The following is a 57509-nucleotide window of genomic DNA, read 5'->3' as shown; positions in this document are numbered from 1 at the left end:
GGGCTCGGTCTCGTCGGTCTCGCCGCGACACTGGTCCTCGGCGCGGGACTGGCGAGCGGCCTCGCCGGCCTTCTGCCGCCTGATCCGGCCGGCCGGGTGGCCGATCTCCTGCCCTTCCACATCGTCTTCGGGCTCGGCGGCTGGCTGACGGCGACGGCGCTCGCCGTCTCCTATCGTCTGCTGCCGATGTTCCTGCTCGCGGCCGAACCGAGCGTCGGGCCGAAGCGCCTCCTCCGGCTCGCGATCTCGGCCTTCGTCCTCCTCGGCCTCGCCCTCGCCGCCGTCGCGGTCGGCGTCGACGCCCGCCTCGCCGCAGGCGCCTCCGCCATCGCCGCCGTCGCCGCGATCGCCGTCCACGGCCGCGATCTCGCCGCCATCGTGCGGGGCCGACGCCGCCGCGACATCGAGGCGAGCGGACGGGCGAGCCTTCTCGCCGTCCTGACGCTGTGGGCCGCCGTCGCGCTCGGGCTCGGGGCCGCCCTCCTCGGCGAGACGGCGCGGGTCGTCCCGACCGTGGTCCATCTCGCCGGCTTCGGCTGGCTCTCCGGCCTCGGCCTCGCCCAACTCGGCAAGATCGTGCCGTTTCTCACGTGGCTCGAATATTTCGGACCGGTGATGGGGCGTCGCCCGACGCCGCGCACACAGGACCTGTTGCCGTCGCGCCGCCTCGAGCCGTGGTACGTCGTCTTCCACGCCGGCGTCTGGATCGGCGCGGCGGCCCTTCTCGCCGAGGCCCCGGCGCTCTACCGTTTCGGAGCGCTGATGCAGGGCGTGGCGGTCGCCGCTCTTCTCGTCGTGTTCGCTCGCACCCGTCGCCTCGCCGGCGTCGCCGCCGAACATCTCCGCGAGGGGGTCGATCGACCCCGTCTCTTCGTCGCAACGATCGAGCCCGGGAGCAAGCCATGACTCTCTACAAGGACGTCGACGTCCGCACCCTTCTGCGCAAGGGCGGCGAGCCGTTCCGCCTCATCATGGCGGCGCTCGAGACGCTCGCGCCTGGACAGGGCCTGCGCATCCTCTCGACCTTCGAGCCGAAGCCGCTCTATCGGGTGATGTCCGAACGCGGATTCGACCACGCCGCCCGTCCGCTGACCGACGGCGACTGGGAAGTGACCTTCACGCCGTCCGCCTCGGTGCCTCCCGTCGCGGTATCGCGGGGAGGCGAAGACGCCACCGATTGGGCCGATCCGATCTTCCACCTCGATCTCTCGGCGCTCGAAGCGCCCGAGCCGATGGTCCGCATCCTCCGCCAGATCGACCTGATGGAACCCGACGAGGTTCTGTTCGCCGTGCTCGACCGCGAACCCGTCTTCCTCCTGCCCGAACTCGAACGGCGCGGCCATCGCTGGGTCTGCGCCGCCGACGAAGCGAGGACGACGTGGCGACTTCTGGTGCGGGTCGGCGAGGAGACGGTGTCGTGAGAAACGACGAGATCTCCCCGGCGCGTCGCGCCGACGACGCGCTTCGCACCCTGCTCGATCCGGAGACCGGCGTCGGCATCGTCGATCTCGGCCTGATCTATGCTCTCGACGTCGACGCCGCCGGCGTCGCCACGGTGGTGATGACCACCACCTCTCGCGGCTGCCCGGCCGCCGATCATCTCCGCGAGGCGGTCGCGATCCGCCTCGCCGCCGTCGAGGGCATCGGCCGGGTCGACGTGACCCTGACCTGGGATCCGCCGTGGACCCCCGACCGGATCGTCCGGCTGGATTGAGGCGACGACGGGAAGACGACCCGGACGTGCCGGCGCGGGCTGCGCGGCGCGCGGAAGGTCGCGAACGGATCGAGACCTTCCACGGCACACCGGTTCAACCGCGGCGCACCGTCGCCAGCATCGGCCCGTATTCGACGAGGAACAGGACGAAGGCGGCGACATGGGCCATGCCGGCGACTGCGTAGATCAGAGTCGCCGCCTCGGGGGCGAAATCGACCGCCGGGCGGACGACGGCCGCCACCAGCATCGCCGCGTAGGAGATCTGTGTCAGCGGCGAGGCGGTGAGCCTGCGTCCGGTGTGACCGCGGGTGGCGCGGGTCATCACCGCGAGCATCATGGTCGAGACGGCACCGACGGTCATGACATGGAGCGCGGCGACGTCGCCGACCAGACCGAGCCCGGCCGCCGCGATCCAGGCGAAGCCGAGCGGCACGAAGGCATAGGCGACGTGGAGAATGAAGAGCAGCCGCTCGGGGAAGGTCGCGAAGCCCCGCCAACGAGCGAGCCGGACCGCGTGAACGATCGCCGCGATCGCGGCGAGCCCGGTGGCGATGGGCCGCCCCGGCGCGACGCTCCAGGCGAGAAGGGCGAGAGCGGCGACGACGACGGCGACCCCGTCGAAACGGCCGAAGGGAACCGGCATGCGCTCGGCCCCGTGCTGGTTCAGCCAATTTCGGGTGAAACTCGGCACGATCCGTCCGCCGATGATGGTGATCATCACCACCAGCGCCGAGACGGCGAGACGCGACGGCGCGCCGCCGAAGCGCCCGGTCGTGGCCGACAGGTGGAAGCACAGATTCGCCAGCGCGAGCAGGATCAACAGACCGACGATCGGCAGGTTGTTCCACTTGCGTCCGGCGACGATCTCACGACCACACACCAGCGCGAGCACCGGCAGGAAGAGGCTGTCGATCACCAGCGAGGGCACGAGGCCGAGGACGTCGGGGGCGAGCATCACCAGGCGCCCCGCCGCCCACAGGCCCGACAGCGCCATCAGGGGCCGGCCGGAGACCGGCAGCCGGCCGGTCCAATTGGGCACGGCGGTCGACAGGAAGCCGGCGACGACCGCGGAAGAGAAGCCGAACAGCATCTCGTGGGCGTGCCAGGCGACGAAGCCGTAACCGCCGCCGACCGGCCACCCCAGGGTGAGAGCGCCGACCCACAGCGCGACGTCGACCACGGCGGCGATCGCGGCTCCCAGGAAGAACGGGCGAAAGCCGTAGGAGAACAGGGCGGGTCCGGTGCGGGCTAGCCCCCGGGGGATGCCGCCGCGGCGCGGTTTCGATCGATCCTCGCTCATGATGAGGTTCCTCTCTGGTGATCCGTCGTCGGATCTCCGTCGTGGACCCGGACCCCCGTCGGTTCTTTGTCGCAGCACAAGCACGCGAACGGCTGACCACGTCCGTGAGAACGCTCATTCCGGCTCCGCGACGCCACCACCATGCCGATCTTTGTTCCGGCACAAACAGGACGACCGCGACCGGGCCTAGAAGCTCGACCCAGAGACCGGCGAGGTCCCGAGAAAGAGACATGGAGAGGAGATCCACCATGGTCGAACACGTTCAGATGACTCGTCGCATGATGCTGGCCGGCGCGGCCCTGGTCGGCGCCGCCGCAGAGGTGCTCTCGATGGATCGGCCGGCACGGGCGGAAGGCGGAAACCTGAAGATCGATCCGGCCGCCGGAAACGCAGCGGTCGCTTCTCTGCCGCGCGAAAAGGTGGAGCTCGTCGCACCGCCCTTCGTCCACCCGCACACCCAGAAGGCCCAGGGCGGCCCCAAGGTGATCGAGTTCACGCTCACCATCGAGGAGAAGAAACTCGTTCTCGACGACAAGGGCGCCGAGATTTACGCCATGACCTTCAACGGGTCGAACCCCGGGCCGCTCATGGTCGTCCATCAGGACGACTACGTCGAGCTCACTCTGGTCAACCCGGCTACCAACACGATGGCCCACAACATCGATTTTCATGCCGCCACCGGCGCTCTCGGAGGCGGCGCGTTGACCCTGGTCGATCCGGGACAGAAGACGGTCCTGCGCTTCAAGGCGACGCGTCCGGGCGTCTTCGTCTATCACTGCGCCCCTCCCGGTATGGTGGCGTGGCACGTCACCTCCGGCATGAACGGCGCCATCATGGTGTTGCCGCGCGAGGGACTCACCGACGGCCACGGCAAGTCGTTGACCTACGACCGTGTCTATTATGTCGGCGAACAGGACTTCTACGTCCCCAAGGACGAGAAGGGGAACTACAAGAAATACGCCGACGCGGGCGAGGCCTACAACGACACCGTCGAGGCGATGCGCACGCTGACCCCGAGCCACGTCGTCTTCAACGGCGCCGTCGGCGCCCTGACCGGCGACAAGGCGATGAAGGCGAAAGTCGGCGAGCGGGTGTTGATCATCCATTCGCAGGCCAATCGCGACACCCGTCCGCATCTGATCGGCGGCCACGGCGACTACGTCTGGCCGGGCGGCAAGTTCGCCAACGCCCCCTACCTCGATCAGGAGACCTGGTTCGTCCCCGGTGGGTCGGCCGGCGCCGCGCTCTACACGTTCCGCCAGCCCGGGGTCTATGCCTACGTCAACCACAACCTCATCGAGGCCTTCGAACTGGGTGCGGCCGCGCACTTCACGGTGACCGGCGACTGGAACGACGACCTGATGACGTCGGTCCTGCAGCCGACCTCGGCCTGACGAAGCGAGGGGCCGCGCGACGTCGCGGCCCCTCCATCTCGGCGCGTCCGCCGTCTCGTGGAGTCCGTCATGTCGACCGTTCGTCGCGACGCTTCCGTCTCTCTCGCCTCGCTGCTGCTGCCGATCGGGATTCTCTGCGTCCTCACGGTGGCGACGATCGTCGTGGTCGTCGGGGACGGGCGCGACCGGACGGCGATCGCCGCTCCGACTGTGATCACCGTGCCGCCGCATGTCTTTCGCTATCGGCCTTCGGGCGAATACCACCGCTTCGGCATCGTCGTGGACGCACCCGAGACCGAAACGCGGCTCGACAGCCCGATGACCATCACGAAATACCAGATCACCGCCGCCGAATACGATCGCTGCGTCGCCGATCGGGCCTGCAAGCCGCGCGAAGGTGCCGGGGCCGACACGGACACCCGGATCCCCGCGACCGGGATCGACCACGACGACGCCGCGCACTATGCCGACTGGCTCGGGCGACGTACGCGGACGGCCTGGCGCCTGCCGACCGATCGCGAGCTCGCCGCCGCCGCCGGCTCGAAGTTTCCCGACGATGCCCTCGGCATCGATCCGGAGGCGCGCAACCCGGCCCTGCGCTGGCTCGCCGACTACCGCCGTGAAGCCGAGCGGAAGGCCCCCCGCGATCCGCGCCCGCACCCGATCGGATCCTTCGGCGAAAGCGAGTGGGGGCTCGCCGACTTCGGCGGCAACGTGTGGGAGTGGACGGCGACATGCAATCGTCGCGTCGACCTCGACGCGACCGGCGCGCAGGCGGGGGTTTCGGAGAGTTGCGGTATCTACGTCGCCTCGGGTCGGCATCGGGCGCCGCTGTCGTCGTTCATCCGCGAACCGAAGTCGGGCGGGTGCTCGGTCGGTACCCCGCCCGACAATCTCGGCTTCCGCCTCGTCCGCGAAGACGGCTTTTTCACCCGACTCGCCTTTGCCGTGACGCCCCGTCGACCCTAGATTGGCGAACGTGAAGGGGAGATCCGGCGCGATGGCTCCTCGCGTGCGGCCCCCCCGGTGGTCGAACGGAGAAAGGACGGTGATCGTGGCGATCGATCGGACGGTCATCAAGTCCTTCGCGTTGTTCGACAGTCTGGCCGACGACGAACTCGATCGCCTGCTCGCGCATGCCGTGCCACGCCGCGTGCCGCTCGGCGGGGCCGTGTTCGAACAGGGCGCTCCGGCCGATCACTTCTTTCTGCTTCTCAACGGCCATCTCAAGGTGACGCAGGTCACGGAAGACGGCCAGCAGATCATCGTCCGGGTGGTCCACCCCGGCGACCTCTTCGGCTTCGCCGAGGCGCTGCGCCGTCCGGATTATCCCGGCAGCGCGATCGCCGCCGCGGAAAGTCTGGTGCTGAGCTGGCCGAACGACCTGTGGCCGCGCTTCGTCGAGAAGAGCCCCGGTCTGGCCGTCAGCACCATGCAGGCGATCGGTCAGCGTCTCGAAGAGGCCCACACCCGGATCAGAGAGATGTCGACCCAAGAAGTGGAGCGCCGCGTCGCCCAGGTCGTGCTCCGGCTGGCCAAGAAGGCCGGTCGATCCGAGGCGGGTGGCATTCGCATCGACTTCCCGATTTCCCGCCAGGACATCGCCGAGATGACCGGCACGACGTTGCACACCGTCTCGCGCATCCTCAGCGCCTGGGAAACCGAGGGCCTCGTCGAAGGGGGCCGGCAGAAGCTCAAGGTGACGAATCTCGCGGGGCTCACCGAAATTCTCGCGCGAGCGAAGCGCTGAGGCGGTCGCGAGACGCAGGCACGTCACTTGCCGCGCCGAAGGAGGCGGCACGAGCGTACCGGTCACAAGCGGAGCTCCTCATACGACTCGATGAAGAGCCGGCGTCCGCCGTTGCGCGAGACCGAAGCGTGACGCGCTACCGTCGAAGAGCCCCAGCCGAGTGATCGGAAGATGGGGTCACGTCAGGATCCGACCACGAGCGTGTCTGCGGACGCCTCGGACTTCACGGGTCCGATTGACCATCGAAAGTATGGAATATATATGTTTCGTATGTTCGATGAGATCGGAAGAGAGCCATGGGGATCGTGAAGATCGACGACGAGCTGCACGAGGACGTGCGTCGGGCCAGCGCGGTGATGTGCCGGTCCATCAATGCCCAGGCCGAGTTCTGGATGAAGATCGGCATGCTCGCCGAAGCTCATCCGACCCTGTCCTTCAACGACATCGTCAAGCGGCAATATGCGCTGGCCGAGGTGCGTCTCGACGGCGCGGCGGCAGCCTGAGATGGTCAAGTCCTCCGACGAACTCGCGATGATGCGGATATCCGGCCGTCTGTTGGCATCGGTCTTCGAGATGCTGGACGGGATCGACCTCGCCGGTCGATCGACTCTCGAGGTCGACGCTCTGGTCGAGCGTTTCATCACCGTCGATCTCGCCGCGCGTCCCGCCAGCAAGGGACAATACGGCTTCGCCCATGTTCTGAACTGCTCGATCAATCACGTCGTCTGTCACGGCGTGCCCGACGCGAGCGAGATCATTCGCGACGGCGACATCATCAACCTCGACATCACCCTCGAGAAGAACGGCTTCATCGCCGATTCCAGCAAGACCTACGTCGTCGGCGACGCTTCCCCGGCGGCTCGGCGACTGGTGCGGGTCGCCTGCGAGGCGATGTGGAAGGGGATCGGGCAAGTGCGCCCCGGCGCTCACCTGGGCGACATCGGCCACGCGATCGAACGCCACGCCAAGCGGAACGGATGTTCGGTGGTTCGGGAATATTGCGGTCACGGCATAGGACGGGAGATGCACGAGGAGCCGCAGGTGCTCAACTTCGGCCGCCCGGGGACGGGATTGGAGTTGCGCGAGGGTATGGTCTTCACCATCGAGCCGATGGTCAATCAGGGCACCCGCCGGGTCTGGACGGCGAGCGACGGCTGGACGGTGACGACCGACGACCACAAGCTCTCCGCCCAGTTCGAGCACACGGTCGCCGTCACCGGGACCGGCGTCGAAGTATTGACCTTGCGTCGCGATGAGGTGCCGATGCCTGAAGCGAAAGTGTGACGGTACTGATCGCTGGGACTTTATGGCGTGCGAGAAAAATATTGGCATTTCTTGCGACGGCCCTTCGTCAGGGATGTGAACCTGCAGCTACGGCCCGGACAGACCTTTACAAGGCCTGCTTCCTGCCTCAGCGCCAAGCGCCGCCAACGGGATCCCAACGCCCCCGGGCACCTTCTGGGAAGCTCAAGCTGGCGATGATCGGTCCGAAGAAGCGTCGGAGTTCTTCCAGCAACTGCGGGAAAGGGGGCGGCTCCATCGTTGGTGGCGTTCGGCGTAGAAATCCCGTCCAGAGGCCGCGTTCCTCCACGATCGCAACAAAGGGGCCGGTCAGGCCGATGGGCATCTCTGCTGGGATGGTCGTCTCGCGACGCTTCAGCGTGCCGCCGACTGCCTCGACGACACTGGCCAGGTCGAACGGGAAGGTGCGTGTGGTGACCCAGATGTCGTGGAAGTCCTTGATGCGACCATTGGCCTCGCCGAAACGGATGATTGCCTCGAACTTCTCGGCGACCACGGTCTCGGGTGGGTACATGAGTATGTTGACCTCCGGGAGACCCGGCAGCAAGGCCGGGAAGGTTTCCCGCTTTGGCGCGGGATACACGTAGTCACCGAAGCCGATGTCGATCAACACGGTGATCACCGCGCCGGCTAGGCCGGCTTTCATGCTCAGCCGCGCGCCCTGATACTTGTCGGCTTCGCGTACCGGCTCGACCTTCAACGTAGTCGGGTCGAACAGGATGCCATCGTCCGGCAGCTCCACCTGACAGATGCGGGCGAACAACTCCTTCAATGCCTCGGGGGTGGGGTCGCCTTTGCCGAGGAGGTCGAGGTCGCCAGTTGGCCGGAAAACATGCTCTGGCCAAGTGACGAACAGCATGGCGCCTTTCAGCACATAGCGCTCGGTGGCCTCCGTCTGGCTGAGGCGGAATAGCAACCGCTCAATGGCGTAGCGCGTCAGGATCCGCTGAAAGTCGTCGCCATTCGTTTTGGCGAGGGCAAACAGACGCGCGCGGATCGACGAGGCGGGATCCTTGATGACCTTGGTCTTCATTGCACCGCCTTGATGAATGGCCCCATCCGACCGGCCACCCGATCGATGGCGGCAAACCGCATGAGCTCACTCGCAGTCGTCTTCCGCTGTCTCAAGGCATCGCGCAGGGCCTCTATCGCGACGTCCTCGCCTACATGGCGGCGGTATTTGAAGCAATCGGCGACGGTCTTGGCGACACCGTAGATCGGCACCGGAACCCCTTCGATCGAAATTTGTTCGATCCCCGCCGTCAGGGCTTCGCCCGTGGCTCGGACGATTTCGAGTTGGAGGCTCCTCGCTTTCGGCGTCCGGTCCTTGTGCGGAATGGTTATCCAGACGGCGTGCGGGAGCTGGGTCGTCAGTTCGTGGTGGCGGAGCGCACTGATGAGGCTGATGATGCCGTTGGGCACCAGCCGCGCTGCCTCTGCCAGGTTGTGCTCGATGTGCTCCCCGGCACGGTCGGGACTCTGGTAGAGTCCGCGTTCGAGACGAACCAGGTCGCCGGCGTCGATCAGGCGCTTGAGATAGACCAGCGGGATGCCGGCCGCCTTGAAGTCCCGCGCACGCGCAATGCCTCGAGCCCGGGTCAGATCGAGGGCACGTTCGCGATAACTCGTATGGCGATGGGTCATCATGTTATCTATTGTCGGCAGAAAATATAAATTGTCAACAAAAGACAACTGTTGAGAATTTTCCATCGACGTCATATATTCCATATGACCATGACAAATTCCAGCCCTCTCACCGAACTCACGCCCAAACACGTCCGGGCGGCCCGCGCCCTGCTGGCATGGTCGCAACAGGATCTCGCCAAGGCAGCAGGTGTTGGAACCTCCACCGTCGCCGATTTCGAGCGCGGCTCGCGCAAGCCCGTTGCCAACAATGCCCAGGCCATCCGTGCTGCCCTAGAAGGTGCGGGCATTCGTTTTCTGCCCACGGGCGCCGTGATCGGCCCCTCCATACCGCCATTCGCCCGCGCGGATGTTGCAACCACCCCGGTTCGCTGGGTCAGCGCCCAAGACCTTTCGGATTGGGCCGACCGCACCGACGGTCCGGTCAGTCTGCCAACACTGCTGGCCAAGCTGGTCCAAGCGGCACTCGACCCCAGCATCGAGCTGCGTTTCCCATCTGACGAAGGAGTTCGTCATCCAGGGTGGGACGGCATTACGACCGCTGCCAGAGGCAATGCCTATGTCCCAAAGGGTCGTGCCGGGTGGGAGCTCGGCGTCCAACGCCGCAACATCCAACAGAAGGCGACTGAGGACTACGAGAAGCGGACGGCTGCCCCGACTCCGCTCGATCCCGCCACCTCCACCTACATTTTCGTCACCCTGCGTCATTGGCCTCAAAAGGATGCCTGGGCCAAAGCCCGTGAAGCGGAGGGCCCGTGGCGCGAAGTTCGGGTCTATGACGCAGATGATCTGGTGCATTGGGTCGAGCAGCATCCGGCTGTCGGTCTCTGGATCGCGGCTCGCCTCAACAAGCGGCCACTCGGGACGCGAGAGCTCGACGAGGTTTGGGAGGAGTGGTCGCTCGCCACCGAATGGCGGCTGACCGAGGACCTCGTGCTCGCCGACCGGAGTGAGGACTCGGCCGAGGTCCTCCGCTGGCTGCGCGGCAAACCGTCCGTCCTTTCCCTGCAGACGACCACGTCCGACGAGGTAGCGGCGTTCCTCCACGCCACACTGCGTGAGCTGCCGGACGATCTCGCGGCAGCCTATCGTGCCCGCACACTGGTGATGACGACGGCGGAGGCGGCTCGGGCACTGGGTAACGCGCCGGCGCCCCTGATCCTGCTTCTCACCGAACCTGAGCCGGGGCTCGCTCGCGCCCTCGCAGAGCGGGGCCACTTCGTGCTCCAAGCCTATGACGAGCGCATGATCGGACGTGGCGAGGTCAGAACGCTGGCGCGCCCTTCGCGGGAGGGCATCGCCGCTGCCCTCGAAGCAGCCGGCATGGCCGAACCGCGGGCGAATGCGCTGGCTCGCGACAGCGCGCGCAATCTCGCCGTCCTCCGTCGGTTGATCCCAGGTGCGCCCGGGCGCCTGCCTTGGTGGGCGGAAGCGAAACCGCCGAGGGCGCTGCTGGCGGCGCTGCTCGCCGGCGGCTGGGTGGAGACCTCCGAGGGTGACCGAGCGCGCCTCGCCGAACTTGCTGACCAGTCTTACGACGCCATCATCGCCGATCTGGCGCCACTCGTGGGCTCCTTCGATAGCCCGTTGCAAAAGGTTGGGACGGCGTGGCGCGTCGCCTCGCCGTCGGATGCTTGGATTCTGCTGGCCCACCATCTGACGCGGGCTGATCTCGACCGCTTCGAAAGTGTCGCCCAAGCGGTTCTAGGTGCATCCGATCCACGCTTCGACATGGAGCCAGACAACCGCTGGATGGCTGAAATCCACGGCGTGCGGGCGGACCATTCGGGCCTGCTGCGGCACGGAGTAGGCCAAGTGTTGATCCTGCTGGCGCTCTGGGGGGACAGGATCCGCACGGCGGCAGACGCGCCGCAACGTGCGGCCGCGATCGTCGCGCGCCTGCTCCGTGGCGCCGATGCGCGGCGCTGGTGGTCCCTGTCCGGCGACTTCCGGCTGCTCGCCGAGGCTTCACCCGATGCCTTCCTCGCTGCCATCGAAGACAGTCTCGACCAGAACGATCCGCCCATCGGCGCCTTATTCGGCCATGACGACGGTGGGATCCTCGGGACGGAGCACCTGTCCGACCTCATGTGGGCACTCGAATCCCTCGCTTGGTCGCCCGATTGGATGCCACGCGTGACTCACGTCTTGGCACGTCTCGACGCCATCGATGTCAAGCCGCGCAAATTCGTCAACGGGCCGATGAACAGCCTGCGGGAGGTTCACCTCCTCTGGAGCCCTCAGACCTACGCCACGCAGGAGCAGCGCATCCGCGCGCTCGACCTGATCCGCAAACGGGAGCCGGCCACGGCGTGGAAGCTGATGCTCGGCATACTGCCGAGCGGCCGTGATACCTCGTCCCCGTCGCCCCTACCGCGCTGGCGCGACTTCAGTGTCGACAATCCAGAGGCGGTGACCTGGAACCTGATCGGTCGGGGCGCGGCGAAGATCAGCGAACGGCTGGTCGCCGACGTCGGCCTCGACCCTCAGCGATGGTCGGCGCTGCTCGACAGGCTTGGCGACCTTTCCCCCGATCCGGAGCCGGCGCTTGCTGCGCTCGAGGCGGCTGAATCCATGATCACGGGCGCTGCCGATCGCGCCGCTTTCTGGGAAAAGCTTCGGCGAGTCCTGCACCACCATCGACAGTTTCCCGACGCCGATTGGTCCCTGAAGGAGGGCGTGTTGCAACGGCTGGAGGCGATCTACGAGCGCTTCACGCCCTTGGATCCGCTAACGCGCGCGGCTTGGCTCTTTGAAGACTCTGCTGCCTTGCCCAGGGCAACGACCGATGGTTGGGAAGCCGAGCGGCGCGAGGTTGAAGCTGCCCGCGAGGGGGCGGCTCGCACTCTTTTCACGGACGGGGGCATTCCGGCGGTTCTCGGTCTGGCTCGACTGGTCGACAGCGCCGGGTATGTCGGTAAGGCGCTCTACGATAGCGGTCTTTCGGCTTCCGACCTGGAGGCTCTGATCGAAGCGGCGGCCCGCAGCGCCGACGCGCACGAGCGCGACGTTGCCCACGGCCTCATCTTCTCGGCGTTCCGAGACCGCAAGGAGACTTGGGCGGAGGCGCTGATTGCACGAGCGCAGGCGGAGTCCTGGGGCGATGATGCAGTGATGACGATCCTGCGGGCCCTGCCAATCGGTCGGTGGACCTGGGACCAAGTCGAGAAAATCGGTGGTGAGACGTTGGCGACCTACTGGCGCCGTGCTCCGGTTCTTTGGATGGATGGAGACAGTAGCGACATTGCCTACTCCATCCGCCAGTTGATCGATGCGGGTCGGGCCCGTCACGCTCTGGCGCTCGCTGGTCGCGGCGACAAGAAGGGGCTTCTGCCGTCGGCAGTGCTGCTGGAGGTGCTGGAGCAGGCCGTGCGCCAACCAAGCGAGAACCCGGCGGATGGCAACGAGGCAACCATGCTCCAGCACTACGTCGCCGAAACGCTCACGGACCTGGACGCCCGCAGTGATGTCGACCGTGATGCCCTCGCGATTCTCGAATGGAAATACCTGAGTGTCCTCGAGTACTCGCGCCGCCCGGCGAAGATCCTGCTGTCGGTCCTTTCGGAGCAGCCGAAATTGTTCATCGAAATGCTCAGCGCCGTTTACAAGGCCAGCGCAGAAAGCGGGATCGAGGAAGCCGAGCCGTCCGATCCAGAACAGGCGCGTCTGGTGGCGGACCAAGCTTACCGACTATTCGAGCTCTGGGACCACATCCCGGGTCGACGTGATGACGGAACCATCGACGTTAGGGTACTGGAGGACTGGATCAAAGAGGCACGCAGCCTAGCCAAGGCGGCCGGTCGCGAGGATATCGCCGACAGCAAGATCGGTCAGATGCTATCCGCTTCGCCCGAGGGCGCGGACGGGAACTGGCCGGCGGAGCCCGTGCGAGAGGCGCTCGACCTTTTTCGAAGCAAACCCATGCTGGAAGGATTCCGCGTCGGCAAGGCAAACCGGCGCGGTATTACGACTCGCATGCCGGGTGACGGCGGCAATTTGGAGCGAGGCGAGGCAGCGAAATACAGGGGCTGGGCCAAGGCAATTGCATTCGAACATCCGCACACGGCCAAGGCGCTGAGTGACCTCGCTGACAGCTATGAGCGGCAGGCCAAGCGGGAAGACGAGGACGCCGAGCGGCGCGACTGGTCCTATTGAAAGTGCGAAAGCAACATTAAGATGATTTCGACGCCAAATGACATGATATGGTCGCCATTGAACCTACCCTGCTGCCATTCGCTCACTAGCCAAACGTCGCGATGGCCACAAATACGTGTTCAAGGTCCCGAGTTCCGCTCATTTGTAGGTGAGTGCTCAAGTACCACCCTTTGTCGCCGCCGGGGGCTCTTTCACGTCATGAAGCCCGTGACCGGCATCGGTGGTGATTCCTGCCGCGACGCTCATAGCGACCAGTGCATCGAGCGTGAAACGGTCAATTTTGCCGTTCATCAGATCGGCGACCCGTGACGGCGGCAGTCCGAACAATGCTGCTGCATCCGATCGGTCGAGGCCCCGCTCCTCGATGTAACGGCGCAGTTCGATCATGACGGCCGACTGCAACTTCATGGCCGCGGCTTCCCGCGGCGTATCGGTGACTGCGTCCCAGACACTTTCGAAGCGTTTTCCAGTCATCGGAGGCTCACTCGTCGACCCTGTCTCAAGACAATATTGGTGTCGATCAACCGGGGCATCGGGACATCGCCGACGTGCCGTTGTCCCTCGCGCGGGTAAGCTCGAGGTCGCCGTCGACGAGCGGCGCCCGGCGCAACGAGGCCAGGATGCCGCCGGTTCGGAGCGGTTGGGCGCGTGCATCGACGGCGTCGGCCATGGCGGTGTCCCAACTCGGTCCCGACAGGAGATCGTCGACGAAGGTCTGGCGACCGGAGAGCAGAACATCGTAATCGGCGGCCGAAAGGACGACGGCCGCGCGCACGCTGCTCTTGGTCACCACCTGGGGACCCTCTGACCGGGCCAGCCGGACGATCTTCGAGAAGTGGTTCTTCGCATCCTGCAAGGGCCAGTACATGGACACCTCTTGGCTGGACCGGCTGGCCGGATCGTAGCGCGTTTCGGATCGGGTCGTCACGCGAGACCGAAAGGACCGAAGCGGCCGACGGCGAGCGGGTCGAGCGACCATCGCTGTTTTCGGACCATGTCGCCATCGATCGTCCACGGTCTCTCGGCCACTCCGATCACCCGACTGTCCATGCCCGAAACCGTCCGCGGCCCGTCGTCTCGCGCAGGTCGAGGTCCTTCACCAGATCGAGGGCGGCCCGGGGCGTGACGGCGAGCGCCTCGGCGATCATGCCGGCCGAGACCAGCGGCCGTGAGATCACCAAATCGATCAGCTCCGGCAGCCGGGAGGTGGAACGGCGGCCGGCGAGCTTGCGCTGCAGCAGCGTGCGGGCGGTGAGCCAACGGTCATGTTGCTTCATCCCCTCCTCCGCGGCGGCGGTGATGGCGTCGAGCTCGGCGACGAGACGCACCGACGCGTCGCGGTGCCGGCGCCGTTCGCGCGGCACCGCCTTGGCGCCCTCGGCGAGGCAGGGCAGATGGGCGCGAGCCTTGCCGCGCTCCCGCAGAAGGGCGGCGGCGAGCAGGCGGCCGAGGCCGGGGGCGCGCTGCAGCGGCTCGATCGCAGTCCATGCCGTGTGGGCGATCGCGGCGGCGAGGGTCGGCGGCAGGTCGCGGGTCCGATCGACGGCGTTGCGCCACTCGGTGAGACGCGCCTCTTCGTCCCAGTCGAGGTCGTAGACGAGTGGGTCACGATCTCGGTGCGGCGGTGGGCGCGATGCCTCGCCGGCGAGGGCACGGTTCGAACGGGCGATCGCCGCGTCGACCGCCGCGAAGGCGTCGGCCAGGGCCTGGCCGCCGGCGTCCGCGTCGAACCCAGCGGCATTCGGTCCGCCTTCGTCGTCCTCGTCCCCGAAGCGGAGGTCCGGTTCATGCCCCGCATTTAGGGTGAGCCCCTCGTCTCCGGCGGTCCGTCCGCGTAAAATCGCGATCCCGGCGTCGGACAGGGCCCAGTCGGGTTCGGCGCCGGCGATGCGGCGGCGCTCTCCCAGCACGGCGTGCGCCCGGGTGAGTTCGTGGGTGGGTGCACGCACGTCGAGACGGGCGTCGTGCAGCACCAAGTCTTCGAGGACGACGAGTTCGCCGTCGAGCCAGAGCGCGGCGGCGGCGTCGCCGAAATGGGTCCTGGCGATCCAGCCGTCGCGGATCGGGCTCGTCCGCAGACGCTCGTCGAGCCGAGCCAGCGCGTCTTCGGCGCGGGCCAGCGGTCGCGCCAGCAGGGGCCAAGGGAGCGGGTCGGGAAGGCGGGTTCGCGAGGAGGTCATCGTGGGCCTGCGAGGGGAGGGCGGTTTGTGACGGCTGCCGCGGACTTTCCGAGTACCGGGACGGAAATCCCCGTCGGTACAGAGGGATAGTGGCGACTCACTGAAATCGAAGAGCGAAAATCGCGTGCCGGTTTTTCGCCAAGCGCTGCAAATTGAAATCGTTGAGTGAAAGCGACAGAGCGACGGCGCGAGACGGGCCCAGGGAAGGGCGTCGAGACGGAGGGGAAGCGATCGCATCATATTGGAGAACATGGTGAATGATCAATTAACGGAAGTGAAGTCGGTATTTGCTTCCAGCACCCGGACAGGCGCCGGCGGATGAGTATCACCATCGATAAGTACCTCTTATCGATTGGGAGCCGTCCGGGGCGCATTCTTCGGAGGATCCGATAGTGGCGTGGAGGATGGCCTGAAGCGCGCCTCCGAACGGTGCGCGATGTCCGGGCGTGACTCTCCATTCGTGGAAGAGAGGCGAAGCAGAGCGTTCATGGGCTCGTCCATGTATCCCCTCGGAATTGCGCGATCTCGGGCGGACCGGTTCGGCGACTTCGCTTCAGGCTCCGCCTACGTTCGCCGATCCGCACGTCGAGCGCGTCGTCGACGCGTCCATGGGCGTCGAGGACCATCGACCCGTCGAGGCCCGGCGATCGCCACGAGAGGCTCGGTTCGTACGGCGACGACGGCGTCTTTCGGCGATACGATCGACGCAGCGCACGATGACCTACTCCGCCGCCACTCCTGCGTCATCCCGCCTCACCCTGAAATTCCACCGGGAGACGATCCGAAACCGTTCGGCCATGATCGGCGTAGGCCGAATGTCGTCGCCAAATGGGGTGTCGGGCGGATGCGTGGCCGTCCGAACGGCGCTGCAAGGCGGCGGCGGTCGGCGTCACGCGCCGAGAGGTGGGAAATGCTCGGAGAGGGGCGATGCTGAGGCGCAGTTTTCTCGCCGGAGTCGTGACCCTGGCCCTCGCCGGCTGCGCGAAGGAGAGCCCGCCGCGAGCTCTGCTCTATCGGTTGACGATCACGGTCGACACGCCGGAAGGGCAGAAAGTCGGGTCGAGCGTCGCTCGGCTCTGGATCGGCTTCGGCGACGGTCCACTCGGCGGCATGGGAGCGGCGATCTTCTTCAACCTGAAGGGTGCGGCCACCGTCGTCGACCTCGGCCCGCGGGGCTATCTCCTCTGCCTGCTCTGGCGAGATGAACTCCGGAGAGGCAGCACCGGTCAGGAGGGGCTTCTGGTTCCGTTCGCCGCCCGTCCTTATCGGGATAGGAACATGAAGATGCCGCAGGCGATCGACGCCGTCGTCGAAGCGCGACCGAAGGTGTCGATCCCGCTGAAGAGCCTGCCGGCGCTGGTGCGCTTCCGCGATCCGAGCCAGCCGTCGACGGCGGAGTGGATCGATCCCGCCAATCTCGACGCGGTCTTCGGGCCCGGCGTGGCGATCGCGCGGGTGGACTACGAGATTCTGGGCAAGCCGCCGATGAAGCCCGGAGCCAAGCTGACCGACGAGATCGAGGTGCCGGAGATAACCGCTTCTGTCGCCCGCCTTCAGGCGGTGATCCCTTGGATCAGGCTCCCAAAAGAGAAGATCGCCGAGATGGTCAAAGGAAGCGATCTCGACCCATATTCCAAGAATTTCTATCCTGGAAGAGGCGTGATAGCGCGCTACTACATATCAGGAGTTGGCGATGAGCACTGAGTATACGACGTATGAGAAGCTCATACTCGCCATCGCTTCGATGGATGCGTATAATCGAGGCCTTGCGCCAAGCGTGCAACTCGACGCAACCAATATCGGTCCTCTCAAATTCACGAAAAGTTCCGCCGACTTGGGGATCGGCAATCTCGCCACCGACGGGTTCGCCGCCGTCGCCTATACGGTGTCGGGAACTGGCACCAGCCTCGACGGCAAGACGATCATCGCCTATCGCGGCACCGACAACCCCACCTTGGCCACCGACCCCGTGAAGGGGGCGAGCGACATTCTGACGGGATGGATCGCGGCTCTGGGCGAGCCGAATGCCCAGACGCAGTTGGCTTTCGACTTCTATCAGGCCGTGACGAACCAGTCGGTCTGGGCGGACACGACGCCGAGCAACGTCGTTCTCACCGGCCATTCGCCCGGCGGAGGGTTGGCCGAATACGTCGGGACGACCGGGCAATCGACGCGAGGGGCGACCGATCGCGGTCCCCAAGGAGGCTGCCCTGTCCTCCACGGCCATGATGGTCGTGTGCAGCCTCGGCGGTGCGTTCGATGGCGTGTGGCTGAAAGAACATGCAATCGTCCGTCATATTTCCGGCCGATGATGATGCCGAGACGCGTCGGGGGAAGAGCGAGGTGATGATGGAGGATCGCGATACCGTCCCGAACCTCATGAGCGCGGACACCGCGCGCAACCGCTCCCCCATCGCTCGTCGGAATGGGGGGGTGCTTTGCCTGTTCGCCGCGTCCCGTGCTGCGGCCCGAAGGGTCCACGTGGCGGCTGCGATCGGCGTGATCGCTTCGATTGCCGTGGCGCCGCTCGCCGAGAATGCCGTCGCCGCGTCGTCCGGTCCCGGTGTGACCACGGAGAAGAGGCCGGCCTTGAAGGTCCGACGACGGGCCTACGAAGCGCTCTCTCCAGCGGAACAGGTCGCCAGCCGCAATGCTGCTTGGTTCAAGGTCGAGCCGGACCGAAACGTTCCGGCCGAGAAATGGGATTCCCCCTACTGCACGAAGTGGGACGACGCCTGCACGCGCTGTACACGCGATCGAGCCACCGACCGGCCGCAATGCGTGCCGATCGAACCGAGCAGTGATGTGGGATCCTGCGAACGCAAGCTCATCGCATGTCAAGACAGCGATGAATTTGCACTTATGACCGTATGTTCGAGCTCCCTTGGCATTCGGTGGAGGGAAGAGAGAAATCTCAATGGCGCAGCAGGTTGCGATTATTCCGGGGCCATCGATCCGAAACGCGGGACCTTGAGAAAGAAAGTATATTTCGAGTGCCAAGAAGTACGAGCCATACAACTGAATAATCTTGCTCGCCCGGAAAATGTTCCTGGACGGCTAGGCTATCACGTGCGCGACGACGGGGTTGTGGGTCTGGCCTTCGATCCGACCAAACCGAGACGGGGGCAACCGGACATCTGGTGCAGATCGCCGCAGCGCTACGACGGCGGCTGGGTGATCGATCGGTGGAGGCCGGGGTTTTGAATTGAGGGGGTAAAATCATGGAAAATCTTGCTATTGGCCAATACGGCTTGGAAAACTATTTCCCGTACGCTTACAAGACAAAATATACTCTCGTGCCATCCGACTCGACACTGGGCTCGATCGTCGTCGGTGTACTCGAACCAGTGGGCAACAATACGGGGAGCGGGATCCTGCTGTCCGAAGATATTGTTCTGAGTGCGGCCCACGTCGTCAATTCCGGCAAGCTTGCCGACAAAGATGGTATTCATACCTATTCCTTCGGCATCGGATACGTGCCGGGCACGGTCGTAGCCGCGGATGCGGTCGCGACACAGGCCTCGTCGATCATTTCGTTGCGAAATTACACCGGTAGTTTTCAGACGAACGACGTCGTGGCGATCCGCCTCGATGCTCCCGTTTCCGTCGACAAGAGCGAACTACTCGGTATCACGTCTTGCTACGGCCCGTCCAAGAAGCTGACGGAAGCGCTGAAGTCGATGTTCTCGGTCGGCTTCCCCGGTCTCTATACGGTAGCGGACGATCAGTTGACCTCCTCTGGCAAGGTCGACAGCTACGCGCTGTCGAGTGGAGCGAGCATCGTCGCACAGCCTTCGGAACTCGAATCGTTGGACGTGAGTTCGGCACGATACGACGGTCAGATGAACTGGTCGGCTTCCGGCATCATGGGTGCCGCAGGGCACAGCGGAGGTCCGGCCATCGTCAACATCGGTGGCAAGCAGTTCATCGCTGGAAACTTCACCTGGGCCAATGCAACGGGCCCGAACAACGGTGCGAACAACAATGGTGCCGGCGTCGGTGGCATATTGTTGAGCGATAAGGATTACGCGGTACTCTCGGCGGCGATCGCGAAGACAAACGGCACTCTTCCGCGTGTCAAACTCGCTTGGTCCGACGATTCGACCAACTTGATTCTCGGTTCCGATGACGCCGGTGGTGATACAATCGACACGGTCTGGCGATCGGAACTCGTCTTTGCGGGTGATGGAAACGATGTGATCATCGGCTCGTCTGGGAACGACTCGATAGACGGCGGTGCCGACACAGATACCGTCGACTACCGCGGCATGAGCGTCAAATTGGTCGGTGGGACGGCGAACGACGGCACCGGCCTCCACATCGCCAAGGGTGCCGACGGTCTCTACGGCACCGACACGCTCCACGACGTCGAAGAGGTGGTGATCGGCAAACAGACCTTGAAGCTCGACGCCGTCGCCGAATACGATCAGGGTGCCAAATCGGAAAAGATCGCCATTTCGTTCGAAGCGGGCGCGGCCGTCGATCAGGATGTTGCCGCCGCGACCTCGAACGACGCGACGGCATGGGCGACCCTCGATCTTTCGGCGTTCGGCGCCGACGGCGGTGTGATCCTGAAGAATGGTCGCCTCGCGGGTACCAACTGGACATTCCGAGGCGCCAATGAAGTCATCGGTTCCTCCAAGTCCGACACATTCAATGGTTTGGCGGGCGTAGCGACCGTCGACGGCGGCGGCGGCAAAGATGAATTCCGCAACATCGGTTCCGGCACACAGGTCACGACGGGCTCGGGCGCCGATGAGGTTTATCTCTCGAACAACATCCTCATCACCGACGCTTCCGCCGAGGACAATCTCTACGCCTACGACGACCTGAATCTCACCGGCGGCGTTTCCTGGAAGGGGTCGGAGGACGTCTGGGCCCATGGCGCCGGCGGGATGTGCAAATACGGCTACAACGCCAAGGGCGAACTGGTCGTCGGCGATCTGCTCGGCAATCTCACCTACGTGGCGAATGGTCAATCGACCAATTACGGATCGGATCCTGCCGGGCGCGCCTTCGGACTTTATGTCGCGGAGATGGATGTCCAGACCAAACTCTTCCGTGAGCTCGAGACGCCATGGAACGTCGATGCGAGCTACGCGGCTATCCTCAGCACCAAGCCGAAGGCGGAACTCGGCATTTCGCTCTATCGCGGCGCGGACCCGCTCGTCCTCGACCTCGACGGGGACGGGATCGACCTCGTCGGCCAATCCTCGGTGTCGCCGCGCTTCGATCTCGACGGCGACGGCTTCTCGGAGAAGACCGGCTGGGTCGGTTCGGGTGACGGGCTCCTGGCGCTCGACCGCAACGGCAACGGCGTGATCGACGACGTCTCCGAGCTCTTCGGCGGCCCGCGCGCCGACGGCGGCGTCGATACGAACGGCGACGGCCGCATCACCGGCGCGGAGCGGATGCAGTCGGGCTTCGACGCCCTCGCGGCCTACGACGGCAACGGTGACGGGGTGATCGACGCGTCCGACGCGGTCTTCTCCGAGCTTCGGGTGTGGATCGTCGCCGATGGTGATGCGGTCACCGACGAGGGCGAGTTGAAGACACTCGCCGAAGTCGGGATCACCTCGATCTCGCTCGCATCGACGGATGAGAGTGGCGTGTTCGTCGCGGGCAATCAGGTGACCGCCACGGGCGGGTTCACCCGGACTGACGGCAGCACGTCGACGATCGCGAACGTCGATCTGAAGATCGACAATTTCGACTCGCAATGGCTCGCTGCCACGACCCTTTCAGAGACGGCCGCCGCGCTGCCCGAGTTGCGCGGCCATGGCACGCTCGCCGATCTCAGGCAGGTGATGACGCTCACGCCGTCGCTCGAGACCGTGGTGGTCGGCGCGCTCGACGACCTCGGCGCCGCGCGTGGGATGGAGGCCATTCGATCTGCGGCGATCCCCGTCCTTCTCGGCTGGGCCGCCTCCCTGCCGGCGGTCGCGTCGACCGAGCACTATCAGACGGTTCATGTCGTCCTTGGGGCTTCCGATCGTCACGTCGTCGACTATGCCTACGCCGTCCAGGTCGACGGCACCGAACGCTGGATGCTCGCGAGTTCGAATACGAGCTACGAGAGTTTGGCGGCCTTGAAGGCCGCGAATCCGTCGTTGGACGGGCGCTGGCGCGATCTCTCGAGCGACGAACTCGCCTTCGTGGAGCGTTATACCGGCGAGCAGCTGCCGACCGTCCTCGACGCCGGATCGTCGAAATCGGCCGTGGTTGCCGCCTTCGACATGGCCTACACCCATCTCGACATGCTGTCGGTGCGGCTCGCGGTACAGGCGGCGCCGGACTATTACGGCTTGTCCTACGACGTGAGCGAAGATCTCTTCCGACCGGCGACCGACCGGCAGTTGGTGCCGTTCTTCGAACACGTGTTCTCCGAAGTGCAGACCGCCACGCCGGCGGAAATCTCGGCGTATTTTGCGACGATGAACGACGTCTTCGATCGCATCGTGACCGCCTATGATCGAGGAACCGGCAATAGTATCAATTCCTTCGGCTTCCTCTACGCGAACCTCGTCGCGGCCTGGGAGAACGTCGGTCTGCCGATCTCTCTGAATGCGGCCGCCAGCGACTTCGGCATCCCCGAGACACTTCTGGTCGATGACTTCGACGCCCCGGTCGAGGGAACCGGAGAGGCGAACATCTTCTATCTCGGGTCGGGGGACCAGACGGTCTACGGCAAGGGTGGTCACGACGACTACGTGATCGGTCGCAATTTCGGTCATGACACGATCGTCGACGACGAGACGAACATCACGCACGACGACGACTATGTTCGATTTGCTCAATACGCCTCGACCGAAATCACGGCGACACGCGACGGGCTCGATCTCCTTCTCACCGTGGTCGCGACCGGTGACGAAGTCCGCATCGTGAACCAGTTCGCGGGTTTCATTCCGGGGATCATGGGCGGAGGCGAAACGTCGTCGGCCTTCGGTATCGATCTCATCCAGTTCGTCGACGGCGTTCAGTGGACGCGCGAAGACATCGCCTGGCAGGTCTCGCGTTCCTCGAGTGCGTCCGAGACCATCCTTGGGACGCCAGACAAGGACGTTCTCGACGGCGGCGCCGGGGACGACATCCTCGTCGGCGGCAACGACTTCGACATCTATCTGTTCGGCTACGGCTATGGCCACGACGTAGTCGACGAGCGGGTGTCGTCGATCGGATCGGCCGCCTTCGCCGTCGTCGGATGGGATCAGGATGCCGTGCAATTCGGCGAGGGCATCACCGAAGACGATCTGACCTTCGCCCGCGAGGGCGGTGACCTGATCCTCGGTCTCCTCGGATCCGACGACACGTTGACGGTGAAGGGGCAGTTCAACTCCACCTACACCGGCGTCTTCGGCCAGATCTGGATGGATCGCATCGAGATCTTCCGGTTCGCCGACGGATCCAGCCTCGACTGGACCGAGGTCATGGACCGGACGATCGCCGCGCAGGAGACGCAAGGCGACGATACCGTCATGGGATTCGACGTCGCCGACGTCCTCGACGGCGGGGCCGGTGACGACTTCCTCTCGGGTGGCAACGACGGCGACACCTATGTCTTCGGCCTCGGCTACGGGCACGACCTTGTTCGAGACGCCGAGACCAGCGTCTATGGCGATCAGGCGGATTCGATCGCCTTCGGCTACGGATTGACGTCGGCCGACGTGATGTTTTCTCATCCCGAGGACACCGACGATCTGGTCGTGACTCTGGCCGACGGCAGCACGCTCACCATTCAGAACCAGTTCGGCATCATCTATACGGGTGTCGTGGGCGATCTCGCCTTCGATCGGATCGAGCGTTTCGTGTTCACCGACGCCGATGGAGAGACGGTACTCTCGGCTCGCGACGTCGAGCTGCGGCTCATCGCCGAAGCTGAGACGAGTGGCGACGATCGAATCTTCGGCTTTGCCTCCGACGACCGGCTCGACGGCGGTGCCGGTGGCGACCTCATGAAGGGGGGGGACGGCAACGACACCTATGTCTTCGGTCATGGATACGGCCACGACCGGATCGCGGAGAGTTCGTCCCACATTCTCGCACCCGAGACCGATGTGGTCGCGTTGACCGAGGACGTGTCTCCGGACCAGGTCCGCGTGACGAGAGGTGCGGGCAACGATATCGTCTTGACCCTGACCGACACTGGCGAAACGCTGACCCTGAGCGATCAGACCAGCTACGGCGTGCTCAATTGGCGCCCCAGCGAGGTCGAAAGCGTCGCCTTCGCGGACGGCACGATCTGGACGGCCGCGGATCTGCGCAGCAAGGCGCTCGAGAACGCCGCGACTTCGGGTGACGACACCGTCGAGGGCTTCTTCTCGGACGACGTCATCGATGGTGGTGCCGGGGACGACCTCCTCATGGGCGGCGACGGCTCCGACACCTACGTGTTCGGACGCGGCTCGGGCCATGACACGATCGACGAGCGATTGGGCTACGTCACCTATTCCAGTGTGGATCGCGTCGTCTTCGGAAGCGACGTCGCTCCCTCCGACATCGTCGTCACGCGGCCGGGCAACGACGATGAGATTCTGCTGACGATCGCGGATACGGGCGATTCTCTGCTGCTGTTGTCGCAGGATTGGCAGTACTCCACGGTCGAGAGTTATGTCTTCGCCGATGGCACCACCTGGAGCCTCGCCGACTTGAAGGCGAAGTTGATCGCGCAAACGGAAACCGCCGGCAACGACGTCGTCACCGGCTTCGGCGGCGCCGACCGCCTCGAGGGTGGCAAAGGCGACGATGTTCTCGACGGCCGAGAAGGCGACGACACCTACGTCTATGCGCGTGGTGACGGCCACGACACGATCGACGAAGGTACGTTGTACGCCGGAACGGCCGATAGACTGGTGCTGACCGGCATCGATCCCGGCGACGTGTCTCTGCGGCGAAGTGGGGATGATCTCATTCTCGATATTGCCGAGAGTTCGGCCGGGACTGGAGACGGTGGCTCCATCCTCTTGAAGTATGTGCTGGTCAAGGCATACGACCGCGGAGTGGAATTCGTCGAATTCGCCAACGGAACGGTTTGGACGGCGAACGATCTTCGCAACATGTTGATCTCTGCGGCGGGGACCGACGGCGACGACACGATCGCCGGCTCGAACGTGGCCGACGTCATCGCCGGCGGTAAGGGGAACGACGCTCTGAACGGCGGGGCCGGCGACGACACCTACGTGTATGCCCGCGGCGACGGCAACGACACGGTTTCCGACGGCTATTGGGGCGGGACGTCCGACCGTCTCCTCTTCACCGACATCGGGCCCGGCGACGTCACGCTCCAACGCTCGGGCAACGATGTGACCTTCTCGATTGCGGAGAGTGCGGCGGGCGCCGGTGACGGCGGTTCGGTCCGGCTCACTTCGTCGCTCGACGACAGTCACTACGACGACGGTATCGAGCAGGTCGTCTTCGGTGACGGCACGGTCTGGAGCCGCGCGGAGATCCGGGCGATGCTGCTAGCACAGGCGTCGACTGCCGGTGCCGACACGATCGCCGGCTTCAATGCCCCAGACACGATCACCGCCGGCCGAGGCGACGACGTGATCAACGGGGCCGGGGGCGACGACACCTACGTGTATGCCCGCGGCGACGGCAACGACACGATTTCCGACGGATATTGGGGCGGGACGTCCGACCGCCTCCTCTTCGCGGACATCGGGCCCGGCGACGTCACGCTCCAGCGTTCGGGCAACGATGTGACGTTTTGGATCGCGGAGAGTGAGGCGGGCGCCGGTGACGGCGGTTCGGTCCGGCTCACTTCGTCGCTCGACGACAGCCACTACGATGACGGTATCGAGCGGGTCGTCTTCGGGGACGGCACGGTCTGGAGCCGTGCCGAGATCCGGGCAATGCTGCTCGCACAGGCGTCGACTGCCGGTGCCGACACGATCGTCGGCTTCAATGCCCCAGACACGATCACCGCCGGCCGAGGCGACGACGTGATCAACGGGGCCGGCGGCGACGACACCTACGTCTACGCCCGCGGCGACGGCAACGACACGATCACCGAGGACACGTGGGGCGGGCCGAGTGACCGGATCGTCTTTTCCGACCTCGCTCCGACAGAGGTTACGCTCGAACGCACCGGCAACGATCTCGTGATCCGGATTGCCGAGAGCGCTTCGGGGGCCGGCGACGGCGGTTCGATCCTGATCAGGAACACGCTCGACGACAGCATGGAAAAGGGGGTCGAGGCGCTCGTCTTTGCCGATGGGACCACGTGGTCTCGGGCCGAAGTGCGTATGAAGCTCCTCGCCCAAGCGTCGACCGACGGCAACGACACGATCGTCGGCTTCAACGTCGCCGACACGATCACCGCCGGGAAGGGCGACGACGTGATCAACGGCGGCATCGGCAACGACACCTATGTCTGGGCGCGTGGTGACGGCGACGACACGATCACCGAGGACAAAGGCAACGGGACGGGCGACCGGATCGTCTTCTCCGGCGTCGCGTCGGCGGATGTGAGGCTCGAGCGCCACGGCAACGATCTGACGATCGTGATCGCGGAGAGTTCGGCGGGCGCCGGCGACGGCGGATCGATCCTGGTGAAGAACACGTTGATGGACAACGGGGGGCAGGGCGTCGAGGCGTTCGTCTTCGCCGACGGCATCTCGTGGTCGCGGACCGATGTTCTCGCGCGAGCCGTGAACTTCGTGCCGATCACCACCGGCAACGACGTCTATGCGTGGGCTCACGGTGATGCGAGTGAAGTGATCGGTGGCGGAGGAGTCGGTGGCGTCGACCAACTGACCATTTCCGGCGTGGACATCGCTCTCCTCGATTTCGCCCGCAGCGGCGCAAACGGTGTCGACCTCGTGGTGACGGACACTGTTTCCGGCAAGACGATCACCGTCCGGGACCAGTTCTCCGGTTCGGGTGCCGGTATCGAAATCCTCGTCGTCGGAGACACGACGCTCGACGCGACGGCGATCGCCGAACGCGCCTGGTATCGAGGCGGTGCGGGTGACGACAGTTTCGCGGGGAGTGATCTCAACGAACGCTTCGACGGCGGAGCCGGCGACGACGTCATCTCGGCCGGAGCAGGAAACGACGTGCTTCACGGGGGAGCGGGTTCGGACGCGCTCGCCGGAGAGGTCGGGTCGGACGACTATTACTGGGCTCCGGGAGACGGATCCGACGTCGTTTCGGACTGGTGGAACGAGGGGGACGTCGATGTCCTCCATCTCGACGGGGTCGATCTCGCTCGGCTCGATCTCGCGCGCGGCGGCAACAACAACGCCGATCTTCTTGTGACGGATACGCTCACCGGGGAGACGATCACGGTCTACGGCCAATTCTACGGCTCGGGTTCCGGCATCGAATCTCTCGTCATCGGTGCGACGACGCTCGACACCACGGCGATCGCGGAACAGGCCTGGTATCGCGGTGGGAGTGGCGACGACGGCTTCTGGGGCGGCGATCTCTCCGAACGCTTCGACGGCGGCGCCGGAGGCGACCTGTTGTTCGGTGGGGCCGGCGACGACGTGTTTCACGGGGGAACGGGAGCGGACACACTCGCCGGAGAGGTCGGATCGGACGACTATTTCTGGGCTCCGGGAGACGGATCCGACGTCATTTCGGACTTGTGGAACGAGGGGGATGTCGATGTTCTCCACCTCGACGGGGTCGACCTCGATCGGCTCGACCTCGCGCGTGGCGGTGGCGACAACGCCGACCTTCTGGTGACGGATACGCTCACCGGAGAAACGATCACGGTGACCGGCCAACTCTACGGCTCGGGGTCCGGCATCGAATCCCTCGTCGTCGGAGACACGACGCTCGACGCGACGGCGATCGCCGAACGCGCCTGGTATCGAGGCGGTGCGGGTGACGACAGTTTCGCGGGGAGTGATCTCAACGAACGCTTCGACGGCGGGGCCGGCGACGACGTCATCTCGGCCGGAGCAGGAAACGACGTGCTTCACGGGGGAGCGGGTTCGGACACGCTCGCCGGAGAAGCCGGATCCGACGACTATTACTGGGCTCCGGGAGACGGATCCGACGTCGTTTCGGACTGGTGGAACGAGGGGGACGTCGATGTCCTCCATCTCGACGGGGTCGATCTCGCTCGGCTCGATCTCGCGCGCGGCGGCAACAACAACGCCGATCTTCTTGTGACGGATACGGTCACCGGGGAAACGATCACGGTCTACGGCCAATTCTACGGCTCGGGTTGCGGTATCGAATCTCTCGTCGTCGGTACGACGACGCTCGATGCCACGGCGATCGCGGAACAGGCCTGGTATCGCGGTGGGAGTGGCGACGACGGCTTCTGGGGCGGCGATCTCTCCGAACGCTTCGATGGTGGCGCCGGAGCCGACCTGTTGGTCGGAGGGGCCGGCGACGACGTCTATCGTTACGCATCCGGCGACGGCAACGACACGATCGACGACACGGACGGACTGGCCGACCGCTTGGTCTTCTCAGACCTGACGGCCGCGGACGTGAGGTTGCTGATCGTCGGCGACGATCTGCACGTCGACGTGCTCGGCACCGGTGCGACACTGACCGACGCCGGCCACTTCGCGTCGGCGACGCGCGGTCTCGATCAGATCACCTTCTCCGACGGCACGACGTGGTCGCGCTCGGACATCACGTCACATGCGGTGGCGGCGTGATGCCGGCGCCGAAGGTGCGAAGTCGAATGACCCTATCTCTCCGAGCGTCGGCGGCGCCCGGAGACTCCTCGATCGGTGGCGTTCGATGACCGCGAACGCACACCACGATCTCGAACCGCGGTCGACCGTCGAAGTCGACCCGGCGTTGGCCTGCCTCGCCCTCGTCGCGGGCTATTACCGCATCGCCGCCGATCCGACGGCCATGTACCGTGAGCTCGGCCTTTCCGGACGCCCCGCCGGCGTCGACGAGATCCTGAGGGCAGCCGGCGGCGTCGGCCTCAAGGCTCGCGCGGTGGCCAAGGGCCTCGACATCGAACGTCTCGCGTCGGTGCCGATCCCGTCGATCCTCGAACTCGCGGACGGCAGCTTCGCCGTCTTCGGCGGGCGCACGGCGAGCGGGGAGTTCCGCCTCGTCGACCCGAGGACGCGCGCGCCGCGTCTCGTCGGCGCCGACGCGCTCGCGGCGACGCCGCCGGTCCGTCTCGCCCTCGTTCAGCGGCGTCTGATCGGGCCGGGCATGGATCCGTCGACCTTCGGCTTCCGTTGGTTCCTACCTTCGATCTGGCGCTATCGGCGGCCGCTCGCCCATGTCCTGTTGGCGTCGTTCCTGGTGCAGATCTTCGCCTTGGTGACGCCGCTCTTCTTCCAGGTGGTCGTCGACAAGGTTCTCGTCCATCGCAGCTGGTCGACGCTGACGGTGCTCGCCGTCGGCATGATCGCCATCGGTGCATTCGACGTCGTCACTCAGTATCTTCGCGGCTGGGCGCTGTCGCATACGACGAACCGTATCGACGTCGAACTCGGCCGCCGCCTCTTCGCCCATCTGCTCGATCTGCCGCTCGGCTATTTCGAGACCCGCTCGGCCGGCCAGACCGTGGCGCGTATGCGCGAACTCGAGACGATCCGATCGTTCCTGACGGGGCAAGGACTTTTCTCCGGCATCGACCTCCTCTTCACCTTCGTCTTCATCGCGGTGCTGTTCGTCTATTCCTGGCAGCTGACCCTGATCGTCGTCGGCGCGATCCCGATCTATCTCGCCATCAGCGCGACGATTCGACCGGCGCTGAAGGACAAGATCCAGGAGAAGTTCAATCGCGGCGCCGCGAGCCAGCAGTTCCTGGTCGAGACGGTCGTCGGCATCCAGACGCTGAAGGCGGCGGCGGTCGAGCCGATGATGCGAGCCGAATGGGAGGAGAAGCTCGCCGCTTACGTGCGGACATCCTTCGAGGCGACGCAATTGGCGCTCGGTGGTCAGAACGCCATTCAATGGGTCTCGAAACTGGTGACGACGGGTATCCTGTATTTCGGGGCGACCGGGGTCATCGAGGGGCGTCTGACGGTCGGCGAGCTCGTCGCCTTCAACATGATCGCCGGTCAGGTGGTCACGCCCATTCTGCGGCTCTCCCAGCTCTGGCAGGATTTCCAGCAGATCCAGGTCTCGGTCGATCGGCTCGGCGACATTCTCGACACGCCGCGCGAGCCCTCGTCGAAGAGCGGGGCGACACTCCCCCCACCCAAGGGCGCCATTCGTCTGCGCGACGTCGGCTTTCGTTACCGCCAGGGCACTCAAGACGTGTTGAAACACATCGCTCTCGACATTCGCGCCGGTGAGGTGGTCGGCATCGTCGGTCCTTCCGGATCGGGCAAGTCGACGTTGACCAAGTTGATGCAGCGGCTCTATCTGCCGAACGAAGGTCAGATCCTGGTCGATGGGGTCGACATCGCCCAGGTCGATCCGAGTTGGCTGCGCCGCCACATCGGCGTGGTGCTGCAGGAGAACCTGCTGTTCAACCGCTCGATCCACGACAACATCGCGCTCGCCGATCCGGCGATGTCGCGCGCCGCGGTGATGCGCGTGGCGAAGCTCGCCGGCGCCGACGAGTTCGTGTCGCGTCTCCCGGAGGGCTACGACACGATGATCGAAGAGCGTGGCGCCAATCTCTCCGGCGGTCAACGCCAACGGCTCGCCATCGCCCGGGCGCTCGCGACCGATCCGCCGATCCTGATCCTCGACGAGGCGACGAGTGCCCTCGACTACGAGAGCGAGCGGGTGATCCAAGCCAACATGCGCTCGATCGTGAGGGGACGCACCGTGATCATCATCGCTCATCGGCTCGCGGCGGTGCGCAACTGCGACCGGATCATCGGCATGCACGAGGGACGGATCGTCGAGATCGGCACGCACGACGAGTTGCTCCGCCGTCCCAAGGGTCTCTATGCCCATTTGTGGGGATTGCAGAACGCCGGACCGGAGGTGGTGTCGTGAATGCCACCGTTCCTCCGACCCGCTCGACGTCTCCGCGATCGATCGATCCACGCGCGATGCGCCCAGGGGATCGCGAATTTCTGCCGGCGGCGCTAGAAATTCTCGAAGTGCCGCCCTCGCCGGTCCGCTTGGCGATGATCCTGCTGATCGGCACTCTGGTCGCTGTGACGCTGGCCTGGGCGGCGATCGGCAAGCTCGACATCGTCGCGGTGGCCCAAGGCAAGGTTCGGCCGACCGGGCGGGTCAAGGTGGTGCAGCCGCTGGAGACGGGCCGGGTCGTCGGAGTGGAGGTCGTCGACGGGAGCCGCGTCGTGGCCGGCGATCCGCTGGTGCGCTTCGACCCCACCGACGCCGTTGCCGAGGAGACGGCGTTGTCGCTCTCGAAGCATGCTTGGCGTGCGGAGATCTTGCGCCGGCGAACGGTCGTCGAAGCGATCCGACGGGCGGGAGAAGGCACCCCGATCGAGATCCCGCCCCTCGTCTGGCCCGAAGAGATCCCTTCGGCGATCCGCATGCGCGAGGAAGCCGTGCTCTCCGCCGATCTGCGCCAGCTCTCGGCGACGCTCGCCGGGCTCGATGCGCAGCATGCCCAGAAGATCGCCGAGCGCGATCGTCTGACGGCGACCATCGCCGCGGAGCGCGAGCTGATCGACGCTCTCGCGGCTCGCGTCAACATGCGTTCGATTCTGGTCGACAGAGCTTCCGGCACCCGCGCGAGCCTGATCGACGCGCAAGAAACGCTCCTCACCCAGAAGGCCACGCTCGCCATCCAGATCGGCCAGCTGAGTGAGAACGGCGCGGCCCTGGAGCTGATCCGCCGCGAGATCGCGCGGACCAAGGAGACCGCGCTCTCCGACAACATCCAGAAGCTCGCCGACGCCGGGCGCCAACTCGACGACGTCGAACAACGCCTCGACAAGGCCGAAGCCCGGACGGCGCGGACGACTCTGGCCGCCCCGATCACCGGCACGATACAGGCTTCGACGGTGACCACGATCGGGCAGGTCGTGACCACCGGGGAGGAGCTGATGCGCATCGTCCCCGAGGGCTCGACCTTGGAGGTCGAGGCCTATCTGCCCAACAAGGACATGGGCTTCGTCCACCCTGGTGACGAAGTGGCGGTGAAGTTCGAGGCCTTCCCCTTCACCCGTTACGGCACGGTGTCGGGTCGCGTGGTGAAGGTGGCGAGCGACGCGATACCCGAGCAGGATGCAGCCCAGATCGAGACCGGTGGGCGAGCGGCGTCAGTCACGCGCGGAGAGAGCGGCCGCAGCCAGCGCGTTCAGAACCTCGTCTTCCCGGTGACGATCACGCTCGATCGCACGACGATCGACGTCGACGGTGTCTTGGTCCCGCTCGGCGTCGGCATGGCGGTGACCGCCGAAATCAAGACCGGTCGCCGCAGCATTCTCGAGTACCTGCTCTCACCCCTCACAGAGGTTGCCTCCCAGGCCGGCAACGAACGGTGAGCGGCAGGCGGCGTCCGCGGGGAGTCCGGCCATTTGCTGCGAGTGATGGTGGCGACGCGACTGGTGGACTTCCGCAAGGGGGCGGAGGGGCCGGCGGGGCTGGTGCGGGAGACCATGGGGGCCGCTCCGTTCTCCGGCGCGGTCTACGTGTTCCGCGCCAAGCGGGCCGATGCATGTTCGCCAAGCGGCCGGAGGACGGCGTCGTGGAGCTCTCGAGCGCCAGTTGCAGGCATTGCTGAAGTGGCTCGCCGGCTGTTTCGCCGTCGTGGCCAACGAGTTCGCGAAGGAACGCCGTGCTCGCGACGGCAAGCTTCGCCGGGATCCGGATCTCGCCGCCTTCGTCGTCGATCGCCTTCGCGCGGCTTGGTCTCCCGAGCAGATCGCCGGCCACCCGCAGTGCCGATCGTCAGCGTCGAGGCTCTGCCACGAGACGATCGATCGCCATGTCTACGGCCCGGACGGCGCCGCGACGAACTCTTCCGCCTGTTGCCGACCGGACGGCGAAGGCGTCGTTCCCGCTTCGCCCGGAAGCCGCGCGGTCTCTTCGTGCCACTATCGCCGCGCATCCTGCAACCATCGCTCAGAGAACGGATTTCGGTCGCTGAGAGGGGGATCTCGTGGCGTTCGCGATAGAGTTCGGCAAGGCAGACCTCACCTCGCTGGCCGAGCGTAAGAGCCGCTGTCTGTTGCTCGCCCTCAACCCGAGCCGGCACTCGGCCGGCGTGATGTCCGGCATCGTGTGCCGTCTCGGCGAGCTCCCTCTCGGTACCAGCGCAGCATCACTTTCGACCGGGGAGCCGAGTTCGCATTCTTCTCGACGTGAAGCGCGATCTCGGCATCGACGGCTGGTTCCGCAAGCCACGGGCGCCTCCGCAGCAGGTGCTTCGGCGGCATCCGGCTCTCGATGTCGACATGGTTGAACGGCGATCCCTCTCTTTCGTCCGTTCCGCGCGTCGAACCACGCCGTCCTCACCAGAAGACGGAATCACACCGACACGCCGCTGAAGAGCGCCCTCTTCAGCGGCCTGCTGCTGGGGCGACCTCGGCCTCGAACTCTACCGAGCCGAAGGCCGGTGCAGTCCATGTCGTTTCCGCTTCCACGTCATCGGGATCGTCCTTCTCTCGGGGCGACCCGAGCTCGGCGAACTGCCCGTCGGACGAGGATCCCGTCATGAAGCCCGAGCCGAGATCGACGATCGTCATGCGACGACGTGCGGCCCACGCGCCCGCCCGGACGATGACATTCGCACTCGAGATTCGAGCATAATCCCCACCTATGGCGCCATCGTGTTTTCGCGTTGGACGTCGAACGTTCATCGCGGGACACTGGTCGTCGAAATTCGATATTCGGAGTCGCAGACATGAAGCAAGAAGTGGAAGTGTTCAGTCCGCCGGGCGTGGCACCTGGTGCCAGTTACGAACATGCTTCGCGCACCGGCGATTTCATCTTCATGTCCGGGCAGGTCGCGAAGGATGAGCATGGTAACTGGGTCGGTGGCGACGCAACCAATCAGGCTCGTCAAATCTACCGCAACATCGATCGCATTCTAAGCCACATGGGCGTCACGCGCCGGCAGATCGCGAAGATCACGACCATTCTCACGAATGTCGCCGATCGTCAGGACGTCACCGACGTGAGGCTCGAATATCTCGGAGATCACCGGCCGCCGCACACCGGCCTCTACGTTCCCGTCCTCGGACATCCCGAAATCCGTATGGAGGTCGAGGTCATTGCCTATTCGCCGAGGATCGAGGGAACGAAATGACGATCCTGCTCTACGACCGGGCCAAGCTCTACCGAAACGACCGGGAACGGATCGATGCGGGCATCGCTCGCGTCCTCGCCAGCGGACGTTTCGACTGGGGTGAGGAAGTCCCCCAGTTCGAGAATGAACTCGCCGATTGGCTCGGCGCCTCGCACTTCGTCGCGACCGGGTCGGGGACGGCCTCGTTGACGGCGGCGTTGCGGGCACTCGGCGTCGGTCCGGGTGACCAAGTCATCACCGTCGCCAATACCGAGATGGCAAATTCGACCGCGATTCATTCGGTCGGTGCCGAGGTCGTCTGGGTGGACACGGATCCGGTGACGCGGTGTATGGATGTCGGCGCCTGCGCGGCCGCCGTGACACCACGCACGCGTGCGTTGATGCCCGTGGATCTCTACGGCCACCCTGCCGACATGCCGCAGCTTCGCCGCTTGGCGGACGATCACGGCCTCGCTCTGATCGAGGACGCCTGCCTCGCGTTGGGGGCGGAGATCGACGGAAGACGAATCGGAACACTCGCAGACGTCACCTGCTTCAGCTTCGCCCCCGGCAAGCACCTCGGCTCGTTCGGCAACGCGGGCGGGTGTTCGACGGAGGACGCGGATGTCGCGGAGCGGTTACAGTTGGTCGCCGGCGATGGTCAAGCTCGGTCGCGTCATTACGCCGTTCCGCGCCCACTTGCTCTCCACCACGTCGAAGAAAGCCGCAACGACAGGATGGACGAGATTCAGGCCGCCGTCCTGAGAGCCAAGCTGCCCGGACTGGACGAGACGCTCGCACGCCGCCGCGCTCAGGCGAAACGCTACGCGGAAGGTCTGGCGAACGTGGTGACCATTCCCCTGGAAAAGGCGGGTCGGCTCCACGCTTGGCGCAACTACGTGATCGAGGTGGACGACCGGGACGCGCTCGCCGCGCATCTCGTCATGCACGGCGTGCAATGCAATGCACTGTATACGCCGCCGATGCACCTTCAGCCGGTCTATGAGAAGTTCGGCCGGGGCCGAGGAAGTCTCCCCGTGACCGAAGTCTCGGCCGCGCGGCTCCTCGGTCTCCCCATCGGGCCCCATCTCGAAGACGCGGACATCGACGAGGTCGTGAGAGTCGTGAGGCAATGGGCCGCCTGAGCCCGCCGCCTCGTCGGTCTCGGGTCATCGCGACGACCGGCGTTCGTTGGAGGAGCGTTCGAAGACGCGACTTCGATGTCGTCCGGTCGCCTCGATGCGACTGTACACCACGGTTCCTTCAGATGGCTGGTGGCTGATGAAATATATCGGTCGTCAGACGATGACCGCCGTCGGGCCGCTCACGTCTCGAAGACGGAGCGAGCCCGGGCCGGAAGCCGCCCGTGAGGCGTTCATGCCGCCGTTCGGCTCACATGCCGAGATAGGCGCGGCGAACGTCGTCGTTCCGCAAGAGCTCGGGGCCGGGCCCCTCGAGAGTGACGGATCCGGTCTCGAGGACGTAGGCATGATCGGCGACGGCCAGCGCCGCCCGGGCGTTCTGCTCGACGAGCAGGATGGTGATGCCGGCCGCCTTGAGCATCTTCACGATGCGGAAGATCTCTTCGACGATCAGCGGCGCGAGGCCCATCGACGGTTCGTCGAGGAGCAGGAGCTTGGGCTTCGACATCATCGCCCGACCGACCGCCAGCATCTGCTGCTGGCCACCGGAGAGGGTGCCGGCCGGGAGCTTCCGGCGCTCGCGCAGGATCGGAAAGAGGTCATAGACCTCCTCGATTCCGTCGCGGATCTCGGCGGCGGGGCGGGTGTAGGCGCCCATCACCAGATTGTCCTCGATCGACATCGGCTGAAACACCTGTCGCCCCTCCGGCACTTGGGCGATCCCGGCGCGCACCCGGGCGTCGGCCGCCATGCGGGTGATGTCCTCGCCGCCGAAGCGGACCACCCCGGCGGCGGCCGGCTGGACGCCGGAAATGGTGCGCAGGAGTGTGGTCTTGCCGGCGCCGTTGGCCCCGACGAGCGCGACCAGCTCCCCTGCCCCGACTTTCAGGTCGACGCCGTGCAGTGCCTCGATACGGCCGTAACGGCAGACGAGGGCGGAGACTTCGAGCAGGGTTCCACGGGTGCGAGCCTCGCGGCGCGGCAACTCGATCACCACGGCGTCGCGATGGCCGCCGAGGCCGTCCGGCGCCGGCAGCAACTGGGTGAGACGGGCGCGAAGCAATGCGATGTCGCCGTCGACGCCGGGATCGCCGAGTGGATCGACGTGGGCGGCGAAGGCGGCGTCGACCTCACGCCAGTCGTCGGGCGTGAGCACGCGCCGGGCGAGCGGAAAAGTCACTTCCTCCTCGACCCGCATGTGCTCTTCGAGCCGCGCAGTGAAGGTGTCGATCTCCGCGACGAGGGTGGCGAGCCCGTCGACGTCGCTCGGCGGGGTCGCGCGGGCGAGATCACGGATCCGACCGATCTGAAGCGGGCTCATCTCGTGGTCCCGCTCGAGCCGCTCGATCACCTCGGCGGCTTCGTTCGAGCGCCGGCGGATGCGTGCGAAGAGCAGATCCGTCTCCTTGGGGTGATGGTAGCGTTCGGAGAAGCCGTCGAGATAGTCGGCGGCGAGTTCGACTGTGTGGAGGTCGTCGGCCTCCGGCCGTTCGCCGAGACGGGCGGCGAGCGTGCCGAGCGCCCGGGTGACCCGCCACATGTTTCCGTGTTCGGCGATGATGACGTCGAGTGCGCGCATGGCTCAGGCCCCTTCGGTCTCGGCGCCGAGATAGGCGGCGATGACGTCGCGGTTGGTGCGGATCTCTTCCGGGGTGCCCTCGGCGAGCTTCTTGCCGTAGTCGAGGACGACGATGCGGGTGGAGACGCTCATGACGAGCTTCATGTCGTGCTCGACCAGGACGACGGTGATGCCCCGTCGGCCGAGTTCGGCGATGAGGCCCTCGATCTCGTGGGTCTCGGTGTGGTTGAGGCCGGCGGCCGGTTCGTCGAGGAACAGGATCTTCGGATCGGCGGCGAGTGCTCGGGCGATTTCCAACCGCTTCAGCGCCCCATAGGGCATCGAGCGGGCGTCGGCGCCGGCGTATCTGCCGCAACCGACGAAATCGAGCAGTTCGGCGGCACGCGCCCTGAGCGCGCGATCCTTCGCGGCGATGCCCGGCCAGCGCACCATGGCGGCGACGAGGCTCGAATTCAGCTCGAGGTGAGCGCCGGTCATGACGTTCTCGAGCGCCGACAGGTTCATCGACACCTGCAGGTTCTGGAAGGTGCGCGAGACGCCGCGCCGCGCCAGTTTCTCGGGGGCGATGCCTCCGATCTCCACACCTTCGAGGCGGATCGAGCCCAGCGTCGGCGTGTAGACGCCGGTGATCAGGTTGAACAGTGTGGTCTTGCCGGCACCGTTCGGGCCGATCACCGCATGGGTCGTCCCCTTCTCGACGGTGAAGCTCACGTCGGAGACGGCAGTGACACCGCCGAAGGTCTTGGTGAGGTTTTCGACGACCAGCATCGTCTCAGCCCTCCTTCTTCGTGAAGAACGCGACGAGGCTCGGAACGATGCCGCGCGGCAGGAAGATCATCGTGGCGACCAGGATCATGCCGAAGGCGAGCGTCTCCCACCCCTCGAGATGGGCGAGAACGTCGGGCAAGAGCGTCAGCAGCGCCGCACCGAAGACCGAGCCCCAGACGGAGGCCAGACCGCCGACCACCACCATCGTCACCAATTCGACCGACTTGGAGAACCCGGCGACGCCGGGTGTGATGAAGCCCATGTAGTGGGCCGAGAGCGATCCCATCACCGCGGCGACGACCGCGGAGAGCGCGAAGACCCGCGTCTTGAACGAGGCGGTGTCGATGCCGACGACGCGGGCGGCGATCTCCGAGCCGTGCAGCGCCCTGAGCGCCCGCCCGGCCGGGCTCTCGACGATGTTCGTGGCGAAGACCACGGCAGCGACGACGAGACCGGCGAAGACCCAGTACCACGCCTTCTCCCCCGCGATGCGCAGACCGAAGACGGCGAAGTCGGGAACCGACATGCCGTCGGGGCCGCCGGTGAAGGCGGATTCGTTGGTCAGCACGATCGACACGATGATGCCGAGGCCGAGCGTCGCCATGGCGAGATAATGACCTTGGAGACGCAGAATGGCGACGGCGACGAGCCAAGCGAGGAGCCCCACGACGATCGCGGTCGCTGCCAGCGCGAGCATCGGTGGCCAGGCGTAAAGGCTGGTCAGGATCGCCGAGCCGTAGGCGCCGAGGCCGAAGAAGCCGGCGTGGCCGAGACTGATCTGGCCGCAATGGCCGATGAGCAGATTGAGCGCGATCACGACAGTGATGTTGGCGGCGATGCGGATCGCGACGTCGAAGTACCAGACGTTGGGCAGCACGAAGGGCAGCGTCGCGAGCACTGCGACGAGGATCGCCAGCGGCACGAAACGCATCGGCGATCGCGGTTCGAGGAGGTTCGGGAACGAGAGCGACGTCATGACGGCTCCTCAGACGCGGGTCGCCGGACCGAGGCCGAACAGGCCGCGCGGACGGACGACGAGGATGACGAGCACGAGGACGAAGGGAACCGCGTCCTTGTAGGCGGAGGAGACGTAGCCTGCGGTGAAGGCCTCGACGAGCCCGAGAAGAACCCCCCCGGCGACGGCGCCGACGCCCGAGCCGAGCCCGCCGAGGGTGGCCGCGACCACGCCCTTGAGACCGAGCATGATGCCGACGTCATAGGACGTGGTGGCGATCGGAGCGAGCAGGATGCCGCCGGTCGCACCGAGGGCCGCGGAAAGCCCGAAGCTGGCGAGCAGGACCCGCTTGGTGTCGATCCCGACGAGCTGAGCGGCGATGCGGTTGTGGGCGGTGGCGAGCATGCCCTTGCCCCAGCGCGTCCGACCGAAGAACACGGCGAGCGCGATCACCACCACGGCCGTGGTCGCCATCACCCACAGGCTCTGCGGCAGGATGGTGGCGCCCAACACCGAGATCGGCGTGGTGCCGGAGAACGCCGGCAGGGCGTGGTTCTTCTTGTCGAGGGTCACCTCGACGAGCCCGCGCAGGATCATCGAGACGCCGATGGTGACGATCACGATGCCGGTGGCGTCGGTCTTTCCGGCCGGCTCGATCGCCAACTTCTCGACGAGGAGCCCGACGAGGCCGACGAGCACAACGGCGGCGATCACCGCCACCGGCAGAGGCACACCGGCGAGGCTCAGGAACGCAGCGATCATCCCGCCGAGCATGATGAACTCGCCCTGGGCGAAGTTGATGACCCCCGAGGCGTTGTAGATGATCGAGAACCCGAGAGCGGCGAGCGCATAGGAGGAGCCGATCGTCAGCCCCGTGAAGAACAGTTGGAGGAATTGGAACACGACGGCGACTCCGCGCGGTGGAGGGCTCGCGGTGCGCGAACCCTCGGAAGGACGATGGTCAGGGAGCGAGGTGCCACTTCCCGCCGCGTACTTCGATCATGCGGAAGGTGTCGGCTTTCAGCCCGAGATGATCGGTCGCCGAGAGGCTCACCATCGAGGCGGTCGTGACGAAGCCGGAGGTCTTCTCGAGTGCGTCGCGCACGGCGGTCCGGTCCGTGGTGCCGGCACGGCCGACCGCGTCGACGTAGAGCAGCAGCGCGTCGAGCGCCGAAGCTCCGTAGGCCGCGGGATCCTGTCCGAACTTCGCCCGATAGGCGCCGACATAGTCGGCGAGCCGGGGATATTGCGGGTCCGAGCTGGGCAGGTCGTCGAAGACGACGACGGGAAGGGCGGGAGCGACCACGCCTTCGGCGGCGGCTCCGGCGAGGTCGACATATTCCTGCGAAGTCACGCTGTGCGCCTGATAGAGCGGCTGAGTGAGGCCGACCTGGCGATAGTTCTTGGTCACGATCGCCGCAGCCGGGTTGGTCCCGAGCACGAAGACGGCCTGGGGGGCGGCGTCGCGGATCTTGGTCAACTGGGCCACCATGTCGGTGTCCTTGGGCGCGAAGGCCTCGTCGGCGACGATCGACACGCCGAAACCGGCGGCGACGGCCTGCGCCTCCTTCCGGGCGGACTGACCGAAACCGGAGGTCTCGCAGAGAAGCGCGACCTTGGTGATGCCCTTCGCCTTCATGTGGCCGTAGACGCGTTCGGCGGCCATACGATCGGTCGGCGGCGTCTTGAAGACCCACTTCTTGACGGGATCGATGATGATGGCACCGCCCGCCGGCGAGATCAGCGGCATGTGGGCGTTCTCGACGACCGGCACCATCGCCATGGTGGCGCCGGTGGAATGGCTGCCGATCACCACATCGACATGGTCGTTGTCGATGAGGCGCTTGACCAGTCCGTTCGCCTTGGAGGCTTCGCCGACGTCGTCGTAGGAGACGAGTTCGAGCTTGCGGCCGAGAACGCCGCCGGCCGCGTTGAGGCGATCGACCCAGAGGTCGAGCGTCTTGGCGGCGGGATCGCCGAGATAGGCGAGCGGGCCGGTGACGGAGAGAACCGTGCCGATGCGGATGGGTCCGTCGGCGGCGAGGGTGGCGGACCCGGTCGTGGTGAGAGCCAGGGCGAGAGCCAGTCCGGCAAGCGATGTCTTCATGTCGTTTCCTCTCTATCGATTTTTCGATTCTTGGTTCGGATGGGGCGAGGTCCGAGAGTTCGCGGTGGGCCGCTCGCCGAAGACGGTGATCGATCGCCGACCATCCGCGGGCGACGGCCGGTCACGCTCCGATCGTCTTTCGCGCCTCGAGGATGTCGAGGGCGACGTCGATGATCATGTCCTCCTGACCACCGACCATGCGGCGCTTGCCGAGTTCGGTCAGGATCTCGCGGGTGTCGACGCCGTAGACCTTCGAGGCGTTCTCGGCATGGCGCAGGAACGACGAATAGACCCCGGCGTAACCGAGCGAGAGGCTCTCCCGGTCGACGCGGACCGGGCGATCCTGGAGCGGACGCACGAGATCGTCGGCGGCGTCCATCAGCTTGAAGAGATCGCAGCCGGTCTCGATTCCCTTGCGGTTCAGGACCGCGATCAGCGCCTCGAGCGGCGCGTTGCCGGCGCCGGCGCCGGGCCCGGAGAGGCTCGCGTCGACGCGTACCGCGCCCGCCTCGATCCCGGCGACCGCATTGGCGACGCCGAGCGTCAGATTGTGATGGGTGTGGACACCGATCTCGGTCTCCGGCTTCAAGGCGGCGCGAACCGCCTTCACCCGCGCCGAATAATCCTCCGGCAGCAGCGCGCCGGCCGAATCCGTCACATAGACGCATTCGGCGCCGTAGCTCTCCATCAGCAGCGCCTGCTCGACCAGCTTTTCCGGGCTCGCCATGTGGGCCATCATCAGGAAGCCGACCGTGTCCATGCCGAGCCCGCGCGCCGCCTCGATGTGCTGACGCGACACGTCCGCCTCGGTGCAGTGGGTGGCGATGCGGACGGAGCGGGCGCCGGCGCCGTAAGCGGCCTTCAGATCGTGCACCGTGCCGATGCCCGGCAGGAGCAGGATCGTCGGCACCGCATGGGTGCAGACCTCGGCCACCGCGCCGATCCAATCGGTGTCGTCGTGGCTGCCGAAGCCGTAGTTGAAGGTCGAGCCGGTGAGGCCGTCGCCGTGGGTGATCTCGATCGCGTCGACCTTGGCCTCGTCGAGGGCGCGCGCGATCTTCTGGACGGTCTCGAGCGCGAACTGATGGCGCAGCGAATGCATGCCGTCGCGCAGCGTGACGTCCTGGACGTAGAGCTTGTTCGGGTTCGGACGAGCCATCACGCGGCCTCCTCGGTGCGCACCTTGGCGGCCCAGTGGTCGGCGGTGACCAGGGCGGCGGAGGTCATGATGTCGAGATTGCCGGCATAGGCCGGCAGGTAGTGGGCGGCGCCCTCGACCTCGAGCATGATCGTGGTCTTCAGCCCCGAGCAGAGGCCGACGCCGGGGATCCGCACCGGCGCGTTGTCGCCGATCACCTCGAACTGGACCTTCTGCTTCAGACGGTAGCCGGGCACGTATTTCTGCACCGTCGCCACCATCTCCAGGATCGAGGCCTCGATCGCGGCGGGATCGCCGCCCTGGCTCAGCGTGAACACCGTGTCGCGCATGATCAGCGGCGGTTCGGCCGGGTTGAGGATGATGATCGCCTTGCCGTGTTCGGCGCCGCCGAGCACCTCGATCGCCTTCGACGTCGTCTCGGTGAACTCGTCGATGTTGGCGCGGGTGCCGGGACCGGCGGACTTCGAGGAGATCGAGGCGACGATCTCGCCCCAGATCACGCGCTTCGAGGCGCGCTTCACCGCATAGACCATCGGGATCGTCGCCTGGCCGCCGCAGGTGACCATGTTGACGTTGGTCTCGTCGATGTTGGCGTCGCCGTTGATCGCGGGAATGGTGAAGGGGCCGATCGCGGCCGGGGTCAGGTCGATGACCTTCTTGCCGTCGGCCCGGAGCAGGGCATCGTTGTGGAGATGCGCCTTGGCCGAGGTGGCGTCGAAGACCACCTGGATGTCCTTGTATTCCGGCATCTTGCGCAGGCCGTCGATGCCCTCGTGGGTGACCGGAACCTTGAGCCGGGCGGCGCGAGCGAGACCGTCGGAGGCGGGATCGATGCCGACCATCGCCCCCATCTCCAGGTTCTGCGACGTCCGCATGATCTTGATCATCAGATCCGTGCCGATGTTGCCCGATCCGATGATCGCGCATTTGACCTTGGACATGAGGCTTCACTCCTTGGAGAAGGCGGCGCGAACGGAGCCCAGGCCCTCGATCGCCACGTCGAAGACGTCACCCGGCGCCACGGGCACCATCGGCCCGAGCGCGCCGGAGAGGATGGTGTCGCCGGCCCGCATCGGGTAGCCGGCCTTCGCCATCACCTGCGCCAGCCACAAAGTGGCGTTGAGCGGCGAGCCCATGCAGGCGGCGCCGGCGCCGACCGAGACCGGCTCGCCGGCCTTTTCCATCACCATGCCGCACAGGCGCGGGTCGAAATCGCCGAGGCGCACCGGGCGCGAGCCGAGCACGTAGAGGCCGGACGAGGCGTTGTCGGCGATCGTGTCGGTGATGCGGATGTCCCACTTGGCGACGCGGCTGCCGACGATCTCGATCGCCGGCACGGCGTAGTCGATCGCCCGGAAGAGATCGGCGACCGTCAGCTGCTCGCCGTCGAGATCGCGACCGAGGACGAAGGCGATCTCCGCCTCGACCTTGGGCTGCATCACGTCGGCGAGCGAGACGTCGAGCGCCTCGGGCCGGGCCATGTCGGCGAAGAGCATGCCGTAGTCGGGCTGGTCGACGCCGAGCTGCTTCTGCACCGCGAGCGAAGTGAGGCCGATCTTGCGGCCGACCAGACGGCGGCCGGCGTCGAGGGCGCGGCGGGTGTTGATCTCCTGCACCGCATAGGCGGCGGCGACGTCGCCGGCCTCGAGCAGATCGCGGATCGGCGCCACCGGCACGCCGGAGGTCCCGGCTTCGAACAACAGATCGGCCGCGCGGCGGATCGCTTCGGGAGAGGTGGTCATGGTATCGCTCTCGTTCGGGTGACGTCGAATGTCGTGCCATCGTCAGCCACGGCACCGGCGCGCGTGGGACGACGCCCACCCATTGCCGGGAGGGGCGGCGCATCACGCTTCTCACGGGGGTGGCTGCAGGATCGCGGAGGGATCAGGCCGTGATGGAGGACTCCACCTGCGGAGTCGAGGCCTGCGGGACCGAGGGAACCGCGGCGCCGGGGAGATACTGCAGCGGACGGCGCAGGCCCTCGGCAGCATTGCGAACGCGCATGGCACGAGCGACCGCCCGCCCCTCGTCGCTCAGCCAGCTGCGTTCGTGGCCCCAGATGCTCGGACCGACGGTCAGCTCCTCGGCCTGCCATCGGGCCGGATCGATGATGCGACCGCCCCAACCGTATTCGAGCAGAACATTCGACGGCGTGCGGACGTAGAACGACGTCATGTAGTCGTTCGAATGGCGCCCCAGGGTGACGCCGATGTCCTCTCCTCGGTCGAAGGCGAGGTCGTAGCCGTGGCCGACATCGTCGAACTGCTGCAGTTCCATCATCAGATGGTGGACGCCGGTGACGCCGGTCCCCACCAGCGCCAACGAGTGATGGCGCGGATTGACGTGGAGGAAATAGGCCGTGAACGGACTGAAGCAGTAGTCCGAGACGCCGAAGCCGAGCATCTCGGTATAGAAGCGCAACTGCGCTGGGAGATCGACGCAGGTCAGGACGGCATGGCCGAGACCGAGCGCGCCGGTTCGGAACCCCGCGATGTTGCGGCCGGGCGCGAACGGCGCGGCGGCGATCTCCGCCCCATGAAACAGTTCGACCCGATTGCCGTCGGGATCGAGGAACCAGATCATCTCGCGGACGCATCGCCGCGCGGCGAGACCGGCGTCGGCGCGGTGGACGGCGACACGCCTCGCCTCCAATCGTGCCGCCATGGCGTCGAGCGCCGAGGCGTCGGCGACCTCCCAACCGAAGTGCGGCGCGGCGTCGCCGGCGGCGACGTGCAGCCGGGCCCGTCGATCGTCCATACGGAAGGCGAGGGTCTCGGTGGATGCATCCGCCAGCTCGAGGCCGAGCAGATTGCGGCCGAAGTCGGCCCATTCAGAGAGGTCGGGCGCGGACAGGCCCACATATCCGAGCGAGAGAAGGGTCATCGAGGGACTCCGTACGGTGAGTTCAGGCGAGACGCCGCCATTCGAGGACGGCCGTGCGGGCCTCGCCGGTGCCGTCGTCGAGGCGAGCCGTCAACGCGAGCCGTTCGCCGTCGAAGCGGATCCGTCGCTTCTGCACGACCCCGGCCCAGTTCGGAAACGAGGCGATTTCCACCTCGTGGAAGACGGTGTCGCCCTCGACCCGATAGGGACCGGAATAGAACAGGCCGGTCTCATAGGCCCGAGCCTTCTCCTCGGTCGAGGCGTCCCATTGGCCGCCGGTGGTGAATTTCTGCCGATCCCCCGCCGTGATCATCGCAACCATCCGGCCGCCGCCGTATTGGATGAACCCGGTCGGTCGCTCGCCCATCGGCAAAACGACGCGGCCGTCGTCATAGTCCTGACGCCAGGCGAGAATGCCCCAACGCCCTTCGATGGCTGCGGCCGGCGAGCGCCGGGCGGCCTCCTTCGACGCGACACGCCCGAGAAGTTCGTGGACCACGCTCAGGAACTCGTCGCGACGCTCGATCTGCACCCAGTGGCCGCAGGCCTCGATCGGATGCAACGTCGCGTCGGGGAGCTTCTCCCGCAGCAACTCGGCGACCGCGAAGGGGATCACCCGGTCGTCGCGGCCGTGGACCACCGCCACCGGGACGTCGATGTGGGCGAGCGCCGCATCGTCGAGCGCGAGCATGTCGACGCCGCGCTGACGCGGTGGGGGAAACAGCTTCGCGAAACGATCCTGAACGTCCGCGCGGATGCTGGCGCGGTAGCGCATCTCGACGAGATCGTCCGTGATGATCGAGCCGTCGTAGGCGAAGGTATGGAGCAGATCGCGCATCGCCTCGAGCGAGGGGCGATAGCCCCAGACCTTCTCCAGCCCTTCACCGATCGGGAAGCTCGTGCCGACGGCCCCCATCAGCACCAGACCCGAGACACGTTCGGGATGGCGCGCGGCGGTGGCCAGGGCGACGGCCCCGCCGAAGGAATTGCCGATCAGCACGGCCCGTCCGATGCCGAGAGCGTCCATCAGTTCGACGATCTGGCGCACCCAGACGTCGGGCACCATCGGCAGATCGGGGTCCGTGGCGGTGTAGCCGAACCCGGCCATGTCCGGCGCGACCACCCGGTGGGAGGTTTCGAGCTCCGGAATGATCGTGCGCCAATTCGCCCAAGCGGTCACGCCGGGCCCCGATCCGTGGATCAGGAGGATCGGATCGCCCTGGCCCCGGTCGTGAAAATTGACGGACATGCCCTTTATCCGCAAGGACTTGGCGATTTCCGGGGAGGCCTGGGACATTCTGTTTCCTCTGTCGTGCGATAGGGTCGTTCAGGCGACCAATTTCGTATCACGTTCTTGATAATATCATATATTGTCAAGAATAAAATATGACTTGACATCATATCGCACATGATGGACACCCTGCTGGATCGGACCGAGGCGGGCCATGCGGGCCGGCCCGAGGAGGCGTTCCGTGCTGACGAAGAACACGCGACGATCACTGGCCAACGATCTGACGGATCGGCTGCGTGACGACATCCTGACGGGGCGCAAGACGCCGGGCGACTATCTGCGCCTTCAGAACATCGCCGACGAATTCGAGGTCAGCCTCAGCCCGATCCGTGAAAGCCTGTCGGTCCTCGCCTATGAGGGGCTGGTGTCGCCGGTCGGACAGCGTGGCTACAAGGTCGCCCCGCTGCTGCGCGAGGATCTGGTGGACGCGACGAAGGCGCGTGTCGCCCTCGAGACCCTGTGTCTGCGCGCGTCGATCGAACAGGGCGACGACGATTGGGAATCGGAGGTCGTGGCCAGCTTCTGGAAGCTGAACAAGCTGGAGACTTCGACCTGGACCGACTCCACACTCGCCGAGTGGGAGAAGCACCACCACAAGTTCCACGAGAGCCTGATCGGCGGATGCGGTTCGCCGATGCTGATCGAATTCTGCGGCATCGCTCGTCGTGTGACCGATCGCTTTCGCCGGATCTGTGTCCGTGAGAACGATCCCGATCGTAGCGTCTGGAACGAGCACGAGACCATCTTTCGGCTCACCATAGCGCGGCGGGCGGACGAAGCCGTCGCCGCCTTGGCGACCCACGTGAGCCGCACTTCGGAACGGATCCTCGCAACCTCCTTCTGATCAGGGATCAAATGAACGGGTGGCCAGCGGGCAACGTCGCGGTCCCGTCGAACAGGCCCGTGCCCGCCGAACGTCAGCGAAATTCGGGCGATTGTCGTGCCTCGGCGCCTCGCGTCGATTGGTCTACCCCCTGAAAAGTGGTCCCCACTGAAGTAGGCTATCGAACCTAAGTGAGGACGTTGGAATGCCCCAGAAGAAGCATAAGCCGGAAGATATCGTAGCGAAGCTGTGCGAGGTTGATGTTCTGTTGTCGCAAGGAAGATAGGCGCGACCGGCTCGATTCGGGTGATGGTCGCGATGAAGCCGGTCGGCTTCCGCAAGGGAGCGGACGGTTTGGCGGCTCTGGTGAGGGACGAGATCCGCGCCGATCCGTTCGACGGCGCCATCTACGTGTTCCGAGCGAAACGGGCCGATCGGGTGAAGCTGATCTGGTGGGACGGCATGGGCGTGTGCCTCTACGCCAAACGGTTCGAGGACGGCGAGTTCCAGTGGCCGACACCGCGCGGTGGGGCGATCCGCCTGACGCCGGCGCAACTGTCGGCACTGCTCGAGGGGCTCGATTGGCGTCGCGTGCATGACGCCCGATCGTTGCGGGCATCGCTCGCGCCGAGTTGATCCCCTGGGGGTCCAAGGATCGATGCCGGCCTCGAGCAGGCTCGTCGCGGCCGAGTGACGTAGCGTGTGTGGGGTGATGCGGCGATTGAGCCCGGTGTGTTCGGCGAGACGGCGTAGGCCTCGGCGAATGCGGTCGGTGGACATCCGGCCGCCGACCTCGGTTCGCAAGAGCGGCGTCGTGGGGGATGCGCGATGGAGACCGTGATCCCTGAGGAACGCGCGCAGTTCAAGGACCACCTCGCTCGACGTCAGGAACACCTGCCGTTCCCGATTGCCCTTGCCGCGGACCCGGAGCGTCCGGCGCTCGAGATCGATGTCGCCGACCCGCAAAGCCGTGAGTTCGGTCACGCGCATGCCGGTGGTGAAGAGCAGCAGCACCGCGAGCGCGATCGGCGCCGACGCTTGGCGGCGGCCGGTGAAGAGACGGCGCAGTTCTACTGCGGTGAGGCAGAGCGGCAGGCGCTTGGGCAGGCGGATCCGTACCTCGGCGGTTCGGAACGGTGAGGCAGCGATGTCGCCTTGCCGCTCGGCCCAGGCGAAGAGTGCGCGCAGGCAGGCGAGGCGTCGCTTCACCGTCGCCGGAGCTAGGCTGCGCGGGCCGATCAGCCATTCTGCATAGGCCGTTAGACCCGACGACGTCGTGGGCGAGGGATGCGAGCCATCGGCGAGGTACCGTCGCAGATCACCAAGATATCCTGGGTGTAAGCCTTGATCGTGTTGGCCGAGAGATCGCGGCCGGTGCGGCAGTGCCGCAGGAAGGCGGTGGAGACGGCGAGGATGTCCATGGGTTCGGCTCCGGAGAAGGACGGGAGAAAGATGGCGGGCAAGGTGCCTTAGCACAGCTGATATTCTTCCTCTGCCGACGCCGCCCTGACCGCGCGGCCTTCGAGGTCATTTCAACGAGACGAGCGCGCGACGCGGAGGTCGTCGTTTCCGGTAGAACGGAGTGGGCGGCGGCGAGGTCTGCGATGACGATGCCGTGCCGGTGATCGAAGAGGCCGAAGTCGCCGGATCGATCGGGCGGCCGACGGTCGCCGCGTCCCCTTGCGCGGATTGCCATCTCCAGCCATCTTGATGGCACAGACTTTCGCGCTCATGGTCCTGACGACGAGGAGATCGCGATGGCCGAACCACAACTGTCCGTCCGTAGTGCCAGGGCACGCGCTCTCGTGCATCGTTTCGCGCGCCGGGAGAACCGATCGATCACGGACGTGGTCGAACGGGCGCTCGAGGCCTATGAAGTCCGGGAAGCGGGTCGCGAACCGGCCTCGTCCTTCTATGGGCGCCTGTCGGCTCAGTCCGGTACGGACCTGGATCTCGAAGTCGTCGTTCGCGAGAGCCGTCGGACGCATTGGGGGATCTACCTTTGATCTTCCTGGATACGAACGTCGTCTCCGAAACCCTGAAGAAGGTGCCGGACGAGGCGGTGATCGCTTGGCTCGTCAGGCACGACGCGGAACTCGCGTTGCCGACTGTGACCATCGCCGAAATCGCCTACGGCATCGAGAAGATCCGGCCCGACCAGCGGGCCGCGCGGCTGGAGCAGGGGCTCGCCGATTGGAGCCGTCGTTTTGCCGACCGTATTTTCGGCCTGACCGAGAGCGCCGCGCTGGCCTATGGTGAGATCATGGGGCGGCAGTCCGTCAGGGGCGGCCGATGTCCGCGCCGGACGGAATGATCGCGGCGATCGCGCGCGTGAACGGCGCGCACCTGGCGACCCGCAATCTCGATGATTTCGCGACGACGGGGCTGGATCTGACGTCTCCCTGGGATTTCTGATCCGGGAATGCGTCGGCTTCGGTCTCTGCATCGTGACGGTGGGCCGAGGAGCGAACGGAGCTCGAACGCGGGGGCGAGCGATGGCCGGTGAGCGGAAGATCTGGGCGCAGGCGTCGTCCAAGGCGGACAAGGCGAGGATCTCCGCCCGTTGTGAAGAGTTCATCGTCCGGGTTCTGGTGCCGCGCTTCCTGCCCGAGATCCGGCTGACACCGTTCAACTACCCTATCGCCCTGATGGGTCGATGGCGAGGCGAGCGTTTCAGCTGCATTCAACGATATCGTTCCGGCTTTCCCGAAAACGCCGGCGAGGAGTTCGACGTCGGCTTCGCACGCCTCGATCACGTGGGCGGCGAGCGCTTCGATTTGATGTGGCATCGCCACACCGGGCAGTGGCTGTGCCTCCATCCGAGGCTGACGCTGGCCGAAGCGCTGGAAGCCATCGAAACCGAGGAACTGGCCCAGCCGCGATGACGCCTCGCTTCGACATCGATGCGATCCGCCGCAAGGCGGGCGACGACGTCTTCACCCGTGGCGAGGCCTATTTCACCGAGGGTCGGGTGAGCATCGTCGACATTGGCCCGGACCACGTGCGGGCGCGTGTATCCGGCAACGAGACCTATCGCACCATCCTCACCGGACGAGGCGATCGGCGGTGAATGCTCCTGCCCGGCCTTCAGTGATCAGGGGTTCTGCAAACACCTGGTGGCGACGGCGCTCGCCGCAGCCGAGCCGCAGGACGACGGCGGGCCGGTGGCGCGGATCAGAACTTGGCTTTCGACCCGGGACCCGGCGGCTCCGATCGATTTCCTCGTCGAGCAGGCCGAACGCGACGACGGCTTGTTTCGCCGCCTGGACATGATGGCGAGCGCGGCCTCGGGTGGCGACGAGACGGTGTCGGTGCGCCTGCGGGAGGCGATCACAGCAGCGACGGCGACCGGCCGCTTCATCGATCATCATGAGGCGAAGGACTGGGCGTGCGGCGTCGAGGATGCCCTCGATCTCGTCGCGACACTGGTTCCCGCCGGCCGTGCCGTCGTCGCGCGGCAACTGGCGGACGATGCGCTCGCGCGGATCGAAGCGGCGCTCGGCCGGATCGACGATTCCGGCGGTTGGTGTTCCGGTCTTCTGGAGCAGGCTCGAGACATCCATCTCGCCGCCTGCAAGGCCGCGCCGCCCGAGCGGATCGCGCTGGCCGAGGATCTCTTCGCTCGCGAGATCGGGAGTGAATGGGGGACGTTCGACGGAGCCGCCGAGACTTACGCCGATGTTCTGGGCGAGGCGGGTCTCACGGCCTATCGCGAGCTCGCCGCCGCGGCATGGGAGAAGATCCCGCCGGTCGAGGCGAGGCGAACCGCCCGCGACGACTTTTCGCCGAGACACGATCGGTTGATGCGGATCCTCGATCATTTTGCCGCGTGCGCCGGCGACGTCGAGACCCGCATCGCGCTGCGGAGCCGCGATCTGTCGTCGCCTTGGCATTTTCTGGACCTCGCCCGGTTCTGTCTGGAGCAGGGACGCGAGGCGGACGCGCTGCGTCACGCCGAGGAGGGGCTGTGGCTGTTCGGGGACGATCCACCGGATGAGCGGTTGATCACTTTCGTCGCGGAACGGCATCTGGCCGCCGGTGCGACCAATGCCGCGCTGGCGGTACTGCAACGCGCGTTCGAACGGCGGCCGAACGCAGGCCTCTATCGGCGTCTGCGCGCGGTCGGCGGCGAGGTGGCGCGTGACCGGGCGCTCGCCGTTCTTCGGACGAAGCTCGATCAGGCCCCGCCGCGAACCCGCTGGAGCGCTCCCGCCGACCTGCTGATCGAGGTGCCGACGGCGGAGGGGCTGTTCGCCGAAGCGTGGGATGCCGTGCGCGCCCATGGCGTGACCGGCCGCCTCGCTTTTGCTCTCGCCGAACGCAGCGAGACGAGCCATCCCGGCGAGGCGCTCGCCGTCTACACCACCCGCGTCGACGAACTGGCTTCCGCTGGGGGCAACGGCAATTACGAAGAAGCATGCCGTCTGATCGCCGGAATGGCGCGTTTGTGCAGCGCCGAGGATCAGGCCGGCCACGTCGGCCGCCTACGTGTGAAGTTCAAGGCCAAGCGGAACTTCATCAAGATCCTCGGCGGATGAGGCGCAGGGGGCGTCGAACTGAGCTCGGAGTCGACCGTCGTTGATCGGCTCAAGGTTTCAACAGTGCGATCACGACGGCGCCGTCTAGCGTCGCCGGAATCCAGATCTCGTTCTTCGAGACGTCGACGGCGAGCCGAGCGATGGTGCCGGCCGTCAACGGATCGATCGCCCGTCAGTCGGAGACCACCATCGAGTGGTCGGGCAGGAGCGGGAGGCCGTCGAGAATGCCGTGCGGCCCCCGCTTGAGCTTGCGCGACGGATGAGGGCTTCGATCTGATGTGGCATTGCGATACGGGGCAGCGGCCGCGCCTTCCTCCGAGGCTCACCTCGGCCGAAACGTCGCGTGCTGCCCAGACTGAGGAATTGATCAGCTGCGAAGATGGCGGTTCGAGTGAGGTATGCCCAAAAAGCACCACCATAAGGCCGGTTCGAATAAGCTACATTGACCATTCAAAGCGAACCGATAGGATAAGACCATCCTAAGCGAACTGGGCGACAGCAAAAATGCACGCGCGCGCCTACCTCAGAGCCTCCACCGACCAACAGGACGCTCTCCGTGCCAAGCAGCAGGTCTTCGACTTCGCTACGGAACGTGACATCCCGGTCGTCGGGCTCTATGTCGAAAACGAGAGCGGCGCCAAGCTGGCCCGCCCGGAACTGTTCCGGCTTCTCGCGGACAGCCGCCCCGGCGACATTCTCTTGATCGAGCAGGTCGACCGTCTGTCGCGTCTGACTTCGGCCGACTGGCAGCGGCTTCGATCGGAACTGGACGCCCGGCAGATCCGTGTGGTTGCTCTCGACCTGCCGACCTCCTGGATGCTGACCTCCTCTGCCGACGAGTTCACGGCGCGCATGTTCGCGGCGGTCAACGCGATGATGCTCGACGTTCTCGCAGCCGTCGCGCGGAAGGACTACGAGGACCGGCGCCGTCGCCAAGCGCAGGGGCAGGCTCGAGCCAAGGCGGAGGGCAAGTACACGGGCCGGGTCGAGAACGTGGCCCGAAATGCTGGTCTCGCGACCATGCTACAGGCCGGCGCATCGTGGTCGACCATCCAAGCGGCGACCGGATGCAGTCGATCGACGATCGCCAAGATCGCGAAGCGGAACCGTGCCGCCAAGTGAGTTCGGGGAGGATTGGCCCCGGGATGCTCTTCGTCACGGGTCGGTGGCAGACTGACGCGGACGCCCGATCGGCCGCGGCCCGGTCGTTCGCCGTGTCTCCGCAGCTTTGCTCGCAACTCCGGCGATGACCGTCGAGTCGGCCAACTCCATCGATGCCGATTTGCCGCATCATTACGCCTCGGCCGGGCACGAACAGCCGAGGCATGAAGGGCCGACCATCCCGACGATGGTCACCGGCTTGCACCGTGAAGTGCTATCGGTTAGATCGAATCCAGGGGGTCTCGCGCGACTACCCCGTGAGGCCTCGGCCCAAAGATCGCGTCCACCGACCTTGCAAGAGGGATGGACGCACATGCCTTCCAACACCGAGATTTCCGCCGCCCAGCTCGCGCGGCTCGTCGGTACACCCGCTGCGCCTGCCGTCATCGACGTGCGCACCGCCGAGGACGTCGCGGCCGACCCGCGATCTCTGCCCGCCGCCGATCACCGCGACCCGCGCGCCATCGAGACCTGGGCGCGGCTCTACGCCGGTCGGCAGGTCGTGGTGACCTGCCAGAAGGGTGGCAAGCTCGCACAGGGCACCGCCGCGCGACTGCGCGCCGAGGGCATCCGTGCCGAAACGCTGGAGGGTGGCTTCGAGGCATGGCGCGACGGCGGCGCGCTCCTCGTGACCCGGTCGGTGCTGCAGACCCGCGACGACCAGGGCCGCGCCGTCTGGGTCACCCGTGCCCGCCCGAAGATCGATCGCATCGCCTGTCCCTGGTTGATCCGCCGCTTCGTCGATCCCCGCGCGGTCTTTCTCTACGTCGATGCGGCGGAGGTGTCGGCCGTCGCCGAGGTATTCGGCGCCACGCCCTTCGACATCGACGGCGCCTTCTGGAGCCATCGCGGCGAGCGCTGCACCTTCGACACGATGCTCGACGAGTTTGGCCTCGCCTCGGAGGCGCTCGCCCGTCTCGCGACGATCGTCCGCGGCGCCGACACCGATCGCCACGACCTCGCCCCCCAGGCGGCGGGCCTCCTCGCCGCCTCGCTCGGTTTGTCACGCATGTATCGTGACGACCTCGAACAACTCGACGCCAGCATGGCCCTCTATGACGCGCTCTATCGCTGGTGCCGCGACGCGGTCGAGGAGACCCATGACTGGCCTGCCTCTCGGGGACGGAAGTGAGGAGGCCGCCATGACCGACACCGTCTCCTCCCCCGCCGATCGCAGCGAGCGCCCGGCGGCCCCGAGCCTCGCCGGGGCCGCCGCCCTGTGGCTGAAGATCGGCTGTCTGAGTTTCGGCGGCCCTGCTGGGCAAATCGCCCTAATGCACCGCGAACTGGTCGAGGAGCGGCGCTGGATCTCCGAGCGCCGCTATCTCCACGCCCTCAACTACTGCATGGTGCTGCCCGGACCGGAGGCGCAGCAACTCGCCACCTACATCGGCTGGCTGATGCACCGCACGCTCGGCGGCATCGTCGCCGGCGGGCTCTTCGTCCTGCCGTCGCTGTTCGTGCTGATCGCGCTTTCGTGGATCTACTGCGCCTTCGGCGACGTGCCGCTGGTCGCGGGCCTGTTCTTCGGCATCAAGCCGGCGGTCACCGCCATCGTCCTCCAGGCCACTCACCGGATCGGCATGCGGGCCTTGAAGAACCGCGTGCTGTGGGGGATCGCTGCGGCCTCCTTCGTCGCGATCATCCTCCTCGACGTGCCGTTCCCCGCCATCGTCGGCCTGGCTGCGCTCGTCGGCTGGGTCGGCTCACGGGTCCTGCCGCGGGCCTTCCACGTCGGCGGCGGTCACGGCGCGGCGGGCAAGAGTTGGGGTGTCGCGCTCATCGACGACGCGACGCCGCCGCCGCCCCATGCCCGGTTCTCCTGGGGGCGTCTCGCTGTGGTGTCGATCGGCGGCTTCGTCCTTTGGTTGGCACCGATGGCGAGCCTGACGGCGGCCTTCGGCTGGGACCACACGATGACGCAGATGGGCTGGTTCTTCACCAAGGCAGCACTGCTCACCTTCGGCGGCGCCTATGCGGTGCTGCCTTACGTCAACCAGGGCGCCGTCGGCCACTATCATTGGCTGACCCCGACTCAGATGATCGACGGTCTGGCGCTCGGCGAGACGACGCCGGGACCGCTGATCATGGTGGTGACCTTCGTCGGCTTCGTCGGCGGCTGGACTCAGGCGCCGTTCGGGCCGGAGGCGAAGCTCGTCGCGGCGCTGGCCGGGGCGGTGCTGGTGACCTGGTTCACCTTCCTGCCGTCCTTCGTCTTCATCCTCGTCGGCGGGCCGCTGGTGGAAAGCACTCACGGCAACATCGAATTCACCGCACCGCTGACCGCGATCACCGCGGCAGTGGTCGGGGTGATCCTGAACCTCGCGCTGTTCTTCGGCTGGCACGTGCTGTGGCCGGACGGCTGGGCCGGGCGGTTCGATTGGATCTCCGCCGCGATGGCGCTCGGTGCGGCGGTAGCGCTCTTCCGCTTCCGTCGGAACGTGGTCACCGTGATCGCGGTCTGCGGGGCGATCGGATTGGCGGCGTCTCTCTTGCGTTGAGGCGCCGACTTCGGCACTCCGTCGGAGTGGAGTTGGAAACAATCCGATCTCGGGAGTGAACGATGGAGCATGGCGACGGTAACCGACATGCTCACCTCTGGCCCGGTGTGCCGCTGGCGCTCTCCTCGGCGGAGCTGTTCGGCGCGACGCCGCCGGTGGCGAAGCTTCTCCTCGCCGAGATCTCGCCCTTCCTGCTCGCGGGTCTCCTCTATCTCGGCGCCGGCCTCGGCCTTGCCGTCGTCGAAGCGGTGCGGAGCCTGTCGGACGCGGCAAAGACCGAGGAAGCGAAGATCTCGCGCGCCGATCTGCCCTGGTTGGCAGCGGCGATCCTCGCCGGGGGTATCGTCGCGCCGGTGCTGTTGATGTCGGGTCTGGCCCGCACGACCGCCTCGAGCGGTGCGCTCCTCCTCAATCTCGAGGGGCTCGCGACCATGGCGATCGCTTGGATCGTCTTCCGCGAGAATGTCGATCGGCGACTGCTCCTCGGCGCCGCCGCGATCCTGGCGGGCGCCGTCGTCCTTTCCTGGACCGGCGAGGGCGTGTCGCTCGACGTCGGTGGGCTCCTGGTCGCCGGCGCCTGCCTCGCCTGGGGCATCGACAACAACCTGACCCGCCGGGTCTCGGCGGCGGATCCCGTTCGCATCACCATCTGGAAGGGCCTCGTCGCCGGATCGGTGAACGTCGCCCTCGCCTTGGCGAGCGGCAACGCAATGCCGTCGCCGATGCAGATGGCGCTCGCCGGACTGCTCGGTTTCTTCGCCGTCGGTGTCAGTCTCGTGCTCTTCATCCGGGCATTGCGCCATCTCGGGTCGGCCCGCACCGGCGCCTATTTCTCGCTCGCCCCCTTCATCGGTGCGCTGTTGGCGGTCGGCCTCTTCGGTGAGCCGGTGACGCCACAAATCGGCCTCGCCGCCATCCTCATGGCAACCGGTCTGTGGCTACATCTGACCGAACGCCACAAGCACGACCACACCCATGAAGAGACCGAGCACGACCACGTGCATTCTCACTACGAACACCACGACCATACTCACGAAGGGCTGGTGAGCGAGCCTCACGCCCATCTCCACCGGCATGCGCCGCTGGTTCACGCCCACGTCCACTACCCCGATCTCCATCACAGGCACGGCCATTGACGCGGGTCCCCAGAAGGCCCCGACATTGGATACGTAAGGAGCCGCGCAGGGGCTCCGCAAAGATACCACGGCTCAAGCGGCTCTCGGTCGGCGGCGCTCTCCGACCCGAAGCGGTCACCCGACGCCGGGCCATTCGGTGGTCGCATTTCTCGCCAGTTCTTCGTTGTCGCAGACCAGAACAAGCTGACTATGATGGTCGGAGTACTGAACCAGTATGTTCACGCCTGCTTCGGCCAATGCGCGCGAGATCGCGCCCAACTGGCCGGGTGTGCCCTGCTTGAGCTTTCGAATGATCGGCTCACGGATTGTTATAACCGCAATCCCAGCGTCTTTTGCAGTACGGGCTGCGGCCTTGCCATCGCGGAACAGGAAGTGTGCGATGGACGTCCCGCCGTGGCTGAATACCCCTCCACCTTCGAAAGGGATTCCGGCGCGGCCCATCGCCTCGCCAAGCTCTGCCAGCGCACCGGGACGGTTTTCCAGATGAAACTCAAGGTCAAACATGATCGGAGTTCTCATTGTGGATCGCGCGGCTGTCGGTCGGAGCCTCGGCACGGGCGGACATGCTATAGTCCCGCGTCACCGCAGCGATACGCAGATGGTAATCGGCAAAAACGTGATCGCGGCCAGCGGCCTGCACACGCCGGTGTTCCGGCAGGTTTCGCCAGGTCGCGACTGCCGCCTCGTCGCGCCAGAAGGACAGCGACAGAACCTTGCCGGGATTTGTCAGGCTCTGGAACCGTTCGATGGAGATGAAGCCATCGAGGTCTGCCAAAAGCGGACGCAGTTCAGCCGCCAGATCGAGATACTCGGTCTGTGCCTCACCGGGAACCCAAGCCTCGAAGATGACCGCGATCATGCGCGCACCCCATGCGGGGCCGAGGCCAGTTTAACAAACAGGCGGCTTTCGCACCGGATGAATCCTTCGCGTTTGGCGAACTCGTAATTCTCGCGTCCAAGCGGGTCTGCCGCCAATCGTGCGCGATAGACCTCATATTCTGCCAATGACGGCAACGAATAAATGCCGTAGGCGGTCGAAGTAGACCCTTCATGCGGAGCGAAATAGCCGATCAGTTCAGCACCGCAGCGCGGGCTGCATTCTCCCCAGATGCGGGCGTATTGCGCGAAGAGTTCGCGCCGGTTCGGGTCGATGTCATAGGTGATGACGCAGGTAATCATGGGCTTGGCCTTTCTTGCTGAAACCGAGCCTAGCCGATTGGATGCTACAAAAGGTTCGGCTATGATCGAACTATGAGAGAAGGACCTGATATCGCCCGTGTCGCCGCCCTTGTGGCCGATCCTGCGCGCAGCGCGATGTTGATTGGGCTGATGGATGGACGTGCCCTGACCGCGACCGAACTTGCGGGCGTTGGCGGCATCACGAAGCAAACCGCCAGCTCTCACCTTGCCAAATTGGTGGATGGTGAGGTGCTGGTCGTCGAGGCGCAGGGACGGCACCGCTACTTCCGTCTGGCGGGCCCGCATGTTGCCAGCCTGATTGAAGCACTTATGGTGTTTTCCAGCGATGCTGCGCCCCCGTTGCGGACCGGCCCGTGTGATCCTGCGCTGCGTAAGGCCCGCATCTGCTACGATCATCTGGCTGGAGAGATGGGGGTCCGGCTTTTCGAGCAGATGCTGGCGGATGAGTGGTTGGCGGATGATTTGACCGTGACCAGCTACGGCAGAGAAAAGCTGGCTGAGATCGGGCTGAATATTGAGAACCTTCCGCTAAGCAATCGTCCCCTGTGCCGTGCCTGCCTCGACTGGAGCCAGCGACGACAGCATCTGGCCGGGCGGCTAGGTCCTGTTGACGAATAAGCGTATCCATAGGCGGACGGCGGCGATGAGGACGAAGCCGAGATAGCTGTCGGCGGTCTTGTCGTAGCGGGTGGCGAGGCGGCGCCAGTTCTTCAACCTGTTGAAG

Annotated in this window: 47 protein-coding genes and 7 pseudogenes (1 of these 54 running past the window's edge); 30 read left to right on the top strand and 24 right to left on the bottom strand. The window is 65.9% G+C overall.

Annotated elements, in window-relative coordinates; translation table 11 throughout:
* The 3 genes in view from J3S89_RS15205 to J3S89_RS15195 are tightly spaced (each overlapping or abutting the next) and all read left to right on the top strand, a layout consistent with a single transcriptional unit that may run on beyond the window.
* Nucleotides 1-906, top strand: the 3' portion of a protein-coding gene (locus J3S89_RS15205) for a hypothetical protein (RefSeq protein WP_217928549.1). It extends 447 nt beyond the left edge of the window; 906 of the gene's 1353 nt are visible here — the last part of the coding sequence; its start codon lies off the left edge, out of view; its stop codon occupies nt 904-906.
* The gene (locus tag J3S89_RS15200) at nt 903-1421 is read left to right on the top strand and encodes a DUF2249 domain-containing protein (protein ID WP_217928548.1); all 519 of its coding nucleotides are present in this window, start codon (nt 903-905) and stop codon (nt 1419-1421) included. Before J3S89_RS15205 ends, J3S89_RS15200 begins: the two co-directional genes overlap by 4 nt.
* Nucleotides 1418-1714, top strand: a complete 297-nt coding sequence (locus J3S89_RS15195) for a metal-sulfur cluster assembly factor (RefSeq protein WP_217928546.1) — start codon at nt 1418-1420, stop codon at nt 1712-1714. Before J3S89_RS15200 ends, J3S89_RS15195 begins: the two co-directional genes overlap by 4 nt.
* 94 nt (nt 1715-1808) lie before the next feature.
* Here J3S89_RS15195 and J3S89_RS15190 read toward each other — a convergent pair whose 3' ends face one another.
* Nucleotides 1809-3014, bottom strand: coding sequence for an NnrS family protein (locus tag J3S89_RS15190; RefSeq protein ID WP_217928544.1), 1206 nt, complete (start codon nt 3012-3014; stop codon nt 1809-1811).
* Between the two features lie 395 nt (nt 3015-3409).
* Between J3S89_RS15190 and nirK the strand changes: the two are divergent.
* The 5 genes and pseudogenes from nirK to map form a co-directional block, all read left to right on the top strand.
* A pseudogene (gene nirK / locus J3S89_RS15185) lies at nt 3410-4408 on the top strand (copper-containing nitrite reductase); the annotation flags it as partial.
* Nucleotides 4409-4477: 69 nt separating this feature from the next.
* Nucleotides 4478-5377, top strand: coding sequence for an SUMF1/EgtB/PvdO family nonheme iron enzyme (locus J3S89_RS15180; protein ID WP_217928540.1), 900 nt, complete (start codon nt 4478-4480; stop codon nt 5375-5377).
* A 31-nt stretch (nt 5378-5408) separates the two neighbouring features.
* Nucleotides 5409-6158 (top strand): Crp/Fnr family transcriptional regulator, encoded by a 750-nt coding sequence (locus J3S89_RS15175; protein WP_420801310.1) that lies wholly within the window; start codon nt 5409-5411, stop codon nt 6156-6158.
* Nucleotides 6159-6454: 296 nt separating this feature from the next.
* Nucleotides 6455-6661, top strand: coding sequence for a ParD-like family protein (locus tag J3S89_RS15170; RefSeq protein WP_217928538.1), 207 nt, complete (start codon nt 6455-6457; stop codon nt 6659-6661).
* 1 nt (nt 6662) lies between these two features.
* Entirely contained in the window at nt 6663-7442 is a 780-nt protein-coding gene (map, locus tag J3S89_RS15165) for a type I methionyl aminopeptidase (RefSeq protein ID WP_217928537.1), read from the top strand.
* 127 nt (nt 7443-7569) lie between these two features.
* Here the strand turns inward: map and J3S89_RS15160 are convergent, their stop codons facing one another.
* Together J3S89_RS15160 and J3S89_RS15155 are read right to left on the bottom strand one after the other, a co-directional pair.
* Nucleotides 7570-8493 (bottom strand): nucleotidyl transferase AbiEii/AbiGii toxin family protein, encoded by a 924-nt coding sequence (locus J3S89_RS15160; protein WP_217928536.1) that lies wholly within the window; start codon nt 8491-8493, stop codon nt 7570-7572.
* On the bottom strand, nt 8490-9107 hold the full coding sequence (locus J3S89_RS15155; RefSeq protein WP_217928535.1) for a type IV toxin-antitoxin system AbiEi family antitoxin domain-containing protein: 618 nt from the start codon (nt 9105-9107) through the stop codon (nt 8490-8492). Before J3S89_RS15155 ends, J3S89_RS15160 begins: the two co-directional genes overlap by 4 nt.
* Nucleotides 9108-9155: 48 nt before the next feature.
* Here J3S89_RS15155 and J3S89_RS15150 point away from each other — a divergent pair, with 48 nt between their 5' ends.
* Nucleotides 9156-13259: a helix-turn-helix domain-containing protein gene (locus J3S89_RS15150; protein WP_230489035.1), complete on the top strand. Its 4104-nt coding sequence runs from the start codon at nt 9156-9158 to the stop codon at nt 13257-13259.
* Nucleotides 13260-13415: 156 nt separating this feature from the next.
* On the opposite strand, the gene J3S89_RS15145 is transcribed toward J3S89_RS15150, so the two are convergent.
* The 3 genes and pseudogenes from J3S89_RS15145 to J3S89_RS15135 all read right to left on the bottom strand — a co-directional run bounded on the left by J3S89_RS15145 (nt 13416) and on the right by J3S89_RS15135 (nt 15439).
* Nucleotides 13416-13733, bottom strand: a complete 318-nt coding sequence (locus J3S89_RS15145) for a helix-turn-helix domain-containing protein (RefSeq protein ID WP_217928534.1) — start codon at nt 13731-13733, stop codon at nt 13416-13418.
* 166 nt (nt 13734-13899) lie between these two features.
* A pseudogene (locus J3S89_RS23185) lies at nt 13900-14127 on the bottom strand (type II toxin-antitoxin system Phd/YefM family antitoxin); the annotation flags it as partial.
* A gap of 166 nt (nt 14128-14293) precedes the next feature.
* The gene (locus J3S89_RS15135; RefSeq protein ID WP_217928572.1) at nt 14294-15439 is read right to left on the bottom strand and encodes an RHE_PE00001 family protein; all 1146 of its coding nucleotides are present in this window, start codon (nt 15437-15439) and stop codon (nt 14294-14296) included.
* A 957-nt stretch (nt 15440-16396) separates the two neighbouring features.
* Between J3S89_RS15135 and J3S89_RS15130 the strand changes: the two genes are divergently transcribed.
* The 7 genes from J3S89_RS15130 to tnpB (J3S89_RS23665) all read left to right on the top strand — a co-directional run bounded on the left by J3S89_RS15130 (nt 16397) and on the right by tnpB (J3S89_RS23665) (nt 32430).
* Nucleotides 16397-17143, top strand: coding sequence for a hypothetical protein (locus J3S89_RS15130; RefSeq protein ID WP_217928531.1), 747 nt, complete (start codon nt 16397-16399; stop codon nt 17141-17143).
* Nucleotides 17133-17786 carry an alpha/beta hydrolase family protein gene (locus J3S89_RS15125; RefSeq protein ID WP_217928530.1) on the top strand — a complete coding sequence of 218 codons (654 nt, stop codon included), beginning with the start codon at nt 17133-17135 and terminating at the stop codon, nt 17784-17786. Before J3S89_RS15130 ends, J3S89_RS15125 begins: the two co-directional genes overlap by 11 nt.
* Entirely contained in the window at nt 17786-18643 is an 858-nt protein-coding gene (locus tag J3S89_RS15120; RefSeq protein ID WP_217928529.1) for a hypothetical protein, read from the top strand. Before J3S89_RS15125 ends, J3S89_RS15120 begins: the two co-directional genes overlap by 1 nt.
* A gap of 17 nt (nt 18644-18660) precedes the next feature.
* Nucleotides 18661-28062, top strand: a complete 9402-nt coding sequence (locus J3S89_RS15115) for a calcium-binding protein (RefSeq protein WP_217928528.1) — start codon at nt 18661-18663, stop codon at nt 28060-28062.
* An 85-nt stretch (nt 28063-28147) separates the two neighbouring features.
* Complete coding sequence (locus J3S89_RS15110) at nt 28148-30328, top strand: type I secretion system permease/ATPase (protein ID WP_217928527.1); 2181 nt, start codon at nt 28148-28150, stop codon at nt 30326-30328.
* Between the two features lie 56 nt (nt 30329-30384).
* The gene (locus J3S89_RS15105; protein WP_217928526.1) at nt 30385-31797 is read left to right on the top strand and encodes an HlyD family type I secretion periplasmic adaptor subunit; all 1413 of its coding nucleotides are present in this window, start codon (nt 30385-30387) and stop codon (nt 31795-31797) included.
* Between the two features lie 45 nt (nt 31798-31842).
* On the top strand, nt 31843-32430 hold the full coding sequence (gene tnpB / locus J3S89_RS23665; protein WP_420801311.1) for an IS66 family insertion sequence element accessory protein TnpB: 588 nt from the start codon (nt 31843-31845) through the stop codon (nt 32428-32430).
* Nucleotides 32431-32814: 384 nt separating this feature from the next.
* On the opposite strand, the gene J3S89_RS15095 is transcribed toward tnpB (J3S89_RS23665), so the two are convergent.
* Nucleotides 32815-33000, bottom strand: coding sequence for a hypothetical protein (locus tag J3S89_RS15095; RefSeq protein WP_217928523.1), 186 nt, complete (start codon nt 32998-33000; stop codon nt 32815-32817).
* 158 nt (nt 33001-33158) lie between these two features.
* On the opposite strand from J3S89_RS15095, the gene J3S89_RS15090 reads away from it, so the two are divergent.
* Together J3S89_RS15090 and J3S89_RS15085 are read left to right on the top strand one after the other, a co-directional pair.
* The gene (locus tag J3S89_RS15090) at nt 33159-33563 is read left to right on the top strand and encodes a RidA family protein (RefSeq protein ID WP_217928521.1); all 405 of its coding nucleotides are present in this window, start codon (nt 33159-33161) and stop codon (nt 33561-33563) included.
* A complete protein-coding gene (locus J3S89_RS15085; RefSeq protein WP_217928519.1) occupies nt 33560-34687 on the top strand; it encodes a DegT/DnrJ/EryC1/StrS family aminotransferase in 1128 nt (375 codons plus the stop codon). The genes J3S89_RS15090 and J3S89_RS15085 overlap by 4 nt, the downstream gene beginning before the upstream one ends.
* Nucleotides 34688-34934: 247 nt before the next feature.
* Here J3S89_RS15085 and J3S89_RS23180 read toward each other — a convergent pair whose 3' ends face one another.
* The 11 genes and pseudogenes from J3S89_RS23180 to J3S89_RS15035 form a co-directional block, all read right to left on the bottom strand.
* Nucleotides 34935-35636 carry an ABC transporter ATP-binding protein gene (locus tag J3S89_RS23180; RefSeq protein WP_230489038.1) on the bottom strand — a complete coding sequence of 234 codons (702 nt, stop codon included), beginning with the start codon at nt 35634-35636 and terminating at the stop codon, nt 34935-34937.
* 222 nt (nt 35637-35858) lie between these two features.
* Nucleotides 35859-36263, bottom strand: a pseudogene (locus tag J3S89_RS23175) (hemerythrin domain-containing protein); the annotation flags it as partial.
* 3 nt (nt 36264-36266) lie between these two features.
* Nucleotides 36267-37031: an ABC transporter ATP-binding protein gene (locus J3S89_RS15075; RefSeq protein WP_217928517.1), complete on the bottom strand. Its 765-nt coding sequence runs from the start codon at nt 37029-37031 to the stop codon at nt 36267-36269.
* 4 nt (nt 37032-37035) lie between these two features.
* Entirely contained in the window at nt 37036-38007 is a 972-nt protein-coding gene (locus J3S89_RS15070) for a branched-chain amino acid ABC transporter permease (RefSeq protein ID WP_230489037.1), read from the bottom strand.
* Nucleotides 38008-38016: 9 nt separating this feature from the next.
* Nucleotides 38017-38889: a branched-chain amino acid ABC transporter permease gene (locus tag J3S89_RS15065; protein ID WP_217928516.1), complete on the bottom strand. Its 873-nt coding sequence runs from the start codon at nt 38887-38889 to the stop codon at nt 38017-38019.
* A gap of 58 nt (nt 38890-38947) precedes the next feature.
* Complete coding sequence (locus J3S89_RS15060; protein ID WP_217928515.1) at nt 38948-40093, bottom strand: ABC transporter substrate-binding protein; 1146 nt, start codon at nt 40091-40093, stop codon at nt 38948-38950.
* A 121-nt stretch (nt 40094-40214) separates the two neighbouring features.
* Nucleotides 40215-41252 carry a 4-hydroxy-2-oxovalerate aldolase gene (dmpG, locus tag J3S89_RS15055; RefSeq protein ID WP_217928514.1) on the bottom strand — a complete coding sequence of 346 codons (1038 nt, stop codon included), beginning with the start codon at nt 41250-41252 and terminating at the stop codon, nt 40215-40217.
* A complete protein-coding gene (locus tag J3S89_RS15050; protein WP_217928513.1) occupies nt 41252-42193 on the bottom strand; it encodes an acetaldehyde dehydrogenase (acetylating) in 942 nt (313 codons plus the stop codon). Before J3S89_RS15050 ends, dmpG begins: the two co-directional genes overlap by 1 nt.
* A 6-nt stretch (nt 42194-42199) precedes the next feature.
* Complete coding sequence (locus J3S89_RS15045; RefSeq protein WP_217928512.1) at nt 42200-42994, bottom strand: 2-keto-4-pentenoate hydratase; 795 nt, start codon at nt 42992-42994, stop codon at nt 42200-42202.
* A gap of 142 nt (nt 42995-43136) precedes the next feature.
* Complete coding sequence (locus tag J3S89_RS15040; RefSeq protein ID WP_217928511.1) at nt 43137-44135, bottom strand: VOC family protein; 999 nt, start codon at nt 44133-44135, stop codon at nt 43137-43139.
* Between the two features lie 22 nt (nt 44136-44157).
* A complete protein-coding gene (locus tag J3S89_RS15035) occupies nt 44158-45432 on the bottom strand; it encodes an alpha/beta fold hydrolase (RefSeq protein WP_217928510.1) in 1275 nt (424 codons plus the stop codon).
* Between the two features lie 175 nt (nt 45433-45607).
* Here J3S89_RS15035 and J3S89_RS15030 point away from each other — a divergent pair, with 175 nt between their 5' ends.
* Complete coding sequence (locus J3S89_RS15030) at nt 45608-46270, top strand: GntR family transcriptional regulator (protein WP_217928509.1); 663 nt, start codon at nt 45608-45610, stop codon at nt 46268-46270.
* A 288-nt stretch (nt 46271-46558) separates the two neighbouring features.
* Nucleotides 46559-46885, top strand: a complete 327-nt coding sequence (gene tnpB / locus J3S89_RS15025; RefSeq protein WP_217928507.1) for an IS66 family insertion sequence element accessory protein TnpB — start codon at nt 46559-46561, stop codon at nt 46883-46885.
* Between the two features lie 75 nt (nt 46886-46960).
* Here tnpB (J3S89_RS15025) and J3S89_RS23660 read toward each other — a convergent pair.
* Both J3S89_RS23660 and J3S89_RS23165 read right to left on the bottom strand, forming a co-directional pair.
* Nucleotides 46961-47458 (bottom strand): annotated as a pseudogene (locus tag J3S89_RS23660) (tyrosine-type recombinase/integrase); the annotation flags it as partial.
* A gap of 50 nt (nt 47459-47508) precedes the next feature.
* The gene (locus J3S89_RS23165; RefSeq protein ID WP_230488944.1) at nt 47509-47670 is read right to left on the bottom strand and encodes a hypothetical protein; all 162 of its coding nucleotides are present in this window, start codon (nt 47668-47670) and stop codon (nt 47509-47511) included.
* Between the two features lie 336 nt (nt 47671-48006).
* Here J3S89_RS23165 and J3S89_RS15015 point away from each other — a divergent pair, with 336 nt between their 5' ends.
* The 9 genes and pseudogenes from J3S89_RS15015 to J3S89_RS14975 all read left to right on the top strand — a co-directional run bounded on the left by J3S89_RS15015 (nt 48007) and on the right by J3S89_RS14975 (nt 55585).
* Nucleotides 48007-48255 (top strand): type II toxin-antitoxin system VapB family antitoxin, encoded by a 249-nt coding sequence (locus tag J3S89_RS15015; protein WP_217928505.1) that lies wholly within the window; start codon nt 48007-48009, stop codon nt 48253-48255.
* Nucleotides 48252-48664 (top strand): annotated as a pseudogene (locus J3S89_RS15010) (PIN domain-containing protein). Before J3S89_RS15015 ends, J3S89_RS15010 begins: the two are co-directional and overlap by 4 nt.
* An 80-nt stretch (nt 48665-48744) precedes the next feature.
* Entirely contained in the window at nt 48745-49134 is a 390-nt protein-coding gene (locus tag J3S89_RS15005) for a DUF3024 domain-containing protein (protein WP_217928503.1), read from the top strand.
* A complete protein-coding gene (locus tag J3S89_RS15000) occupies nt 49131-49319 on the top strand; it encodes a hypothetical protein (protein WP_217928501.1) in 189 nt (62 codons plus the stop codon). Before J3S89_RS15005 ends, J3S89_RS15000 begins: the two co-directional genes overlap by 4 nt.
* The gene (locus J3S89_RS14995) at nt 49261-50787 is read left to right on the top strand and encodes an SWIM zinc finger family protein (protein ID WP_217928499.1); all 1527 of its coding nucleotides are present in this window, start codon (nt 49261-49263) and stop codon (nt 50785-50787) included. The genes J3S89_RS15000 and J3S89_RS14995 overlap by 59 nt, the downstream gene beginning before the upstream one ends.
* A 504-nt stretch (nt 50788-51291) precedes the next feature.
* Nucleotides 51292-51909: a recombinase family protein gene (locus J3S89_RS14990; protein ID WP_217928497.1), complete on the top strand. Its 618-nt coding sequence runs from the start codon at nt 51292-51294 to the stop codon at nt 51907-51909.
* Between the two features lie 352 nt (nt 51910-52261).
* Entirely contained in the window at nt 52262-53080 is an 819-nt protein-coding gene (locus J3S89_RS14985) for a chromate resistance protein ChrB domain-containing protein (RefSeq protein WP_217928569.1), read from the top strand.
* 10 nt (nt 53081-53090) lie between these two features.
* The gene (gene chrA, locus J3S89_RS14980) at nt 53091-54449 is read left to right on the top strand and encodes a chromate efflux transporter (protein ID WP_217928495.1); all 1359 of its coding nucleotides are present in this window, start codon (nt 53091-53093) and stop codon (nt 54447-54449) included.
* A gap of 62 nt (nt 54450-54511) precedes the next feature.
* Nucleotides 54512-55585, top strand: a complete 1074-nt coding sequence (locus tag J3S89_RS14975; protein ID WP_217928494.1) for a DMT family transporter — start codon at nt 54512-54514, stop codon at nt 55583-55585.
* 114 nt (nt 55586-55699) lie between these two features.
* Here the strand turns inward: J3S89_RS14975 and J3S89_RS14970 are convergent, their stop codons facing one another.
* The 3 genes from J3S89_RS14970 to J3S89_RS14960 are packed head-to-tail and all read right to left on the bottom strand — an operon-like array spanning nt 55700 to nt 56764.
* Nucleotides 55700-56089: an ACT domain-containing protein gene (locus tag J3S89_RS14970; RefSeq protein WP_217928493.1), complete on the bottom strand. Its 390-nt coding sequence runs from the start codon at nt 56087-56089 to the stop codon at nt 55700-55702.
* A complete protein-coding gene (locus tag J3S89_RS14965) occupies nt 56082-56444 on the bottom strand; it encodes an antibiotic biosynthesis monooxygenase family protein (protein WP_217928491.1) in 363 nt (120 codons plus the stop codon). Before J3S89_RS14965 ends, J3S89_RS14970 begins: the two co-directional genes overlap by 8 nt.
* The gene (locus tag J3S89_RS14960; protein ID WP_217928489.1) at nt 56441-56764 is read right to left on the bottom strand and encodes an NIPSNAP family protein; all 324 of its coding nucleotides are present in this window, start codon (nt 56762-56764) and stop codon (nt 56441-56443) included. Before J3S89_RS14960 ends, J3S89_RS14965 begins: the two co-directional genes overlap by 4 nt.
* Nucleotides 56765-56836: 72 nt before the next feature.
* On the opposite strand from J3S89_RS14960, the pseudogene J3S89_RS14955 reads away from it, so the two are divergent.
* Nucleotides 56837-57388, top strand: a pseudogene (locus tag J3S89_RS14955) (ArsR/SmtB family transcription factor); the annotation flags it as partial.
* Here J3S89_RS14955 and J3S89_RS14950 read toward each other — a convergent pair.
* Nucleotides 57383-57509: pseudogene (locus J3S89_RS14950) on the bottom strand (IS5 family transposase); the annotation flags it as partial. The pseudogenes J3S89_RS14955 and J3S89_RS14950 sit on opposite strands and share 6 nt — an antisense overlap.

Origin of the sequence: Pinisolibacter aquiterrae, from assembly GCF_019160155.1 — a bacterium.
Classification (GTDB): domain Bacteria; phylum Pseudomonadota; class Alphaproteobacteria; order Rhizobiales; family Ancalomicrobiaceae; genus Pinisolibacter; species Pinisolibacter aquiterrae.
Note: the sequence above shows the minus strand (reverse complement) of the source record. Positions and strands in the feature narration are given on the sequence as shown.

What these genes read in the sequence shown, in the direction of transcription:
- J3S89_RS15005 (WP_217928503.1), top strand. Translation starts at nt 48,745, where the DNA reads ATGGCCGGTGAGCGGAAGATCTGGGCGCAGGCGTCGTCCAAGGCGGAC.
- J3S89_RS15085 (WP_217928519.1), top strand. Translation starts at nt 33,560, where the DNA reads ATGACGATCCTGCTCTACGACCGGGCCAAGCTCTACCGAAACGACCGG.
- chrA (WP_217928495.1), top strand. Translation starts at nt 53,091, where the DNA reads ATGACCGACACCGTCTCCTCCCCCGCCGATCGCAGCGAGCGCCCGGCG.
- J3S89_RS15075 (WP_217928517.1), bottom strand. Translation starts at nt 37,031, where the DNA reads ATGCTGGTCGTCGAAAACCTCACCAAGACCTTCGGCGGTGTCACTGCC.
- J3S89_RS14970 (WP_217928493.1), bottom strand. Translation starts at nt 56,089, where the DNA reads ATGTTTGACCTTGAGTTTCATCTGGAAAACCGTCCCGGTGCGCTGGCA.
- J3S89_RS14975 (WP_217928494.1), top strand. Translation starts at nt 54,512, where the DNA reads ATGGAGCATGGCGACGGTAACCGACATGCTCACCTCTGGCCCGGTGTG.
- J3S89_RS14965 (WP_217928491.1), bottom strand. Translation starts at nt 56,444, where the DNA reads ATGATCGCGGTCATCTTCGAGGCTTGGGTTCCCGGTGAGGCACAGACC.
- J3S89_RS15060 (WP_217928515.1), bottom strand. Translation starts at nt 40,093, where the DNA reads ATGAAGACATCGCTTGCCGGACTGGCTCTCGCCCTGGCTCTCACCACG.
- J3S89_RS15135 (WP_217928572.1), bottom strand. Translation starts at nt 15,439, where the DNA reads ATGACCTCCTCGCGAACCCGCCTTCCCGACCCGCTCCCTTGGCCCCTG.
- J3S89_RS15180 (WP_217928540.1), top strand. Translation starts at nt 4,478, where the DNA reads ATGTCGACCGTTCGTCGCGACGCTTCCGTCTCTCTCGCCTCGCTGCTG.
- J3S89_RS15050 (WP_217928513.1), bottom strand. Translation starts at nt 42,193, where the DNA reads ATGTCCAAGGTCAAATGCGCGATCATCGGATCGGGCAACATCGGCACG.
- J3S89_RS14985 (WP_217928569.1), top strand. Translation starts at nt 52,262, where the DNA reads ATGCCTTCCAACACCGAGATTTCCGCCGCCCAGCTCGCGCGGCTCGTC.
- J3S89_RS15015 (WP_217928505.1), top strand. Translation starts at nt 48,007, where the DNA reads ATGGCCGAACCACAACTGTCCGTCCGTAGTGCCAGGGCACGCGCTCTC.
- J3S89_RS15040 (WP_217928511.1), bottom strand. Translation starts at nt 44,135, where the DNA reads ATGACCCTTCTCTCGCTCGGATATGTGGGCCTGTCCGCGCCCGACCTC.
- J3S89_RS14990 (WP_217928497.1), top strand. Translation starts at nt 51,292, where the DNA reads ATGCACGCGCGCGCCTACCTCAGAGCCTCCACCGACCAACAGGACGCT.
- J3S89_RS15160 (WP_217928536.1), bottom strand. Translation starts at nt 8,493, where the DNA reads ATGAAGACCAAGGTCATCAAGGATCCCGCCTCGTCGATCCGCGCGCGT.
- J3S89_RS15200 (WP_217928548.1), top strand. Translation starts at nt 903, where the DNA reads ATGACTCTCTACAAGGACGTCGACGTCCGCACCCTTCTGCGCAAGGGC.
- J3S89_RS15115 (WP_217928528.1), top strand. Translation starts at nt 18,661, where the DNA reads ATGGAAAATCTTGCTATTGGCCAATACGGCTTGGAAAACTATTTCCCG.
- J3S89_RS15170 (WP_217928538.1), top strand. Translation starts at nt 6,455, where the DNA reads ATGGGGATCGTGAAGATCGACGACGAGCTGCACGAGGACGTGCGTCGG.
- J3S89_RS15120 (WP_217928529.1), top strand. Translation starts at nt 17,786, where the DNA reads ATGATGGAGGATCGCGATACCGTCCCGAACCTCATGAGCGCGGACACC.
- tnpB (WP_420801311.1), top strand. Translation starts at nt 31,843, where the DNA reads ATGGTGGCGACGCGACTGGTGGACTTCCGCAAGGGGGCGGAGGGGCCG.
- J3S89_RS15095 (WP_217928523.1), bottom strand. Translation starts at nt 33,000, where the DNA reads ATGACGATCGTCGATCTCGGCTCGGGCTTCATGACGGGATCCTCGTCC.
- J3S89_RS15175 (WP_420801310.1), top strand. Translation starts at nt 5,409, where the DNA reads ATGGCTCCTCGCGTGCGGCCCCCCCGGTGGTCGAACGGAGAAAGGACG.
- J3S89_RS15155 (WP_217928535.1), bottom strand. Translation starts at nt 9,107, where the DNA reads ATGATGACCCATCGCCATACGAGTTATCGCGAACGTGCCCTCGATCTG.
- J3S89_RS15045 (WP_217928512.1), bottom strand. Translation starts at nt 42,994, where the DNA reads ATGACCACCTCTCCCGAAGCGATCCGCCGCGCGGCCGATCTGTTGTTC.
- J3S89_RS15070 (WP_230489037.1), bottom strand. Translation starts at nt 38,007, where the DNA reads ATGACGTCGCTCTCGTTCCCGAACCTCCTCGAACCGCGATCGCCGATG.
- dmpG (WP_217928514.1), bottom strand. Translation starts at nt 41,252, where the DNA reads ATGGCTCGTCCGAACCCGAACAAGCTCTACGTCCAGGACGTCACGCTG.
- J3S89_RS15105 (WP_217928526.1), top strand. Translation starts at nt 30,385, where the DNA reads ATGCGCCCAGGGGATCGCGAATTTCTGCCGGCGGCGCTAGAAATTCTC.
- J3S89_RS15035 (WP_217928510.1), bottom strand. Translation starts at nt 45,432, where the DNA reads ATGTCCCAGGCCTCCCCGGAAATCGCCAAGTCCTTGCGGATAAAGGGC.
- J3S89_RS15190 (WP_217928544.1), bottom strand. Translation starts at nt 3,014, where the DNA reads ATGAGCGAGGATCGATCGAAACCGCGCCGCGGCGGCATCCCCCGGGGG.
- map (WP_217928537.1), top strand. Translation starts at nt 6,663, where the DNA reads ATGGTCAAGTCCTCCGACGAACTCGCGATGATGCGGATATCCGGCCGT.
- J3S89_RS23165 (WP_230488944.1), bottom strand. Translation starts at nt 47,670, where the DNA reads ATGGACATCCTCGCCGTCTCCACCGCCTTCCTGCGGCACTGCCGCACC.
- J3S89_RS15145 (WP_217928534.1), bottom strand. Translation starts at nt 13,733, where the DNA reads ATGACTGGAAAACGCTTCGAAAGTGTCTGGGACGCAGTCACCGATACG.
- J3S89_RS14960 (WP_217928489.1), bottom strand. Translation starts at nt 56,764, where the DNA reads ATGATTACCTGCGTCATCACCTATGACATCGACCCGAACCGGCGCGAA.
- J3S89_RS15110 (WP_217928527.1), top strand. Translation starts at nt 28,148, where the DNA reads ATGACCGCGAACGCACACCACGATCTCGAACCGCGGTCGACCGTCGAA.
- J3S89_RS15000 (WP_217928501.1), top strand. Translation starts at nt 49,131, where the DNA reads ATGACGCCTCGCTTCGACATCGATGCGATCCGCCGCAAGGCGGGCGAC.
- tnpB (WP_217928507.1), top strand. Translation starts at nt 46,559, where the DNA reads ATGGTCGCGATGAAGCCGGTCGGCTTCCGCAAGGGAGCGGACGGTTTG.
- J3S89_RS15125 (WP_217928530.1), top strand. Translation starts at nt 17,133, where the DNA reads ATGAGCACTGAGTATACGACGTATGAGAAGCTCATACTCGCCATCGCT.
- J3S89_RS15090 (WP_217928521.1), top strand. Translation starts at nt 33,159, where the DNA reads ATGAAGCAAGAAGTGGAAGTGTTCAGTCCGCCGGGCGTGGCACCTGGT.